The organism is Telluria sp. PB2R4 (assembly GCF_059685695.1).
The window spans coordinates 115,344-170,649 of sequence record NZ_JCASIC010000014.1; the positions used below are offsets into that span (position 1 = coordinate 115,344).

At 65.1% G+C, this 55,306-nt stretch carries 47 protein-coding genes, 1 tRNA gene, 1 other RNA gene and 1 riboswitch (1 of these 50 running past the window's edge); of the genes, 27 read left to right on the top strand and 22 right to left on the bottom strand.

Annotated elements, in window-relative coordinates; genetic code table 11:
- Positions 1-731 carry the 5' portion of an L-cystine transporter gene (locus AC56LU_RS20565; protein ID WP_497177475.1) on the bottom strand. The gene continues 670 nt to the left of window position 1, outside the view, so only the first 731 of its 1,401 coding nucleotides appear in the window; it begins with the start codon at positions 729-731; the stop codon falls past the left edge of the window.
- 276 nt (positions 732-1,007) lie between these two features.
- Here AC56LU_RS20565 and AC56LU_RS20570 point away from each other — a divergent pair, with 276 nt between their 5' ends.
- Positions 1,008-2,726 carry a methyl-accepting chemotaxis protein gene (locus tag AC56LU_RS20570; RefSeq protein WP_497177476.1) on the top strand — a complete coding sequence of 573 codons (1,719 nt, stop codon included), beginning with the start codon at positions 1,008-1,010 and terminating at the stop codon, positions 2,724-2,726.
- Positions 2,727-2,798: 72 nt separating this feature from the next.
- Here the strand turns inward: AC56LU_RS20570 and AC56LU_RS20575 are convergent, their stop codons facing one another.
- Positions 2,799-2,981 (bottom strand): hypothetical protein, encoded by a 183-nt coding sequence (locus tag AC56LU_RS20575; RefSeq protein ID WP_497177477.1) that lies wholly within the window; start codon positions 2,979-2,981, stop codon positions 2,799-2,801.
- 624 nt (positions 2,982-3,605) lie between these two features.
- Between AC56LU_RS20575 and AC56LU_RS20580 the strand changes: the two genes are divergently transcribed.
- Genes AC56LU_RS20580 through AC56LU_RS20590 form a run of 3 tightly spaced genes read left to right on the top strand, consistent with a single transcriptional unit; the run spans position 3,606 to position 6,665 of the window.
- Positions 3,606-4,889, top strand: a complete 1,284-nt coding sequence (locus tag AC56LU_RS20580; RefSeq protein ID WP_497177478.1) for a CmpA/NrtA family ABC transporter substrate-binding protein — start codon at positions 3,606-3,608, stop codon at positions 4,887-4,889.
- Positions 4,890-4,918: 29 nt separating this feature from the next.
- Complete coding sequence (ntrB, locus tag AC56LU_RS20585; RefSeq protein ID WP_497177479.1) at positions 4,919-5,845, top strand: nitrate ABC transporter permease; 927 nt, start codon at positions 4,919-4,921, stop codon at positions 5,843-5,845.
- Positions 5,846-5,858: 13 nt separating this feature from the next.
- Positions 5,859-6,665, top strand: coding sequence for an ABC transporter ATP-binding protein (locus AC56LU_RS20590; RefSeq protein ID WP_497177480.1), 807 nt, complete (start codon positions 5,859-5,861; stop codon positions 6,663-6,665).
- A gap of 234 nt (positions 6,666-6,899) precedes the next feature.
- Here the strand turns inward: AC56LU_RS20590 and AC56LU_RS20595 are convergent, their stop codons facing one another.
- The 5 genes from AC56LU_RS20595 to AC56LU_RS20615 form a co-directional block, all read right to left on the bottom strand.
- Positions 6,900-7,178 (bottom strand): PAAR domain-containing protein, encoded by a 279-nt coding sequence (locus AC56LU_RS20595; RefSeq protein ID WP_497177481.1) that lies wholly within the window; start codon positions 7,176-7,178, stop codon positions 6,900-6,902.
- A gap of 416 nt (positions 7,179-7,594) precedes the next feature.
- A complete protein-coding gene (locus AC56LU_RS20600; RefSeq protein WP_497177482.1) occupies positions 7,595-7,966 on the bottom strand; it encodes a hypothetical protein in 372 nt (123 codons plus the stop codon).
- Between the two features lie 565 nt (positions 7,967-8,531).
- On the bottom strand, positions 8,532-8,810 hold the full coding sequence (locus AC56LU_RS20605; protein WP_497177483.1) for a hypothetical protein: 279 nt from the start codon (positions 8,808-8,810) through the stop codon (positions 8,532-8,534).
- Between the two features lie 6 nt (positions 8,811-8,816).
- Positions 8,817-13,727, bottom strand: a complete 4,911-nt coding sequence (locus tag AC56LU_RS20610; protein WP_497177484.1) for an RHS repeat-associated core domain-containing protein — start codon at positions 13,725-13,727, stop codon at positions 8,817-8,819.
- Positions 13,728-13,744: 17 nt separating this feature from the next.
- Complete coding sequence (locus AC56LU_RS20615) at positions 13,745-16,756, bottom strand: type VI secretion system Vgr family protein (RefSeq protein WP_497177485.1); 3,012 nt, start codon at positions 16,754-16,756, stop codon at positions 13,745-13,747.
- 357 nt (positions 16,757-17,113) lie between these two features.
- On the opposite strand from AC56LU_RS20615, the gene AC56LU_RS20620 reads away from it, so the two are divergent.
- Complete coding sequence (locus tag AC56LU_RS20620; protein WP_497177520.1) at positions 17,114-17,497, top strand: tyrosine-type recombinase/integrase; 384 nt, start codon at positions 17,114-17,116, stop codon at positions 17,495-17,497.
- A gap of 79 nt (positions 17,498-17,576) precedes the next feature.
- Here the strand turns inward: AC56LU_RS20620 and AC56LU_RS20625 are convergent.
- The 9 genes from AC56LU_RS20625 to AC56LU_RS20665 form a co-directional block, all read right to left on the bottom strand.
- Positions 17,577-17,652, bottom strand: a tRNA-Lys gene (locus AC56LU_RS20625).
- 86 nt (positions 17,653-17,738) lie between these two features.
- A complete protein-coding gene (gene ybgF, locus AC56LU_RS20630) occupies positions 17,739-18,494 on the bottom strand; it encodes a tol-pal system protein YbgF (protein ID WP_497177486.1) in 756 nt (251 codons plus the stop codon).
- Between the two features lie 216 nt (positions 18,495-18,710).
- Complete coding sequence (gene pal, locus AC56LU_RS20635) at positions 18,711-19,235, bottom strand: peptidoglycan-associated lipoprotein Pal (protein WP_497177487.1); 525 nt, start codon at positions 19,233-19,235, stop codon at positions 18,711-18,713.
- A gap of 35 nt (positions 19,236-19,270) precedes the next feature.
- Positions 19,271-20,530 (bottom strand): Tol-Pal system beta propeller repeat protein TolB, encoded by a 1,260-nt coding sequence (gene tolB / locus AC56LU_RS20640; protein ID WP_497177488.1) that lies wholly within the window; start codon positions 20,528-20,530, stop codon positions 19,271-19,273.
- Between the two features lie 20 nt (positions 20,531-20,550).
- Positions 20,551-21,489 carry a cell envelope integrity protein TolA gene (tolA, locus tag AC56LU_RS20645; protein ID WP_497177489.1) on the bottom strand — a complete coding sequence of 313 codons (939 nt, stop codon included), beginning with the start codon at positions 21,487-21,489 and terminating at the stop codon, positions 20,551-20,553.
- Between the two features lie 19 nt (positions 21,490-21,508).
- Entirely contained in the window at positions 21,509-21,937 is a 429-nt protein-coding gene (locus AC56LU_RS20650) for a biopolymer transporter ExbD (protein ID WP_497177490.1), read from the bottom strand.
- Positions 21,938-21,956: 19 nt separating this feature from the next.
- Positions 21,957-22,640 carry a protein TolQ gene (tolQ, locus tag AC56LU_RS20655; RefSeq protein WP_497177491.1) on the bottom strand — a complete coding sequence of 228 codons (684 nt, stop codon included), beginning with the start codon at positions 22,638-22,640 and terminating at the stop codon, positions 21,957-21,959.
- The gene (gene ybgC, locus AC56LU_RS20660) at positions 22,637-23,071 is read right to left on the bottom strand and encodes a tol-pal system-associated acyl-CoA thioesterase (protein ID WP_497177492.1); all 435 of its coding nucleotides are present in this window, start codon (positions 23,069-23,071) and stop codon (positions 22,637-22,639) included. Before ybgC ends, tolQ begins: the two co-directional genes overlap by 4 nt.
- Before the next feature lie 213 nt (positions 23,072-23,284).
- On the bottom strand, positions 23,285-24,031 hold the full coding sequence (locus tag AC56LU_RS20665) for an SDR family oxidoreductase (protein ID WP_497177493.1): 747 nt from the start codon (positions 24,029-24,031) through the stop codon (positions 23,285-23,287).
- Positions 24,032-24,177: 146 nt separating this feature from the next.
- A riboswitch (ZMP/ZTP riboswitch) is annotated at positions 24,178-24,295 on the top strand.
- A 118-nt stretch (positions 24,296-24,413) separates the two neighbouring features.
- Between AC56LU_RS20665 and glyA the strand changes: the two genes are divergently transcribed.
- From glyA to AC56LU_RS20710, 9 genes are all read left to right on the top strand, one after another.
- Positions 24,414-25,661, top strand: a complete 1,248-nt coding sequence (gene glyA / locus AC56LU_RS20670; RefSeq protein WP_497177494.1) for a serine hydroxymethyltransferase — start codon at positions 24,414-24,416, stop codon at positions 25,659-25,661.
- A gap of 48 nt (positions 25,662-25,709) precedes the next feature.
- Positions 25,710-26,168 (top strand): transcriptional regulator NrdR, encoded by a 459-nt coding sequence (gene nrdR, locus AC56LU_RS20675; RefSeq protein ID WP_159695734.1) that lies wholly within the window; start codon positions 25,710-25,712, stop codon positions 26,166-26,168.
- 101 nt (positions 26,169-26,269) lie between these two features.
- On the top strand, positions 26,270-26,776 hold the full coding sequence (pilV, locus tag AC56LU_RS20680; protein ID WP_497177495.1) for a type IV pilus modification protein PilV: 507 nt from the start codon (positions 26,270-26,272) through the stop codon (positions 26,774-26,776).
- Positions 26,773-27,708 carry a PilW family protein gene (locus AC56LU_RS20685; protein ID WP_497177496.1) on the top strand — a complete coding sequence of 312 codons (936 nt, stop codon included), beginning with the start codon at positions 26,773-26,775 and terminating at the stop codon, positions 27,706-27,708. Before pilV ends, AC56LU_RS20685 begins: the two co-directional genes overlap by 4 nt.
- Positions 27,709-27,715: 7 nt before the next feature.
- The gene (locus AC56LU_RS20690; RefSeq protein ID WP_497177497.1) at positions 27,716-28,384 is read left to right on the top strand and encodes a pilus assembly PilX family protein; all 669 of its coding nucleotides are present in this window, start codon (positions 27,716-27,718) and stop codon (positions 28,382-28,384) included.
- Positions 28,381-28,830, top strand: a complete 450-nt coding sequence (locus tag AC56LU_RS20695; protein WP_497177498.1) for a type IV pilin protein — start codon at positions 28,381-28,383, stop codon at positions 28,828-28,830. Before AC56LU_RS20690 ends, AC56LU_RS20695 begins: the two co-directional genes overlap by 4 nt.
- A complete protein-coding gene (locus AC56LU_RS20700) occupies positions 28,827-29,384 on the top strand; it encodes a GspH/FimT family pseudopilin (RefSeq protein ID WP_497177499.1) in 558 nt (185 codons plus the stop codon). Before AC56LU_RS20695 ends, AC56LU_RS20700 begins: the two co-directional genes overlap by 4 nt.
- A gap of 68 nt (positions 29,385-29,452) precedes the next feature.
- A complete protein-coding gene (gene ribD, locus AC56LU_RS20705; RefSeq protein ID WP_497177521.1) occupies positions 29,453-30,556 on the top strand; it encodes a bifunctional diaminohydroxyphosphoribosylaminopyrimidine deaminase/5-amino-6-(5-phosphoribosylamino)uracil reductase RibD in 1,104 nt (367 codons plus the stop codon).
- A 6-nt stretch (positions 30,557-30,562) separates the two neighbouring features.
- Positions 30,563-31,189 (top strand): riboflavin synthase, encoded by a 627-nt coding sequence (locus AC56LU_RS20710; protein ID WP_497177500.1) that lies wholly within the window; start codon positions 30,563-30,565, stop codon positions 31,187-31,189.
- A 109-nt stretch (positions 31,190-31,298) separates the two neighbouring features.
- Here AC56LU_RS20710 and AC56LU_RS20715 read toward each other — a convergent pair whose 3' ends face one another.
- Both AC56LU_RS20715 and AC56LU_RS20720 read right to left on the bottom strand, forming a co-directional pair.
- Complete coding sequence (locus AC56LU_RS20715) at positions 31,299-34,223, bottom strand: M16 family metallopeptidase (RefSeq protein ID WP_497177501.1); 2,925 nt, start codon at positions 34,221-34,223, stop codon at positions 31,299-31,301.
- 109 nt (positions 34,224-34,332) lie between these two features.
- Entirely contained in the window at positions 34,333-37,008 is a 2,676-nt protein-coding gene (locus AC56LU_RS20720) for a two-component system response regulator (protein ID WP_497177502.1), read from the bottom strand.
- Positions 37,009-37,367: 359 nt separating this feature from the next.
- Here AC56LU_RS20720 and ribBA point away from each other — a divergent pair, with 359 nt between their 5' ends.
- From ribBA to AC56LU_RS20740, 4 genes are all read left to right on the top strand, one after another.
- Positions 37,368-38,474, top strand: coding sequence for a bifunctional 3,4-dihydroxy-2-butanone-4-phosphate synthase/GTP cyclohydrolase II (gene ribBA / locus AC56LU_RS20725; protein ID WP_497177503.1), 1,107 nt, complete (start codon positions 37,368-37,370; stop codon positions 38,472-38,474).
- 64 nt (positions 38,475-38,538) lie between these two features.
- Entirely contained in the window at positions 38,539-39,018 is a 480-nt protein-coding gene (gene ribH / locus AC56LU_RS20730; protein WP_497177504.1) for a 6,7-dimethyl-8-ribityllumazine synthase, read from the top strand.
- A gap of 24 nt (positions 39,019-39,042) precedes the next feature.
- On the top strand, positions 39,043-39,513 hold the full coding sequence (gene nusB / locus AC56LU_RS20735; RefSeq protein WP_497177505.1) for a transcription antitermination factor NusB: 471 nt from the start codon (positions 39,043-39,045) through the stop codon (positions 39,511-39,513).
- A 96-nt stretch (positions 39,514-39,609) separates the two neighbouring features.
- Positions 39,610-39,822: an RES family NAD+ phosphorylase gene (locus AC56LU_RS20740; RefSeq protein ID WP_497177506.1), complete on the top strand. Its 213-nt coding sequence runs from the start codon at positions 39,610-39,612 to the stop codon at positions 39,820-39,822.
- A 222-nt stretch (positions 39,823-40,044) separates the two neighbouring features.
- Here the strand turns inward: AC56LU_RS20740 and AC56LU_RS20745 are convergent, their stop codons facing one another.
- Positions 40,045-40,914: a transglycosylase SLT domain-containing protein gene (locus AC56LU_RS20745; RefSeq protein ID WP_497177522.1), complete on the bottom strand. Its 870-nt coding sequence runs from the start codon at positions 40,912-40,914 to the stop codon at positions 40,045-40,047.
- A 526-nt stretch (positions 40,915-41,440) separates the two neighbouring features.
- On the opposite strand from AC56LU_RS20745, the gene ubiD reads away from it, so the two are divergent.
- The 8 genes from ubiD to AC56LU_RS20785 all read left to right on the top strand — a co-directional run bounded on the left by ubiD (position 41,441) and on the right by AC56LU_RS20785 (position 49,248).
- Positions 41,441-42,940: a 4-hydroxy-3-polyprenylbenzoate decarboxylase gene (gene ubiD, locus AC56LU_RS20750; protein WP_497177507.1), complete on the top strand. Its 1,500-nt coding sequence runs from the start codon at positions 41,441-41,443 to the stop codon at positions 42,938-42,940.
- Positions 42,941-43,016: 76 nt separating this feature from the next.
- Positions 43,017-43,703 (top strand): type 1 glutamine amidotransferase domain-containing protein, encoded by a 687-nt coding sequence (locus tag AC56LU_RS20755; RefSeq protein WP_497177508.1) that lies wholly within the window; start codon positions 43,017-43,019, stop codon positions 43,701-43,703.
- Positions 43,704-43,767: 64 nt separating this feature from the next.
- An RNA gene (gene ffs / locus AC56LU_RS20760) (signal recognition particle sRNA small type) lies at positions 43,768-43,866 on the top strand.
- A 143-nt stretch (positions 43,867-44,009) separates the two neighbouring features.
- On the top strand, positions 44,010-46,184 hold the full coding sequence (locus AC56LU_RS20765) for a DNA polymerase III subunit gamma/tau (RefSeq protein WP_497177509.1): 2,175 nt from the start codon (positions 44,010-44,012) through the stop codon (positions 46,182-46,184).
- 50 nt (positions 46,185-46,234) lie between these two features.
- Positions 46,235-46,561: a YbaB/EbfC family nucleoid-associated protein gene (locus tag AC56LU_RS20770; RefSeq protein ID WP_497177510.1), complete on the top strand. Its 327-nt coding sequence runs from the start codon at positions 46,235-46,237 to the stop codon at positions 46,559-46,561.
- A gap of 13 nt (positions 46,562-46,574) precedes the next feature.
- On the top strand, positions 46,575-47,165 hold the full coding sequence (gene recR, locus AC56LU_RS20775; RefSeq protein ID WP_497177511.1) for a recombination mediator RecR: 591 nt from the start codon (positions 46,575-46,577) through the stop codon (positions 47,163-47,165).
- A gap of 102 nt (positions 47,166-47,267) precedes the next feature.
- Positions 47,268-48,401 (top strand): glycosyltransferase family 4 protein, encoded by a 1,134-nt coding sequence (locus AC56LU_RS20780; protein ID WP_497177512.1) that lies wholly within the window; start codon positions 47,268-47,270, stop codon positions 48,399-48,401.
- A gap of 55 nt (positions 48,402-48,456) precedes the next feature.
- The gene (locus AC56LU_RS20785) at positions 48,457-49,248 is read left to right on the top strand and encodes a DUF2334 domain-containing protein (protein WP_497177513.1); all 792 of its coding nucleotides are present in this window, start codon (positions 48,457-48,459) and stop codon (positions 49,246-49,248) included.
- Here the strand turns inward: AC56LU_RS20785 and AC56LU_RS20790 are convergent.
- Positions 49,227-49,511, bottom strand: coding sequence for a hypothetical protein (locus AC56LU_RS20790; protein WP_497177514.1), 285 nt, complete (start codon positions 49,509-49,511; stop codon positions 49,227-49,229). The two genes, AC56LU_RS20785 and AC56LU_RS20790, sit on opposite strands and share 22 nt — an antisense overlap.
- Before the next feature lie 178 nt (positions 49,512-49,689).
- On the opposite strand from AC56LU_RS20790, the gene AC56LU_RS20795 reads away from it, so the two are divergent.
- Positions 49,690-52,110 (top strand): penicillin acylase family protein, encoded by a 2,421-nt coding sequence (locus AC56LU_RS20795; protein WP_497177515.1) that lies wholly within the window; start codon positions 49,690-49,692, stop codon positions 52,108-52,110.
- 126 nt (positions 52,111-52,236) lie between these two features.
- Here AC56LU_RS20795 and AC56LU_RS20800 read toward each other — a convergent pair whose 3' ends face one another.
- Both AC56LU_RS20800 and AC56LU_RS20805 read right to left on the bottom strand, forming a co-directional pair.
- Positions 52,237-54,405 (bottom strand): putative bifunctional diguanylate cyclase/phosphodiesterase, encoded by a 2,169-nt coding sequence (locus tag AC56LU_RS20800; RefSeq protein WP_497177516.1) that lies wholly within the window; start codon positions 54,403-54,405, stop codon positions 52,237-52,239.
- Position 54,406: 1 nt separating this feature from the next.
- The coding region (locus tag AC56LU_RS20805; RefSeq protein WP_497177517.1) for a response regulator at positions 54,407-55,306 on the bottom strand (900 nt) is incomplete at its 5' end.

Here is a 55,306-nt window from a genome sequence, read left to right on the forward strand (position 1 = left end):
ATCAGGGCAAACACGCCGAACGGCGTCAGGCGCAGCACCAGCGTCACCATGCGCATCACGATCACGTGCGCCATGTGCACGAAGTCGCTGAAGGACTGGAACACTTCGGGCTTCTTGCCGGCGATGCCGGTGGCCGAGATGCCGATGAAGATCGAGAACACCACCACCGCGATGGTCGAGGTCTTGCGGGCGCCGGTCATGTCCAGGAAGGGATTGGCCGGGATGAATGACAGCAGCATGCCCGGGAGCGAAATCTCTTTCGCCGCCGCCAGGTTGCCCTGCAGGTATTCGCCGCGTGCGATTTCCGCCGTGGAGGCGGTCAGGCCGGCCGCGCTCAGGCCGAACAGCTTGGCCATCAGGATGCCGATCGTGGCCGCCACGATGGTGGTGGCGATCAGGATGCCGATCGTCAGCGTGCTGATGGTGCCGAGCGAGGACGCATTGCGCAGCTTGAGGATGGCCTGCACGATCGACACCATGATCAGCGGGATCACGATCATCTGCAGCAGCTTGACGTAGCCGCTGCCGACCACGTCCAGCCAGGCGTTGGTGGCGGCGATGTCGGATGAGCCGGCGCCGTACACGGCCTGCATGGCCGCGCCCAGCAGCACGCCGAGGCCGAGGCCGGTGAATACGCGCTTGGTGAAGGAGACGTGGTTTGCCTGCAGGCGATACAGCAGCACGCACACCAGCAGGGCGACGACCAGGTTGATCAAGACAGGAACATTCATCGGAGCCTTTGCAAGGCAGCTCATGCGCTGCGGAAATCAATCGCAGCATTCTATAGGCAAACTGGCATCGCCGCCGAGTTCGCCCGAATGCGGGGCCTGGACTTCCCGTGTTGTCGCACCGACCATGGACGATGCAGCCATGCCTAGCCTGTGTCGCGGACTTACGACGCAGTGCAGCAAATCATGCAGTTGGTGCTGCAAATATGTAAAGCACATGGCAACATATTTCCATGATTCAATTTCTTTAAATATACGTCTGATCGGATCGTGTTCATCATGTTTAGCCATCTCACCATCAAGACCCGCCTCATCTTTGTTATCGTTTTCCTGTCCATCGAACTGATTGCCGGCGCCGTCATCGGCATCTACAACCTCGGCGCCGCCAACGCCAGGCTGAAGCAGATGCATGACGATCGCGTGGTCCCGATCGGCCAGCTCAGCCGCGTGATGCAGCTGATTACAACGAACCAGCTGCTGGTGGGCAAGGCTGCAGATGCAACCACCAAGGAACAGCGCGACGTCTTCCTGGCCCAGCTCGACGCCAATGTCGCCGAGGCGACCGCCACCTGGAAAGCGTACGAGCAGACCAGGCTGACGGCTGAAGAAGCCACGCTGGTGGCAAAGTTCGTCGAGGCCCGCAAAGCCTTTTTGGCACATGGCCTGATGCCGGCGGTGACGGCGGCGCGGGCCGGCGACGGCAGCCTCGCCAGCGAGCTGGTGACCGGAGAAGTGGCGCGGCGCTTCCAGCCCGTGAGCGAGCTCGGTACCCAGCTGCTCGCGCTGCAGCAGCGCGTGGCCAAGGAGGAGTACGTCGAGTCGCAGCAGGCCTACGACATCGTGCGCCTGGTCTGCCTGGCCGGCCTCGTGTTCGGCCTGGTGATGGCGGCCGTGGTCGGCTGGATGCTGGTACGCGCGATCGTGCGTCCGATCGAGCGGGCCGTGCAGATCGCCGGCGCGGTGGCGGCGGGCGACCTGAGCCAGAAGATCGAGGTGAGCTCGCACGACGAAACCGGTCGCCTGCTGCAAGCCCTGAAGGACATGAACACGTCCCTGGTGGGGATCGTCACCCGCGTGCGCGGCGGTACCGATACCATCGCCACCGCATCCGGCCAGATTGCCGCCGGCAACCTCGACCTGTCGACACGCACCGAGCAGCAGGCCGGTTCGCTGGAAGAGACGGCATCGTCGATGGAAGAGCTGACCTCGACCGTCAAGCAGAACGCCGACAACGCACGCCAGGCCAATGCGCTGGCGACCTCGGCCCGGCAGGTGGCGGGCAAGGGCGGCGAAGTGGTCGAGCAGGTGGTGCGCACCATGGGCGCGATCAACGGTTCGGCGACCCGCATCGTCGACATCATCTCGGTCATCGACGGCATCGCCTTCCAGACCAATATCCTGGCGCTGAACGCGGCAGTCGAGGCCGCGCGTGCTGGCGAGCAGGGCCGCGGATTCGCGGTGGTGGCGAGCGAAGTGCGCAACCTGGCACAGCGCAGCGCGGCGGCGGCCAAGGAGATCAAGGCGCTGATCGATGATTCGGTCGAGAAAGTGCAGCATGGTTCTGCGCTGGTCGACCAGGCCGGCGCGACGATGGCGGAGATCGTGCAGAGCGTGGGCCGCGTGACTGACATCATGGCCGAGATCAGCGCCGCCAGCCAGGAGCAGACCGCCGGCATCGAGCAGATCAACCAGGCCGTGCTGGAGATGGACCATGTGACCCAGCAGAACGCCGCGCTGGTCGAGGAAGCCTCGGCGGCGGCGCAGTCGCTGCAGCAGGAGGCGGCCGAACTGGCGCAGGCGGTCGGCATCTTCCGGCTCGATACGCAGGCCGCAGGGGCGCCGAAGGCGGGCGTGGTGCGGGCGCCGGCCGCGGCTGCGCGTCCGGCCAGGGCCCCGGCGCCGGCGCGCAACGAGGCGAAGGCGGTCGCACCGAAGCCGGCCCGCAAGGCCGCGCAGGGGACGGCAGCGGTAGCGACCGAGGGCTGGGAAGCGTTCTAAAGCGAAGCGGCGGCCACCGGGGCCGCCGCTTCGCAAACATCGTCTATGAGGCAGCGGGCTGGCAGGCGCGACTTACTCGAGGGTGACGAGGAGGGCTGCCGCGCCCACGCAGAGGCCGACAGCCACGCCGATGCGCTGGCGCAGGCGGCGGCTGTTCGACACGATGCCTTTGGCAAAGGTGCGCTTCGGCGCTTTCGGGTTACTGCGGTCCACGGTACTGGGGTGGATGCGTGGATGCGAGTGCTCGGTGTACATTGCTTTTCCTTTTACCGTCTCCACCAGAGACTGGCGTTCAAATAAGTGAATGGCGTTTGCTGGCGCGTTTGCTGACAGATATTCCAACTGAAACGCGTCGAATGTTGTCTATTTTACATGCTTGCTCAGCGAATACAAGGGCGCACACAATTCCTTACGATTTCAGGGTGTTGCCTCCAATAAACAATATGTTCCCATCCCCGGTCAATGTCAAGCGAATGCGCTGGAACGTAGGTTGTAACCAACAGTAGGGTCCGTAGCTGGAATTGATATGACCGCTGAGATCGTGACAAGTTCTCAACATGATACAAAAAGTTCGCGAATCTTAATTTTTTTGAATCGTTTCGCCGCCGCTCGGTGTTGGCTGTCCAAAATGATGCGGTGCACAGTCACCGTGCAGTTTTTGCGCTATCGCATAGTGCACCGGCCGTCACGCCGAACCAGCGTTCATTCTGCAACGGGATCTGGCATGGACCTTGCATATTGACATTGGCGTAATGGAGCGCACGCGAGTCCTGCCAGCGCCGGCAGGGCCCCACCAAGACAACGACGTCTATCCTGACATGCACTTATTCATGTCCGGGTACGCGTCATTTTTTTTGCCTGATTACATTAAGGATCGCGATGAAATATCGGAAACTCGAAACGAAGAGCGCCACGCCACAAGGTGCCGACGGGGTGAATGTCACGCGCAGGAACTTCATGCAGGGCGCAAGCCTGGCGGCGGGCGCAGGCCTGCTGGGTCTGGCAACGGGTGGGGCGTGGGCGGCCGGGTCGGACAAGCCGGAAAAGGAAGAAATCAGGATCGGTTTCATTCCGCTGACCGATTGCGCCTCGGTCGTGATGGCCTCGGTGCTGGGCCTCGACAAGAAGTACGGCGTGAAATTTGTACTGAGCAAGGAAGCTTCCTGGGCCGGCGTGCGCGACAAGCTGGCCAACGGCGAGCTGGACGCCGCCCATGTGTTATATGGATTGCTGTACGGCGTCCAGATGGGCATCGGCGGCCAGAAGAAGGACATGGCGGTGCTGATGGGCCTGAACAACAACGGCCAGGCGATCACGCTGTCCAGTCAGCTCGCCGCGAAAGGCGCGGTCGACGGTCCGTCGCTGGCAAAGCTGATGCGCACGGAGAAACGCGACTACACCTTCGCCCAGACCTTCCCGACCGGCACCCACGCCATGTGGCTGTATTACTGGCTGGCCGCCAACGGCATCAATCCGATGAAGGACGCCAAGGTCATCACCGTGCCGCCGCCGCAGATGGTGGCCAACATGCGGGTCGGGAACATGGACGGCTTCTGCGTGGGCGAGCCCTGGGGCCACCGCGCCATCATGGACAAGGTCGGGATCACCGCCATCACCACCCAGGACATCTGGCGCGACCATCCCGAGAAAGTACTGGGCAGCACGCGCGACTTCGCCACGAAGCACCCGAACACCTGCCGCGCCATGATGGCCGCCATCCTGGAAGCCGGCAAATGGATCGATGCCTCGCTGGCCAACAAGAACCGCATGGCCGAGGTCATCGCCGCCAAGTCCTACGTCAACACCAGCAAGGATGCGATCGACCAGCGCATCCTGGGCCGCTACCAGAACGGTCTCGGCAAGACCTGGGACGACGCCAACCACATGAAGTTCTACAACGATGGCCTGGTCAATTTCCCCTACCTGTCGGACGGCATGTGGTTCATGACCCAACACCGCCGCTGGGGCCTGCTGAAGGACGACCCGGACTACCTGGCCGTCGCTTCAAGCGTGAACCAGGTCAAGCTGTACACGGAAGCCGCCACCATGACCCGGACCCCGGTCCCGAAAAGCCCGCTGCGCACTTCAAAACTGATGGACGGCACGGTCTGGGACGGCAGGAATCCGAAAGCCTACGCGGCCTCGTTCAAGGTCAAGGTCTGAATTTTCACGTCGATTGAAAAGGAACTGCCATGAGCGCCATCCTGAGATCCATCCGCAATGACTTGCCGGCAGCAGCAGCGGCGACGCCCAGTCCCGACGCCATGGCAGTTCCGGCGCGTCCACCAGCCCGGCGCAAGCCCGCGGCCGCGGCCGGAGCCGTGCGGCGGGGCACGCCGCACTTTGCCAGGGCGGTGCGGCTGCTGCTGCCGCCGCTGGCCGGCATCGCGCTGGTGGTGCTGGCCTGGCACATCATCGCCAGCCGCAACAGCGCTTTCCCGACGCCGCAGGCGACCCTGCAGGCGGCGCTGGTCCTGTTCGCCGATCCGTTCCATTACACCGGCCCGAACGACCAGGGCATCGGCTGGAACGTGCTCGCGTCGCTGAAGCGGGTGGCGCTGGGCTTCGGCCTGGCCGCGCTGGTCGGCATCCCGCTCGGCTTCCTGATCGGACGGGTGCGCTTTGCCGGCGCCATGTTCGCACCGATCGTCAGCCTGCTCAAGCCGGTATCGCCGCTGGCCTGGCTGCCGATCGGCCTGCTGGTGTTCAAGTCGGCCGACCCGGCTGCGATCTGGTCGATCTTCATCTGCTCGATCTGGCCGATGGTCATCAACACCGCGGTCGGCGTGCAGCGCGTGCCGCAGGATTACATGAACGTGGCGCGGGTACTGAACCTGTCCGAATGGAAGGTGTTGACCAAGATCCTGCTGCCCTCGGCCTTGCCCTACATCCTGACCGGCGTGCGCCTCGCGATCGGCACCGCCTGGCTGGTCATCGTGGCGGCGGAAATGCTGACCGGCGGTGTCGGCATCGGCTTCTGGGTGTGGGACGAGTGGAACAACCTGAACGTCGCGCACATCATCATCGCCATCGTCATCATCGGCGTGGTCGGCCTGCTGCTCGAGCAGGGGCTGGTGGCCCTGGCGCGTGCACTGACCCACGAACAAGTAGCCAACTGAAGGAGGCACGATCATGGACAATCCAAAATTCATCGACATCAGCGGCGTGGAGATGGCCTTTCACACCAGGAAGGGCGTGTTCCAGGCCTTGCAGGGCATCGACCTCGCCGTGCGCAAGGGCGAGTTCGTCACCCTGATCGGCCACTCCGGCTGCGGCAAGTCGACCCTGCTGAACCTGATCGCCGGCCTGCTGAAACCGACCGAGGGCGTGCTGCTGTGCGCCAACCGCGAGATTGCCGGCCCGGCCCCGGAACGGGCGGTGGTGTTCCAGAACCATTCGCTGCTGCCCTGGCTGACCTGCTACGAAAACATTTATCTCGGCGTTGAACGGGTCTTCGGTGCGCTCGAGACCCGCGCCCAGCTGCGCGAACGGACCCGCGATGCGCTCGCGCTGGTGGGCCTGGGCAGCGCCGAGGGCAAGCGCCCGCATGAAATCTCGGGCGGCATGAAGCAGCGGGTCGGCATCGCGCGCGCGCTGGCGATGCAGCCCAAGGTCTTGCTGATGGACGAACCCTTCGGCGCCCTGGACGCGCTGACGCGGGCCCACCTGCAGGACGAGCTGCTCAAGATCGTTGCGGCGACCAAGTCGACCGTGGTGATGGTGACGCATGACGTGGACGAGGCGGTGTTGCTGTCGGACCGGATCGTGATGCTGACCAACGGGCCGGCGGCGACCATCGGCGAGATCGTCGAGGTGGGCCTGGCGCGTCCGCGCGACCGGGTGGCGCTGGCGCAGGACGCGCGCTATATGGAGTATCGCGGGGCGGTGCTGGAGTTCCTGTACCGGAAGCAGGCGCATCCGGCGGCGGAGGCAGCTTGAAAACAACAACGCCAACCCGAAGGTTGGCGTTCTTGTTTGATACTGAATTCGTGGTAGGCCGTGCGGGATTCGAACCCGCGACCAACGGATTAAAAGTCGCCGGGTCGAGATGAGCATTCTTTATTAATCAACGACTTGCAGCGCTTGCCAGATGCGATAACCAGTCATGTCAAAGGGGAGGAATGGTAGCTTATCAGGAGGCACGTCACAAGTACGGCACATGGTGACTCGGGCTCAACCGACCGTCGCAGGCACGCTGCCGATCAGCTTGCACCCGCATTCCGTCGTGCATCCCTCGACCGCAACGGGCACCCCGTCGACTGTAAGCGTGTTATGGGCGGTGATGATCTTGTTTACACCGTGTGGTTTGCCACCAGGGTAGGGTAGCGGACAATCAACTTTATCACCTACTCGGGCGATCGCTCTTCCCCGGATGTCGTGGTTGGGCGAACCGCTAATAACTGTGCCGCCATGATCGGTTTTGTCTCCGACTGTAATGATCTTTAATGACATTTGGCTTTCCAGTGGAATCGGTGACGTGAGTAGAGTAGTGGGTAGTCTGGCACAAGCTCAACTGCGTCCTGAACGCCTTGCCATGGCAGCCATATGTGCCTCTTCTCTGGCCTAGCAGGTTGTAGCTGAACCGGGGCAAATTTTCCGAATTGATAGGTGTGGCCATGCCTTTGAATCAGTCTGCATGAGTGATCTGCAACACTCGAAGCAACTGCTCGTCCCTAGCCCCAGCTCTTTCCGCATCAACATCAACGGAGACATTTCTGCAGAGGCAGTACTCATTATCCGAAGGGTTCGACCGGAGAATGCTCCAGCAGTTAATACACTGGTAGAACGTCCGGTCCGAGACTCGTAACGTCGCTCCGACGACATGGTTCAAATCTACGATGACCAAGTTGTTCGTCAACATAAATCATTTATTTGCCGTTATGTAGCATGCGCGGTCCGGCTAGTAATGCCGATACCAGTTGTATAGAGCCTTGCCTCTTTATCCTCATGCTGCCCTTTGACGAGCAAATAGATTGCACGTGCTTCTTGGTTAACCTGCTAAGTTTTTCTAGCCTTCCCCACCAGTCTTTTTGTGATAAATGAGGCAAGTAAAAGTCCCCAAGCCATTTCACGTGGCAACGCATTTCTATCTGCTTTAAAGCATCTTTGCGAGTGTCTGCCGACAGAGTTTGGTCTAACGCCAAATCAGCCAGGTGCTGCAGATCATCAGCATCTTTAATAAAACTCCCTTGATGTAAATCGGTAGCGATGCTAGAAATTGATTCTGAAAAGGTCGTCATCGTCTGATTGATTATGTATATGCGCGTTCTGCAGGTATGACTTGCCATCCCCCTTCCGGTTTGTTAGGCCCCCAACTGTAGCTGAGATGAATAGGATTCGGTGCGCAGACATGCATATTGATTCTAACCGAGCAATTTGATCAAATCATCAGAATTAAACTTCCCGCTGTGCTTGTCAGATAGTCGACCAATCGATCGTATCTTTTTCACCTGTTAGTCGAAAAATAAAATAATTGACCGCATGAAACTCATTTGAAAATACCGCCACATCAAAATTCTTTCTGCGTTGGGTGGTATATACTAACCAAAAGCTATTTCTCTTCTTAATAACAAGCTCACCAAATCCCGCCGCGAGTTGGCTCCCTAAGGTGTATTCATTTCTGTTAACTCCTTTTGTATCAAGAAAGTGTCGAACTTAATGGAGTAATGGCTCGATTGCCACTGCATTTGGGTGAGGAATTTCAAAGTCAAACTCTAGTAACTCGATAATCATGAGCGTCTCCATAGGCAACTCGAAGAAACTAACTGCCTTCTGATTTTTCACAGGCCCAAAGAGCCTATCTACTTATTTTCCTGCAAGCTTTCTCATTGCTTGTTCTGCGGCAATAACGGCCTCACCGGCAGGAAGAGAAATCGGCCAATATTCTATAACTAGCCTTGCTACACGATTCAAATCGGAAAATGAAATGGATTCAAGATTGTTTTCAACCTGTTTCAGGTAAGCGGTTAGAGTCTCTCGAACAAAATGCAAATGTTCAGGAGTGACTCCCGAGTCAGGCGGCAACGAATCGATTTGTTGAAGGGCAAAGCGAAGCTTCGACGCGACGGTTTCGGTTTTAGTCATGGCAGCTTATGGTTTACTTAATTTATTAAGATCAAGTACAAATTTTTGGACTTGACCACCTGGTAAGCACGGGCCTTGTGCGGATGCTCGGCCTTCGATCATTGACGTCCCGGGCTCGATTTTCCATTGTTGAACTTTGTTCATATCGTTCCACTCACGTTTCACCGCAAGAGATTCCCGAGTAGCAGGGAAAGTCTCGAACAAATATCGGCCCTTTGCATGTGCCTTAGTTTCATCATAATAGCGCAGGCCATATTCGCTTTTCCCTGCTGGACGCATTTTTATTGTGTCGCGGTCAAACGATTCGAGAATTTCTTTTCGACGTCCTCGTGATATTCCGGCTTCCTTTAGATGTTGTGACGCATTCTTTACTCCTGCATATGGATTGCAGAGACAGCACGCCGTTAGTCCCAATGGGTCGATCCAGCTGATCGGATTTGGCGCATATCGATAGAGATTGATGCCGCCCGCAAGGCCAACAGAGTCCTGAGAGAGATAACGAACCGTATCGGGATCGTAATACCGATGCCGGTTGTAATGCAGTCCCGTCTCTTCATCAAAGTACTGCCCCTGGAACCGGATCGGATTGCGCATCCCGGCCTTGCGCGCCGCCTCGCTGATCGCCTCTTTTGCTTGGCCCCACGCCCTGTACTGCGCCGACCACGCAACCTTGCCCTCGTAATCCGTCAACTCCTGCGGCGTGCCCAGATGATCGCATTGATAGAAGGCGATCTCTTTTTTACCGAACGGCTCGGCTTCCTGTTCGTACTCACCGTTCCAGAGCGGATCAAGTGCAATATCGTACTTGCCGCCGTTGCCCGCCATTAGCGCCTTGACATCGGTGGTGGGGGGCAGTCGAAGCGCTTGGCTTCGGGTGGCCTGCACCAGCGGTACGAAGCCGTCGCGCTCGTACACATAGTGCACGGTCCGTTCACCCGCCGCATGCCCCCGGTACACGCTGCTTTCGAATGCCAGCGTGTCGCCGTCCCAGCCGTACATGGTCCGGGCCGTCTCCCGGACGGTAGTGCCATCGATCGCCCCGCTGTGCTTGGCAATACGCCGCCCCAGCGGATCGTAGGCAAAGGTGGTGACGCCATGCCAGGTCGTGGCGCGGGTCATCCGGTTGAACGCATCCCATTCATACTCGGACCGAAGGCCGTCCTGGGTACGTTCCACGATGTTGCCGCGTTCGTCATAGCGGTAGCGGAGGCCGGCATATTCCTTGAGCAGATTGTCCAGCAGTTTCGGCAGCGGGACACGGCGCGTAAGGGGTTCCTGCTGTGCAGTATCGGCTGCCTGGCTGTTGCCGGCCGGATCAAAAGCGAAGGTTTCACGACCCAATGCGCTACTTGCCGTCACCAGCCTTCCGACCGGGTCGTAGCGGTACTCGAGGCGGCCGCGCCGGCTGTCTTCGAGGCTAATCAGTTGGCTGGACGGGTCAAAGCGGTAGCGCCGCAGGATCGCGGCTTGCATGCCGACCTGGACGTCGGGACGGTACGTGCCGGGGTAAGAGTTCCGGTCCTTCTGGCTGGCCTGTGCGATGGCGCCGAGCTGCTGTTCGATCAGGCGTCCAAGCGGGTCGTACTTCATCGTTTGTAGCAGGCCGTTGGCTTGGGTGCGGCCGGTTTCCTGGTAGAGCGCGTCGCGCTCGAAGGAGACGAGGTCCTGCCCGTCGAGCAGCAGGCCGTGTACGTGGCCGGCGCCGTAGGTCAGCCATTCGATGCGGTGGCCATCGGGCCGGGTAGTGCCGGTGCGCTGGTTGAGTTCGTCGTAGTGGTGGTGCCAGACCGCGGTGCGCTTGTCGGGATGGAACGGGCCGTGGTAGTGCTGGTGTTCGCGGACTAGGTTGCCGGCGTCGTCGTAGAACCATTGCAGCCTGGCGTGTTCGTTCTTTGCTTCGGCCAGCTGGCCGTTGGCGTTGTAGGAGAAGGTTTCGATTTGCTCCGGCTGGCCGGAGACTGCGGCCCGGCGTTGCACGAGCCGACCCATGGGGTCGAAGTCGAGCCGCGTGGCTACGCCGGCTTCGACAGTTTCCGCCAGCACGCCGCTGGCTTCGTCGTAGCGGTATTCGGTTGCCTTTCCGTCGAAGCCCTGTTCCTGCAGCAGGCGGCCGACAGGATCGTATTGGAAGCGATAGACACTGTCGTTTTCGTTTTCCAGGGCGGTCAGGCGGCCAAGCAGATCCCACTGGTAGCGAAGGCTCTGTCCCAGCGCATCGGTGCGCTTCGCGATCAGTCCGGTTGCGGTATAGCGATAGGCCGTGGTGCGCTGCAATGCGTCGGTGTGCGAAAGCAGCCGGCCTTCGGCGTCGTGCCGTAGTCGCTCTTCGCTGCCGTCGGGGTGGATGACGGCTTCGAGCTGGCCAGGGTAGTTGCCGCTATCGGAGCCTTCGCTGTGCGCTTGCGCCAACGTTTCGGCACTGAGCCGGGTGTAGCGGTAGCGGGTCTCGTTGCCGGCGGCGTCGATGCTCTTGACCAGGCGCTTGCGGTCGTCGTATTCCCATTGGCTGCTGTGCCCGGAACAGTCTGTGTAGCCGGCGAGCTGGCCGTCGGGGGTGTAGGCGAGTTTCTTGACGCCGCCCTTGGCATCGGTGACTTCGATCGGCCGGCCAGCCTTGTCGTACGCATATTCCGTCTTGTTGCCGCGCGGGTCTGTTTCCTCGACCAAATGACCCTGGGTATTGTAGTCGCGCTTCCAGGTGCCGCCTTCGCCGTCGCGGATGCCGGTGACGCGGTGCTGGCTGTCATACTCGAAGTGGACTTGGGTGCCGTCGGCGCGGGTGTGCGTAAGCAGGTTGCCGTGCTCGTCGTAACGGAGATGCTCGCTGCTGCCGTCGGCGTGGATGTGACGAACGACGTTCTTGGCCTCGTCGCGGAACAACCACTCCTCGCCCCCGTCCGGATACACGACGCGGTAGGTGTAGCCGGCGATGTCGTAGTAATAGCGGGTCTCGTGGCCAAGCGCATCAAGGACGTAGGTCAGGCGGATGTTCTTGTCCCATTCGAGCCGGGTGTCGTTGCTGCCGTCGTCGGCCCACTCGCGGATCGCTTTGGCGTGAAGCCCGCTGTCGATGCTGGTGTCGTAAGCGAGGTTCATGCCGCGCCCGGTGCGGTCGGTGTAGCGGGTGACGAGGTGGCGGTCGTACTGGTACTGCCAGGTGGCGGCGTTTTCGTCCTGGGCGCGGATCAGGTCGCCGTGGTCGTCGTAGTTATAGGCGGCGAGCTGACGCAGCAGCTTGCCGTCCTTGATTTCCCAGAGCGCGCGGATGCAGCCGGTATCAAGGTCGACCTGGGTGCCCGCATGCGCGACGATGGTCTCGCCCTGCTTGCTGATGATGTCGCTGAGCACCTGTTCGCCGGCGTACGGGCCATTGGCGACGACGTGGTCGTAGCGCAGGCCGAGGGCGGCGCCGTCGCGGGCATGCAGTGCGATCAGCCGAAAATGCTCCTTGCCCAGCTCAAGCGCCTTGGCGCGCACGGTGTCGACCAGCTCGTAGGTTTCGCGCCAGGGGCTGGGCGCTCCTTCAGGCAGCGGCTTGCCGAAGTCGAGCGTGAGAAGGGTGGCGCTGACGCGGGTGAGCGTGATCTGCTCGACCGGGTCGTGGTGACGCTGGCCGATGCCAAGATACGGGTAGCGGTGGCTGCGGCCGTCGGCGGCGTGATAGAGCAGGGCAGTTGGCTTGCCTTTGCCCACGACGTCGATGCGGGTGCTGTACGGGGTAAGCCAGCGGGCGCCAAGATTGCCGCGGTCATAGGCGCTCAGCTGGCTGCGGTAGGTGCGGCTCCAGGTGATCGGAAGCGGCGCATCCAGTACGAAGTCAAAGTGGGTGAAGGTTTCGGCGCCGGTGGCGAAGCTGATCGAGTGCGCGGTGCCGCCTTGGGCGGGACACAGCTTGCAGGCATTGGCATCGCCCTTGGCCGGGCGTTGCCGGCTTGTTGCGCCCAGCTCATGTCCGGGGTTGTTCTTCTTGTGGTCCGCGCTCTTGCTTGATGGGACCAGGGCTGGGTACCGCCGCTTGTGCTTAGTGACCGCGTCGCGCAGCCGCACCAGTATCCACCGGATGCTCATTTGCTTCTGTTCGTCGGCCAGGGCGGCGAGCTTGCCGCGAAACGCCGGCTTGAAGTCGGTCAGGTGCTTGACAAGGTTTGTTATGCCAGCCTCCGCCTTCTCCGGCAGCTGGCTGGCTGCGGCGGCGACCACGTAGTTCGCGCTCTTCTTGTACTGGCGGCCAAGGGCGCCCAGCATGCGGCGCCAGCTGCTTTGCGCTTTCGGGTCGTGCAGCTTGTCCTCCACTTCCGCTGGGGAGGCCACGTCGAACAGCGGTTCCTTGCCGATGCAGCGATTGAGGACCTTGATCAAGTCGTCGGCAACTCCGTCGGCGGTATTGGCGCAATCGTCCAAGATGCAGGCCAGCTTGCCCATCGCGCTGTCGACAAAGGTGTCGATCTCGCCGGCCAGCCTGGCGTTGAGGTGCACGACCAGCACCTCGACCAGCGCGCTGCCGAGATCCTTGGCGCCCGAGGCCAGCTTTTGCCGGACCAGGTGCAGCGCCGGCCGCAGGCTCATGCGCGCCGCGTTGCCTGCCCCCGGGGCTATGCCGATCAGGTTGATGCCAAGGCTTACCCATAGCAGGAAATCGATTTCCTTGGCACCCTTGGCGAGGCCTTTCTGGATTATCGCCACGATATCCATGATGGCGTCGATCAGCGCCATGATGTTGCCGATCACCGGCAGGCTGCCGGCCACAGTGCTCAGGCGCTCCAGCGTGACGTAGTCGTCGCTGATCTTGCGCAGCCATTTGTCGAAGGCGGCGGCGCCGGCGCCGACGTCCTGCTGGTCGATGGTGTCGAGCGGGGCGACTGCGACTTCCGGTGCGCGTTCGGCGGGTTTGGACTGGGCCTGCGTGGGTTCGGTCATGGTGGTTTTTTATCTTTTTATATGACGGATTTTTTCGGGATCGAGGGCGGTACGTCAGCACCAATGCGCGGCAGCGCTCCGGCCAAACCGACGATCGACGCGACGGCGGCAGGCTTGCCGGCACTTGACGCGCCGGTCGGGAGCTTGGTCGCGACGTTGGCCAGGGCCACCTGTCCGGCAGCGTACAGCAGTGCTTGCGCGCCGCCTTTAGGCAGAGACTGCACCGCACTTGCCGCTTGCTGCGCGTTTTGCGCAATCGTGCCGAGCTTGCCGACTGCGCCATTGAGGCTGCCTGCCGCAGCTTTGGCGCCGGCGAGCAGTCCGGAGTTCTGTGACCTCGGCGCCGGCACTGGCCGATCAGGCGTTGCCGCAGCATCTGCGCCAGCCTCGGGCAGCGCTGTGGTCGGCCATTCGGTCCCCTGCCCGAGGTAGCTGTCTTCATCCCACGGGTCGCGCGGGTCCTTGCCGTAGCTGACCGTGGCCACTCCCATCGGCAGGCCCGCCACGCTGGCAAAGCCGTCGCCATCGAGCGTCCCCTGGTGGACGCCACCTTCGGCGTCAATGACGGTGTATTCGCCTTGCCGGATGCCTTGCTTCTTGCCGCCTTCCGGGTTCACGTACTGGTGATACAGGTCGAGCTGTCCCGGCGCCAACTGCACGGGCTGCGGCAAGGCCGGCGTGCCTTCGCTCTTGCCAGGCTCGAAGCTATGATGCGCCGCATGTTGGATCCAGTTGCCGCTGGTGCCATGCACGATCCCCGATGCGTTCCAGCGGCTGAAGCTGGTGCCACCGTTGATTACCACCTCTTCCTTTGCCGTGATCGTGATCCGGTTGGCCGTATGGGTAATGTTGAGCTTGGCCAGGATGTTGACGCTGTCCTTCAAGGCCGTGATGTCGATGTCGGCGCTGGCCGCCACCAGCTTCATGCCGGCCTTGTAGGCAAACATGCGCACCGCTTCCTTGACGCTGACGAGCAGGCTCTTGCCCGCGCTCAGGCTGGCATGGCCGCCGCTGCTCAGGGCGGTGTGCTCCACGCTCATCAGGTGGGTGGAACCCTGCGTGCTGGTTTCGATGCCGGCGGGGCTGGCTAGAAGCAGGTGGGGAGCCTGGAATTCCGGGAATTCGCCTTGCGCAGGTTGGCCCCCTTTGCCTTTGATGGCGTCGACCTGCGCCTGCAGCGCGGCGACGACCTGGTCCTGGTCGCCCGGCTGGTGTGCCTGCGCCTGTTGCGCGACCTGCGACAGGCTGTCGTGCAACTCCTGGCCCTGGGCCATACGCGCCAGCGTCTCCGCCATGTCGGTGATATGGGCACGGGCGTTCGGCCGTCCTTCGGTGCTGAGCAGCAGGCCCTGCTGCGCGCGCACCGCACCAATGCCGTCGGTGCGCAGCTCGAAGCCCTGGCCGCGCGCATCCTTGCGTCCGGCATTGTCTTCGATGCGGGCGATATGGCCGAGGCTGAGCTGGCTGGCGAGATGGTCGCTCTTGAGCTGCACCTGGATATGCCCCTGTGTGTCATCCAGCACAAGATGGTTGCTGCGTCCGCCGGGCGCGTTGCCGCCCCCGGCGGTCAGTTCCCGGCTTCTGAGCCCCGTCAGCGCCCGCTGTTCGGGCAGCTTCCACGGCGGCATATAGCTCTGGTTGTACACGGAGCCGGTCACGATCGGATGGTCAGGATTGCCGTCGAGCCATTGCACGATCACTTCCGATCCGACCCGCGGATGGCTGGTCAAACCCTTCTCGCCGCCGGCCCAGTTGCTGCTTACCCGTACCCAGCAGCTACCGCTTTCGTCCCGGTCCCAGTGAAATTTGACCTGAATGCGCCCGTACTGATCCACATTCAGGCTGCCTTGGCCTTCCGGGCCGACCACGATGGCGGTCTGCAGGGCCAGCAGTCTGGTGTCAAGGCTGTTGAAGCCGCGTCCCGGACGCCAGGGCACGGCCTTGGTCTGGCAGAGCAGGCGGTTCTTGTACTCGGCGAGCGCACCCTTGCCTTGCGGATAATTGTTGCTGGCTTCGTGATGCACCTCCAGGATCAGGAATTCGCAGTTTTCGCTTTCGCTGAAATGGTCGAGGAGCTTGAACCATCTGCCCGCCGCGACTTGCCGGTTGTTACCCTCGGCTTCGTACAGCTTGCCGCGAGCTTCGATTTCTTCCATGCGCAGTCGCGCAAGTTGGTCGGCGCCCGGCTGGTGCTTGAAGCCGTAATGCCCCTCGTAGCTGTGCACCTCCAGCTGCGGAATATCGCCTTGCTGGTTGATGGTGACGGTATTCGCATGTACCGGGTGCGGATTCTTGAAGTCGAAGCCGCTCACCGCTGCTTGTCCGGATGCCCAGCGGCGCAGCGGGCTCCAGTGGTTGATGGCGTTTTCTTCGGCCGCGCCACCGGCACCATGGAAGCGGATGCCGGGCGACGGCCCGTCGATCGGTGCCGAGGTGCGCGTGTCGTCGCAGACTTTTAGCAGGTGACCCTCATCGGTATGCTCGTACCAATAGCTGTAGCCCGCCGCTTCCCAGCGCCGGCACAGGTAGTTGTGGTCGGTCTCGTCCCATTGGGTTGCCATCGTCAGCTGCGGCTGTTCGCCGGCGACTTTCCAATCCCATGCAGGCAGGCTGCCGTAGTCGGCGAAGATCGTCTCGGTCTGTTCGCGCAAGCTTTGCGCATGGAACAACCGGTTGTTCCGGCGCAGGCGCGTGTACGCCAGCCATGGTTTCAAGACGGCTTCATAGAAGGCCACGCCGCCGTCCGTCTTGACCAGCTTGAACGAAGCGACATAACCGGTGAATGGACGCAGGCTGCCGTCGTCCTGTACCAGCGATACGCACAGCAGCTTGCCATGCATCGCCTCGAGCTCTATCCCGGCGTCGTCGCTCAGCATTTCCACCTTGAACTCGAAGTCGCACGACAGGTATTCCGTGCCTTCGAACCGGTTCACCACGAGCATGGCGTGCGGGCCATCGTTCCCCGGGAACGACAAGCGCAATAGACGGGTGCTTCGGTAGGCTTCCAGTAGTGCTTGCAGGTCAGTCATCGTAGTCGATCATCGGTTGAGCTGGACATTGTTGAATTCGAGATGCTCAAAGCGGCTCAGAGCGCGTCTGAACTTGCGACGAACTTATTGACTGTAGTAACTAAATTGCGATTAGCCAGTGACAAAACGCAAATCCTGTTCGACCGGTTGTTGCACGAAGCGCGCATCGTGCCGATCGCCGGTGAACTCTTTCGCTTGAAGCAATAGCGATAGGCCGGCGTTGCAAAAAATGGAAACGATGTTGTAGAGACTGGGTGAACACGGACAGTGTTCAGCGATGGTGTGTATCAGTTTTCAATGGCTGGCACGATGAAATCTGTATCAGTTTTCAATCGCCGTTGACAGCGCACAGCATGGATCGCGGCAGATGAGGCAAATGGCGGCGAGGACATTCACGTTTCGCTGTACGAATTGGCGGTGGGGGTGCTGGAACGCCAGCGTGGCAAGCATTCAGAGCGTGTCTTCACGTATGAGGGCAACCCGATCAGGTACGTGAACACGAAGGCCTGGCGTAATGCGCTGAAGCGGGCCGGCATCGCGGATTTCCGCTGGCACGATCTGCAGCACACTTGGGCGAGCTGGCCGATCCAGAATGGCACGCCCTTGTACGACCTGCAGGAGATGGGCGGCTGGAAATCGGCGGCGATGGTGCTTCGGTACGCGCACCTGGCGCCGGCGAACATGGTGCGTCACGCGGCGGTAGCGGATGGGCTGCTGCGCGCCACAAGTACGGCACAGTAGGTAGAAGAGGGGACTGCCGTACGAACAAAAAAAGGCGTCACGATCACTCGTAACGCCTTCATTTGATACTGCAAATTCGTGGTAGGCCGTGCGGGATTCGAACCTGCGACCAACGGATTAAAAGTCCGCTGCTCTACCAGCTGAGCTAACGACCCGAAAGAAGCGAGATTATAGGGGGCGCCGCGCCCGGTGTCAAATGCTGTCGGACATCACGGCGCACCGCAGGCTACGCGCCCCGGACTTACTTCAGCGACGCCAGCCGATCCTTGGCCGTGCGCGCCGCGCTCGATTCCGGATACTTCGACACCAGCTGCTGCAGTGCCTTCTTGGCGTTCTTGCTGTCCTTCAGCAGGGCATAGCTGCTGCCGATGTTCAGCATCGCGTCCGGCACCTTGGGGCTGGCGGAGTAAGTCGTGGTGAGTACTTCCTGGGCGGCGATGGCCTTCTTGTAGTCGCCCAGCGCGTAGTAGGCGTTGCCCAGCCAGTATTGCGCGTTGGCGGCGTAGGCCGAGTCCGGGTAGCGGCGCACGAAGTCCTGCAGGGCGGCGGTAGCGCCCTTGTAGTCGCCGGACTGGAACATGGCGGTCGCGCTGTCGTAGGCGGTTTTTTCGGATGGGAGCACCGAGGCCACCTGGCCGTCGACGGTTTCCTGCTGCGGCTCGACCTTCTTGAGGCGTGCGTCGAGGTCAGTGTACAGCTGCTTCTGGCTTTCCTGGGCGCGGCTGATCTGGTTGGCCAGCACTTCGATCTGGCCGCGCAGGCGCGCAATTTCCTGCATGGTCTGCTCGTGCTGGTTCAGCATGTCGAGCTGGACGGTCTTGTCGGACTTGGTCTCGATGCGGGCGTTCAGGTCGCGGGCGATGGCGTCGACCTTGGCGCGCAGGTCGAGGATGGCCTTGCGCGCTTCCTCGTCGTCGAGCAGGCCGGCATGCGCCTGCAGCGGCATCCAGGCCGCCAGGACCAGGGCGGCCAGACGGGAAGGGGACAGTTTCATCATGGTCAATCTTTCCGGTTGCAGAGTAAAGCGCCTAACAAAACCTCCATGGCTGCGTTGCACCGTCTTGCCGTACAGGCGTACTGTCTGCGACGGTGCGCCTTGCCCTGAAGGTTCTGTTAGTCGCTTGAAAAAAACGGGGCGGATGCAGTCTGACTGCCATCCGCCCCGCTGTCAATGCGCCCAGGCTTAAGGCGCATCAGCCGACTTGCTCAACTATTATTGATAGACGATGTCAGCGCGGCGGTTTTCAGCCCAGGCTGCTTCGTCGCTGCCGGTTGCCTTCGGCTTTTCTTCGCCCAGCGAGACGGCTTCCATCTGGTTGTCCGAGACGCCCAGCGCAGCCATGGCGCGACGGACGGCTTCGGCACGCTTCTGGCCCAGGGCCAGGTTGTACTCGGTGCCGCCGCGTTCGTCGGTGTTGCCCTGGATCAGGACCTTGCGGCCGGTGTTCTTGGTCAGGTAGCCCGAGTGGTTGGCGACGACCGGCTTGCCGTCTTCGCGCACGACGAAGCTGTCGTAGTCGAAGTAGACGCTGCGGTTGGCCAGCACGCCTTGCGGATCGTTCAGCGGATCGACGCTGCCGGTCTCGACGGGACGCACGTCACGGGTGTCCGGTGCCTGGGCGACCGGCGCCGGGGTCGGGGTCTTTTCGACGACCGGGGTTTCCTGCAGTTTGGTCGACGAGCAAGCGGTCAGCAGGACGGCGGAAGCGATGAGGGCCAATTTCTGGAAATTGCGCATGGTTTTTCTCCTTGTCTATTAAAGTTTTACTGCTTTTACTTCATGAAGGGACCCCAGCTGGGCTCCCGAATGTTTCCCGCATTGGTGGTCAAGCGCTGCTTGACCCGTCCATCCACTGAGACCACGGCGAGCGAGGCACGCCCGCCGCCTTTGGTTGCATACATGATGTACTTGCCGTTAGGCGAAAAACTCGGTTCGGTGGCCCCATCGGCCAGGCGCAGCTCCTGGCCGCTGGCCAGGTCCATCGCGTAAAGAGAAAAACCGCCGCTGCGCTGGGAAATCCAGGCCAGTGTCTTGCCGTCGGACGACACGCGCGGGCTGATGTTGTAGTTGCCGTTGAAGGTCACGCGGGTGGCGTTGCCGCCCGAGGCGCTCATCTTGTAGATCTGTGGACCGCCGCTGCGGTCGCTCATGAAGTAAATGGTCTGTCCGTCGGCCGAGAACTGCGGCTCGCTGTCGATCGCCGGGTTGTTGGTCAGGCGCTGGTGGCCGCTGCCGTCCGGGCGCACGCTGTAGATTTCGGTGTTGCCGTCCTTGGACAGGGCCACGGCCAGTTTGCTGCCGTCCGGCGACCAGGCCGGCGCGGAGTTGTTACCCTTGACGTTGGAGATCACGTTGCGGCGGCCGGTCATCAGGTCCTGCAGGTAGACCACCGGTTTGCGGTCTTCCAGCGAGACGTAGGCGACCTTGGAGCCGTCCGGCGACCAGGCGGGCGAGATGATCGATTCGCGGCCGTGGGCGGCGACGATCTCGTTCTCGCCGTCGGCGTCGGCCACCACCAGCGCGCTTCCGCGGCCGGTGTTCTTCACATAGGCGATGCGGGTCGAGAAGACGCCGCGCACGCCGGTCAGCTTTTCGTAGACGTCGTCGGCGATGCGGTGGGCCTGCAGGCGGATGTACTTCGGCTGGACTTCGCCGCCCAGCTGCGAGATCTGCGCGCCCTTGACGGTGTCGTGCAGCTTGTAGCGTACGGCGAAGCGGCCGTCCGGACTGCGCGAGACGCTGCCGACCACCAGCGCGTCGGCGCCCTTGGCCCTGAAGGCGGCCAGGTCGATGCTGGCGCTGTCGCTGATGGTCTGGCCGGCGTCGATCACCTTGAAGATGCCGCTGCGCTCGAGGTCGGCGCGGATGATGTCGGACACATCGGCCGGGGCGATGCCTTCGTCGGCGAAGGCGGCGACGGCAACCGGGATCTGGTTGCTGCCGACACCGGCGATCTCGACCTTGATCTGGGCCTGGGTGGCTGTGCCCATCAGGATGGTCGCGCTAAACAGCAGGTAATGGAGTTTTTTCATAGTCTGTCTCTGAAACCGAATCAGTCGTAATCTTTCATCGAGAAGTTGACGTCGAGCGTGCGTTCCACCGTCCCATCCTTTTTCTTGGGAAGCGGCGATGCCTTTTTGATACCATTCTCCACTGCTCTGTCAAACTCAGGCACACCGCTGCTTTTCACCAGGCGCACCGACATGATTTCGCCGGTCGGCAGCTGCTCCACCTTGAAGATCGCCTTCGGATTGCCCGGCATCGTGGTGCTGCCGCCGTAGGCGGTGGCGCTCTTGATGGCGGCAGTGATCGCGGCCACGTAGCCGGCATCGGCCCGCGGCGCGGTCGATTTCTGGGCCGCGCCGCCCGAGCCCATGGCGCCGGCCATGCGTTTCAGGTCTTCCTGGCGCAGTTTGTCGAGCTTGGCGGCTTCGGCCTTCTCGGCCTTGGCGGCCTTTTCCTTGGCGGCCTTGTCGGCGGCCAGCTTCTCGGCTTTCTTCTTGTCCGCTTCCTTCCTGGCGAGTTCCTTCTTCTCGCGCTCGGCCTCTTCTTTCTTTTTCTTTTCTGCGAGTTCCTGCTTGCGCTCTTCTTCCTTGCGCTCGCGTTCCCGCTTCTCGGCCAGCTCGCGCTTTTCCTGTTCCTTGCGCGCCTTCTCACGCTCCAGCTTGATGTCCGGCTGGACCGGGGCAGGGCGTTCCACCGGCGGCGGCTCAACCACGCGTGGCGGCGGCGGAGCGGGTTCCGGTTCTGGTTCGGGTTCCGGGGCGGGCGGTGGCGGCAGGGCGGGCGCGGCGGCGGTCTGGATCGACATGTCCCAGACTTCGGCTTCGACCGCGACCGGTTCGTTGTTCTGCCAGCTGATGCCGAACCACAGGAAGCCCAGCAACACGGCGTGCACGACCACTGCCAGCATGAAAGCGGGCAGGCGGCTCGGTTCCGGCGGCACGCGGTAGGGCGCGCCGGCGGTGGCTGGCTGAGGGTTAAGCTTCATCGCGGCAGACATCGGTTCTTCATTTGGTGGCGAGTCCCACCCGGTTGATGCCCATCTTCTTCGCTTCGGAAATCATCTGGATCACGTCGTCGTATTTGCTGTCGCGGTCGCCGGCAATCAAGACCGGATAGTCCGGATTTTCCTGGTGCAGGGCGCGCAGGCGCTCGAGCAGGGCGGTGCGGTCGGCCACGTCTTCCATGGCGACCTTCTGCTTGCCGCCGACGCCGATCGACAGCTTTTCCGGCTGGACCGAGATCTGGATGTAGGTATCCGGCGGCAGCGCCGACTTCTCGGCGCTCGGCAGGTTGACCACGCTCGGCACTTCGTTGGCCGGCACCGCCATGAAGATGATGAGCAGCACCAGCATCACGTCGATGTAGGGCACGACGTTGATCTCGGACTTGAAGCTGCGTTTGCGTCCGCTGCGCAGGCTGCTGGAAAAAGCCATTCAGGGATCTCCGTTTCGCTCAGCGCGCCTGGCGCTGCAGGATGTTCGAGAATTCCTCGACGAAGCTCTCGAAGCGGATCGCCAGGCGGTCGATGTCGTGGGTGAAGCGGTTGTACGCCACCACCGCCGGAATCGCGGCGAACAGGCCGATCGCGGTGGCGATCAGGGCTTCGGCGATACCGGGCGCGACCACGGCCAGGGTGGCCTGCTGCACGCTGGCCAGGCCGCGGAAGGCGTTCATGATCCCCCACACGGTGCCGAGCAGGCCGATATAAGGGGACACCGAACCGACCGAGGCCAGGAAGTTCAGGTGGATGTCGAGGGCGTCCAGTTCGCGCTGGAAGGCGGCGCGCATGGCGCGGCGCGAGCCGTCCAGTACCGGACCCATGTCGTTCACGTCACGGGCGGCCTGCTTGCCCTTGATGAATTCGCCCATGCCGGCCTCGAAGATGCGGGCCAGCGGGCCGCTCTGGTCGCGCTGGGCGCTGGCGCTCTGGTGCAGCGTGTGCAGGTTGCCGCCGGCCCAGAAGCTGCGTTCGAACTGCTCGGTCTGGCCGCGGGCGGCGCGCAGGGCGAACACCTTGCGGAAAATATAGGTCCAGCTCACCACCGACAGGATCAGCAACAGGGCCATGATCAACTGCACCAGGATGTGGGCATTGCTGATCAGGTGAATAAACGAGAGGTCTTGGGTCGCGGTCATCGGTCGTTGTTTGATTGTTCAGTTATTGATGCGGCGCGCATTTTATCAGCAGCATAGTCGGGCAGCGGACGCGGACGCATGGTGGCAGTATCGACGCAGCCTACCTTGACGCTTGCACTGGTCAGCAGCAGATCGCCGCGCCAGGCCTGCTGGGCAAACTGCACCGACGCGCGGCCGAGCTTTTCGACCGTGGTGCGGATGGTCAGTACATCGTCCAGGCGAGCAGGGGCGTGATAGTCGAGGGAGGCGCTTTTGACGACGAAAGCGACGCCAATGGCATCCAGCAGTTCCTGCTGGCCGACGCCGGCCGCGCGCAGCCATTCGGTGCGCGCACGTTCGAAGAACTTCAGGTAATTGGCGTAGAACACGATGCCACCGGCGTCGGTATCTTCGTAGTAGACCCTGACTGTCCAGTCAAAAGCTGAAGGCATTTACCCTGCCATTAATTTTAAATAGGAAACATTTTACGCGATTTCTGCCCGCTCTATGTGCGCTTGCGTACATAAAGAAGGCAAAAGCTCGGGCGTGCCCTCCGAAGAAGGCGAGCTACGATGCGCCGTAGTAGACGTGAAACATAGCCGAAAGGCCAATTACTGTAACACTTTCTCACAATTGCCGAGCGCGCGATACATACCAGCAATACCTCAAGTGCGCTTGATGGTGAACGGCGAAAAGCCCTGGCAAGTCGGCATCAGCTCGATGCTGTTGACGTTCACATGCGGCGGCAGCGTCGCGATCCAGTAAGCGGTATTGGCGATGTCCTCGGCGGTGAGCGGCACCGTGCCTTCATAGACCTTGGCGGCGGCCGCGTCGTCGCCGTGGAAGCGCACGTTCGAGAATTCGGTGCCGCCGCACAGGCCCGGCGCCAGGTTGGTGGCGCGCACGCCGGTGCCGACCAGGTCGGCGCGCAGGTTCAGGGTGAACTGCTCCACGAAGGCCTTGGTCGCACCGTACACGTTGCCGCCCGGGTAGGGGTAATGGCCCGCCACCGAGCCCAGGTTGATCACCAGGCCGCTGCCGCGCGCGACCATGCCGGGGAGCACGGCGCGGGTCATGGTCACCAGGCCCTGGCAATTGGTGGCGATCATGGTGTCCCAGTCGTCCAGCGGCACCTCATGCGCCGGCCTGGTGTTCAGCGCGAGACCGGCATTGTTGATGAGCACGTCGATGTCGCGCCAGCCTTCCGGCAGCCCCGCCAGCGCCGCGTCGATCGAGGCGCGGCTGGTCACGTCCAGCGTGACCGGGAGGGCCGCATCGCCCAATTCGCGGGCCAGGTCTTCCACGCGCTCGGTGCGGCGCGCGGCGAGGATGGCGCGGTGGCCGTTGCGGACGAAGATGCGCGCCATCGCGGCGCCGAAGCCGGCCGAAGCGCCGGTGATGAAGACGATCATGGTTGGTCCCAAAGGCGGAGGAACTGAAAATTGTAGCCGAAGTAGCCACAAGTCCGCTGGCGACCCTTGCTGCTGCTCGTGGCTTGCAAGGAAGACAGCAGTTTCCTTGCCCTAAGGGGCGCGGATCACATACAATCTGGTGAATTTACGTCTCACGTAACTGGCGAAACACCGTGCGTCTGCGACATTGTCACAGAGCCCGGCAAAGGTGGGCACCCACCGGGGAACGTGAGATGTCATCCGCCGTTCGCCTGGGCAGCCACCAACTGGCACTGTTGTGTCGCGCCGCGCGTCGTCACCCTGTGCGCCTGCGCGCCCCGGAGCGCCGGCCCGTCGTCCAACGCTGCCCGTTGCCTGGTATTTCTCTCGATTGGAGTTTTACATGTTTGCAAAAGATCATACGCTTGCCAAGGTCGACCCGGAACTGTGGGATGCCATCCAAAAAGAAAACGTTCGCCAGCAAGACCACATCGAACTGATCGCTTCCGAGAACTACACCTCGCCGGCCGTCATGGAAGCGCAGGGCTCGCAGCTGACCAACAAGTACGCCGAAGGCTATCCGGGCAAGCGCTACTACGGCGGCTGCGAATACGTCGACGTCGCCGAGCAGCTGGCGATCGACCGGCTGAAGCAACTGTTCGGCGCCGAAGCCGCCAACGTCCAGCCGAACTCGGGTTCGCAAGCCAACCAGGGCGTCTTCTTCGCCATGCTGAAACCGGGCGACACCATCATGGGCATGTCGCTGGCGGAAGGCGGCCACCTGACCCACGGCATGGCGCTGAACATGTCCGGTAAATGGTTCAACGTGGTTTCCTATGGCCTGACCGAGCAGGAAGACATCGACTACGAGGCCATGGAACGCCTGGCGCGCGAGCACAAGCCGAAGATGATCATCGCCGGCGCATCGGCCTTCGCGCTGCGCATCGACTTCGAGCGCTTCGCCAAAATCGCCAAGGAAGTCGGCGCCTACTTCATGGTCGACATGGCCCACTACGCCGGCCTGATCGCCGCAGGCGAATACCCGAACCCGGTGCCGCACGCCGACTTCGTCACCTCGACCACCCATAAATCGCTGCGCGGCCCGCGCGGCGGCATCATCCTGATGAAGGCCGAGTACGAGAAGCAGATCAATTCGGCGATCTTCCCGGGCATCCAGGGCGGTCCGCTGATGCACGTTATCGCCGGCAAGGCCGTGGCCTTCAAGGAAGCGTTGTCGCCCGAGTTCAAGGAATACCAGAAGCAGGTGGTCAAGAACGCCGCGGCGCTGGCCAACACCCTGACCGAGCGCGGCCTGCGCATCGTGTCGGGCCGCACCGAGTCGCACGTGATGCTGGTCGACCTGCGTTCGAAAGGCCTCACCGGCAAGGAAGCGGAAGCGATCCTGGGCCAGGCGCACATGACCTGCAATAAGAACGGTATCCCGAACGACCCGCAGAAGCCCTTCGTCACCTCGGGCATCCGCCTCGGCAGCCCGGCCTTCACCACCCGCGGCTTCAAGGAAGAAGACGCGGTCAAGGTCGGCCACCTGATCGCCGACGTGCTGGACAACCCGCACGACGCCGCGACCATCGAGCGCGTGAAGCGCGAGGTCAAGCAGCTGACCGACAAGTATCCGGTCTACGCGAAGTAAGCAACCCCGGGGCCGCTTGCTGCGGCCCTTTTTGACTGCCCGGCGCCCATGAAATGTCCCTTCTGCCAGCATGAAGATACCCAGGTCCTCGACACCCGCGTGTCAGAGGAAGGGGATGCCATTCGCCGGCGCCGGCGCTGTGCGAAGTGCGACAAGCGCTTCACGACCTACGAGCGGATCGAACTGTCGATGCCGATTCTCGTTAAAAAGAATGGCAGCCGCACCGAATACGCGCCGGCCAAGCTGCGCGGCAGCCTGATGCTGGCGCTGCGCAAGCGCCCGGTGGCGGCCGAAGCCATCGACACGGCGGTGGCCACCATCGAGGAAAAGCTCCTGACCAGCGGCCGCCGCGAGGTGGACACCGGCTATGTCGGCGAGCTGGTGATGCAGGAGCTCAAGCGGCTCGACAAGATCGCCTATATCCGCTTCGCCTCCGTCTACAAGAATTTCGAAGACCTGGCCGAGTTCCAGGAAGCGCTGGCCGAAGTCGGTCACCCACGCAAGTAAATCTCTCTGCCGCACGATTGCGCCAGCTCACGGCTGGCTCGTGCTCGCCTGATAACTTCGCAGCTCGCGGATATGACGGGGAGGGCATGGTGCAGGCGCGTATGCAAGGTTTCACATTGGCCGAGGTGCTGGTCGCCTTGTTCGTCCTGGCCGTCGGCATCGTCGGCGCCGGCGCCACCCAGCTGACCGCCGAACGCACCCGCCAGCAGTCGGCCCTGATGTCCGAGGCAGCGCAGCTGGCCGCGTCCCTCGGCGCGCGCATGGGGGTGAATCCTGCGATATCGAACCTTCCCGACGGCGCCAATCCCTATCTGGCATTTTCCTATGACGCTGCCGGCGGTCCGCCCGCAGCCAGCCTGCACTGCTTCGGCGACAGCGCCTGCACCCCGGCCCAGCTGGCTGAATTCGACCTGCACGAAATTCGTCAGGCGGTGCACGCCCGGTTCCCGCGCGGCCGCGTCGCGGTATGCCGCGACGCTTCGCCCTGGGACGGCGCCGGGCGGCGTTTTCGCTGGAGCTGCGACGGCGATACCGGCGCGCTGCCGGTGGTCAAGCTGGGCTGGCAGGGTACGGGCGACGCGCCCGGCTATGTCGGAGTGATCCGATGAGGCCAACATGGCGTGGACAGCGTGGCATGACGATGCCCGAGCTGCTGGTCGGCATGACGATCGGCCTGGCGGTGCTGCTTGCCGCTTCCAGCCTGTTCATCTGGGCCAGCCGTGCCTTTGCCGGACAGGCCGACACAGCCGCGATGGACGATGCCGGACGCTATGCGCTGGAAGCGATCGCGCGCGCTGTGCGGCAGTCGGCCGCGCACGACTGGGACGCCAACGGCGCCGGACCGGATCCGGCAGCGCCGGCGCCGCTGGCCGGCTTCGACGCGCGCAGGGTGAACCAGACCGGGTTCGGTATCGACAACGCTCCCCTCGCATCGGTCAACGGCAGCGACGTGCTGGCGGTGCGCTTCCCGGGCACGGGCGCACCGCCGAACGGCGACGGCACCGCGCTCGATTGCGCCGGCTTCAGCGTGCACCGCAACGAGGAGGGCTGGAGCATCTTCTATGTGGCGCGCAATGCCCAGGGCGATGCCGAACTGCGCTGCAAGTACCGGGGCGCCAGCGCCTGGTCGGCGGATGCGGTGGTGGGCGCGGTCGACAGCTTCCAGGTGCTGTACGGGCTCGACGGCGATGCCGACGGCACGCCGGAGCGCTACGTGAACGCCACCGCGCTGTCCGACCTCGACGCCAGCCTCGCGCTGATGGGTGCCACCGCCGCGGAGCGCGACGCCGACCTGCGCCGCCGCACCCACTGGAAGAAGATCGCCAGCGTGCGCGTGGCGCTGTTGCTGCACGGTTCGGTGAGCCGGCTCGCATCGGCCCGCAATGCCGTGTACGAGCTGTTCGGGCCCGACCATGGCGCCCTGGCGGGCACGGACGATGCCGGTACCCGGCTGCCGGAGGCCGATCTGGCCGGCGATGAAGCGCCGCGCTACCGCAAGGTGTTCGGCACGACGATCGCACTGCCTGCGCGCATGCCCTGAGGATCGCATGAGCATGTCTACCCCGGGTCGATGGCGCCGTGGGCAGCGCGGCGTCGCACTGCTGACCGCGCTGCTCTTGACGCTGGCGGTCCTGATGACGAGCGTCGCCGCGGCGCGCACGGCGCTCAGTGGGGCGCGCGCGGCCAGCCAGGAGCGCGACCGGATGCTGGCGCTGCAGGGCGCGATGGCCGCGCTGGCGGACGCCGAACAGGACATCGAAGGTGGACAGGACGCAGCATCCGGGCGCGCCGCCGCGCTGGCCAACGCGTTGCCAGCCGCCTTCGCCCCTGGCTGCCGCGGCGGCAGGCCCTACGACGGCCTGTGCGAGCGTGCGCCGGACGCCGGCGACATCTTCGCGGCGCTGGCGGACGACGAAGGGCCTGCGGTCACGCTCGGCACGTTCACGGGTGCGCGGATAGCGGCCGGGGAGGGCGGGCTGCCAAGCCAGGCGCCGCGCTACCTCATCGAGCGGATGACGTCGCCCGCCGGTGCGCTGCTGTACCGGGTGAGCGCACTCGGCTTCGGCAGCGCCGGCACGACCCAGGTGGCGGTGCAGGCCTATTACCGCAAGCTGCCTTCTGGCGGTCCCGGCATGCGCGTGGGCTGGCGCGAAATCGGCAACTGGCGCGACAGCGTGGCGTCCGCGGGGGCGTCGCCAACGGGAGAGGGACGATGAAGGGCGATCGTGGTTTCACGCTGGTGGAAATGCTGGTCGTGCTGGCGATCGTCTCCATCCTGGGCGCCATCGCCTACCCGGGCTATGTGCGCCATGTGGTCAAGGCGCGCCGGGTCGAAGCCCAGCTGGCGCTGGTCGACGCCATGCAGCGGCAGGAGCAGTATCGCGCGCTGCACCACACCTATGTCGCGTTCTCGGCAACATCTACCGAGGCCGACGGCCGCGAGTTCCACTGGTGGCTCGGCGCGCGTCCCGAGAGCAGCGCCTACGAGCTTGAAGGGAGGGCCTGCGCGGGACAAGTCATCAGCCAGTGCATCGAGCTGCGCGCCCGGCCGGGAACGGCGAACGTCGACGCGCGCTTCGCCGATCCGGACTGCGGCATCCTGAGCTTCGACAGTACCGGTGCGCAAGGCGCGAGCGGCAGCGCGCCGCGCTGCTGGCCATGAAGCGCCTCGCCACGGGCGGGGCCACGCTGGCCGAGCTCGCCGTGGTGCTGGCCATCGCCGCCGTGGCGTTCGGAATAGCCGCGCCCGACCTGCACGCGCTCCTTACCTCCCAGCAGCTGAAGGCCGCTTCAAGCGAGATGCTCGACGCCATCGCCCATACCCGGGCGCAAGCCATTGCGCGCAACCAGCGGGTCAAGCTGATGCCGCGCGACCCGCGCGGCCTTGATTGGACCCGGGGCTGGACGATGTTCATCGACCGCGACGGCGACCGACGGCCGGGGCCCACTGACGAGCTGCTGGCGGTGCACGGGCCGCTGCCGGCGGGCCTGCGGATCGACTTTTCGTTTACGCAGTCAGCGCCGCCCCAGTACATCGCCTACAATGGCGCCGGGCGCAGCTGCAGCGATGCTGGTGGTAACGCCTCCCGGCTCGGTACGCTGTCGCTGTTCCATGGCGGGCAGATCCGGCGTATTAAAATCAATATGCTCGGGCGCATTCGCCAGTGCAATCCTGCGCGCGACGCAGGCTGCGACGGCGCGCAAGGGCCGCCATAACGGCTACACAGCGGAACGGAACCACCTTGGCAAACGACACGGCACAGATTCTCAACGATAGCGACGGCATGGCGCTGGCCCTCGCGTGGGCAGCGAAAGGCATGTTCATCACGGCGCCGAATCCGCGCGTCGGCTGCGTGATCGTGCGTGACGGCATCGTCATCGGCGCCGGCCATACCCAGCCGGCGGGACAGGCGCACGCCGAGATCCAGGCGCTGCGCGACGCCCAGGCGCGCGGCGAGGATGTGCGCGGCGCCACCGCCTACGTCACGCTGGAACCGTGCAGCCACTATGGCCGCACGCCGCCCTGCGCGGACGCCCTGGTGCAGGCCGGTGTCAAGCGCGTGGTGGCCGCCATGACTGACCCGAATCCGCTGGTCGGCGGGCGCGGCCTGGCCCAGCTCGAAGCGGCGGGCATTGCCGTCAGCGCGGGCGTGCTGGCCGAGCAGGCCCATGAACTGAACATCGGCTTCTTCTCGCGCATGCGGCGCGGCCTGCCCTGGGTGCGGCTGAAGGTGGCCGCCAGCCTGGACGGTGCCACTGCGCTTGCAGGGGGCGAGAGCCAATGGATCACCGGGCCCGAGGCGCGCGCCGACGGCCATCTCTGGCGCGCCCGCGCGCAGGCGATCCTGACCGGCATCGGCACGGTCAAGGCCGACGATCCCCAGCTGACCGTGCGCGGCATTGATACGCACCTGCCGCCCATGCCGCCGCGCCGCGTGATCGTCGACAGCCGGCTCGAGATCGACCTCGGCGCCCGCATCCTGCAGGGCGCGCCGTGCTGGATCGCCGTGGCGGAGGCGGCGCAAGGGACCGACAAGGCGGCGGCGCTGCGTGCGGCGGGCCATGAAGTCATGGTGCTGCCGAACGCGCAGGGCAAGGTCGACCTGCCGGCGCTCATGCACGAACTCGGCCGCCGCGAGATCAACGAAGTGCACGTGGAAGCGGGTGCGAAGCTGAACGCGTCGATGGTGCGCGAAGGCTGCGTCGACGAGCTGCTGGTCTACCTCGCGCCGAGCCTGATCGGGCCGGGGCAGGGCATGTTCGAGCTGCCGCCGCTGGCGCAGCTCGGCGACCAGCGCCGCCTGCGTTTCCACGACCTGGCGCGGGTCGGCGACGACATCCGCATCCTGGCGCGCTTCGCCACACCTGACATCACTACTGAGGAATAAAGCCGTATGTTTACTGGAATCGTCGCCGCTGTCGGCAATATCAAATCGGTCACCCCGTTGGAAGGCGGCTCCTTCGCGGGCGTGCGCCTGGAAGTGGACGCCGGTCCGCTGGCATTAGGCGACGTCGCACTTGGCGACTCGATCGCCATCAATGGCGCCTGCATGACCGTGGTGGCCAAGACCGAGCAGGCCTTTACCGTGGACGTCTCGCGCGAAAGCCTGAACAAGACCGTGGGGCTGGCGTCGCCTGGGGAAGTCAACCTGGAAAAGGCGCTGACCCTGGCCGAACGGCTGGGCGGGCATTTGGTATCCGGCCACGTGGACGGGCTGGGCACCGTGCACAGCTTCGAACCGGTGGGTGAATCGCGCGAACTGGTGATCGACGCGCCGCGCGAGCTGGCCAAATTCCTGGCATACAAGGGCTCGGTGGTGGTCAACGGCGTGTCGCTGACGGTGAACCGGGTCGACGATCTCGACGGGGCGGGTGGAAAAGTGTGCCGCTTCTCGATCAACCTGATCCCGCACACGATCGAGGTGACCACGCTCAGGCACCTGCAGGCGGGGTCGAAGGTGAACCTGGAGATCGACCTGATTGCGCGCTACGTGGAGCGCATGCTGTCAGCCAAAGGGTAGGGTGGGCGGGTCTCCCCGCCCACGCGGTGATCGTTATCGGTTCCGTTCTCGTGCTCGGTGATCTCGCTGCTGGTTGAACGCGTGGGCGGGGGACCCGCCCACCCTACGGTTAACCGCCCGGCACCGTTGTCTTGGCGTTCGACGCCGCCACCGTCTCCGCCGCCTGCGCCTCCGGATTCAACACCACCTGCACATAGTTCTGCTCATTGAAGTAGCGCCGCGCAGCCAGGCGGATATCCTCGGCGGACAGCGCCTGCACCTGCTTTTCGACCTGCAGAATCGCGCCCGGGTCGGTGCCTTCGCCCAACGCCGTCTGCAGGTGTCCCAGCCAGTAGCCGTTCTCGCGCAGCGAGCGGCGGTGGTTCTGGATCCAGTTGGTCTTCACCTTCTCCAGGTCGGCCGCCTCCGGCCCCTGCGCCTGCAGGCGCTTGATTTCGGCGAAGGTCGCGGCGATCACCTTGTCCACGTTCTCCGGCCCGGTCGGCAGGGTCACGCCGATCGAGTAGTTCCCGTACGGGATCTTGCTCAGTACGCCCGAGGCGCCGCCGCCGTAGATCAACGCCATCTTCTCGCGCAGCACGCCGATGATGCGCAGGTTCACCACCTCGAGCAGGGCCGACAGGCGCAGCTGCTCGGCTTCGGTGAATTCGGCCGGGCCGGTGAAGGTCAGCGAGATCGTGCTCTTCGGCTCCGAGCCGCTGCGCACCTCGCGCTTGACCACCCCCGTGGCCGGACGCAGGCCCACGTCGCGGTAGGCCACCGTGAGCTCCGCCGTCGGCAGGCTGCCGAGGTAGGTCGCCAGCAGCGGCTTGATGGCGGCCAGGTCGAAACTGCCGACCAGGATGAAGGTGAGGTCGCGGGCGGAGGAAAAACGCTGGCGGAAGATCTCGATGCTGCGGTCGAGATCGATCCGCTCGTATTCCTCGGCCTTGAGGGTGCGCGGCGCGCGCGGGTGGTTGTTGTACAAGGCCGCCATCACGGCGTCGCCGAAGTGCGTGCCCGGCTGCGCGGTCTGGTTGCGCGCCTGCTCGGCCTGCTTGCCGACATAGGAACGGAACAGGTCTTCGTCGCGCCGCACGCCCTGGAACTTCAGCCAGGTCAGTTGCAGCATGGTCTCGATGTCGGTCGCGCCCGAGGCGCCGACCACGACATCGGTATAGTTGGCCAGGCCGACGTTCACCTGCGCCGCCTTGCCCGCCAGGATCTTGCGCATGTCGAGCGGGGTGAATTCGCGCACGCCCATGCTGGCCACGATCGCATTCGCGAAGCGGGCATTGAGGATGTCCTGGTCGCCGAACAGGCTCTGGCCGCCGAAACGGGCGGCGCTCATCATCACCTGGTCATTGAGGAAGTCGGTTGGTTTCAGGATGACCTTGACGCCGTTCGACAGCGTGAGCCGGGTCAGGCCGAGCGCCTTGTCATGCGACTCGGCCACGATGCTGCCGGGCTCCGGCGGACGTTCCATCAGGCGTGCTGCGACCGCCTTGTCGTCGTGGGGACGCACTTCGGCGCGCTCGGCGCCGGCGACCGCGGCCAGCAGTTGCGGGCCCTGCGGGGTGTCGGCGCGGGTCACACCCGTGTACAGCACCAGTTTTCCCGAGTCGGCCGGGATGGTGCGGCGCGCATAGGCGTTCATTTCGTCCAGCGTGATGCCGGGCACCAGCTCGCGCACGTAGCGGTATTCGGTGTCGATGCCGGGGATCGCTTCCTGCTGCAGGAAATTGCGGATGTACTCGGCGGCATAGGTGCCGGAGTCGCTCTTGGCGCGCTCGTTCCAGGCCTGCTCGTAGGTGCGCATCATGTTTTTCTTGACACGCTCGAGTTCGTGCGCGCCGAAGCCGTAGCGGCGCGCGCGCTCGTTTTCTTCGACCAGCGCGGTGAGCGCCGCTTCGGCGCCGCGCGGTCCCAGCGCGGCCGAGGCGTTGTACGAGCGGTAGCGCGGGGTCAGCTTGCCGAGCGAGCTGCCGGCGCCCATGAAGGGCGGTTCCGGCAACTGCGACAGTTCCTGCAGACGCTGGTTGAGCATGCTTGAGAACAGCGCCTGCACCAGGTCGTCGCGGTAGGCGCGGATGGTGCCTGCTTCATGGACCGGCTGTACCGGGTAGCGGATCAGTACCGCATTGCCGGTGGCTTCCTGGTCAGTGACGATCAGCGCCTCGGTGGCCTGGCGCGCCGGGATCTCGGCATACGGGCGCGGACGCGCCGGGACCGGATTCTTGAGATGGGCGAAATGCGCCTTGACCAGCTTTTCGGCGCCAAGCGGGTCGATGTCGCCGACCACCACCACCGCCATCAGGTCGGGGCGGTACCAGTCGCGGTAAAAACGGGTCAGCGCCTCCGGCTTGAAGTTGCGCAGCACCTCTTCGGTGCCGATCGGCAAGCGCTCGGCGTATTTCGAACCGTTGAAGATCGCCGGCATGATCTGCTTGCTCATGCGGTCGGAGGCGCCTTTGCCGAGGCGCAGCTCTTCTAGCACGATGCCGCGTTCCTTCTCGATGGCGTCGGCATCGAAGCGCAGGCCGTGGGCCCAGTCTTCCAGCACCTGGAAGGCCCGCGACACGTGCTCGGGCTTGTCGGTCGGGATCGGCAGGATGTAGACGGTTTCGTCGAACGAGGTATACGCGTTCAGGTCGGCGCCGAACCCGACCCCGATCGACTGCAGGTAGGAGACCAGCTCATGCTTGCGAAAGTTGGTCGATCCGTTGAAGGCCATGTGCTCGACAAAGTGGGCCAGGCCGCGCTGGTCTTCGTCTTCGAGGATGGAACCGGCCTTGACCACGAGGCGCAGCTCGAGCTTGCGTTCCGGGCGGGCGTTGCGCTGGATGTAATACGTCAGGCCGTTGGCGAGCTTGCCCACCTTGACCTGCGGGCCGACCGGAATCGGGGCGTCCAGGCGCAGCGGCGCGGTGGTGGGGGACTTGGCGGCTGCGGCTGCGGCGGGTGCTTTCGCGGACACCGTGGCGGCAAGGCCCGCCATCGACTGCACGCAGAGCAGCGCGGCCAAGCACAGGCCGCGCACGGAATTCTTGCTCATCGAGGATCCAATTCAGAGGATGAGCACGCATTCTACCGCGCGTGGCGGTTGAAGCTGTTGCGCTGTCGTAGTTGCAGGATAGACGGTGGCATGGCAAACGGCGGCTCGCTCATACGGCAACGCGGCCCTTGGCCAGCAGCGCTGCCATTTCGTGGGCCGGCACCGGGCGGCTGTACAGGTAGCCCTGCATCACGTCGCAGCCGATCAGGCCCAGGAAGTCGCGCTGGCCGATGGTTTCCACGCCCTCGGCCACGACCGCCAGCGACAGGCCCTGGGCCTGGGCGATGGTGGCCTGGGCGATGGCGGCGCTGCGCTGTTCGACCGTGATGTTGCGGACAAAGGTCTGGTCGATCTTGAGCTTGTCGAGCGGGAAGCGCGACAGGTAGCCGAGCGAGGAATAGCCGGTGCCGAAGTCGTCCAGCGACAGCGACACGCCCATGGCGCGCAGCTCGGCCATTTCGGTCTCGGCCACGGCGCTGTCTCCCAGCATCACGCTCTCGGTCAGCTCCACCTCGAGGTAGCGCGGCGCCAGGCCGCTCTCCATCAGGGCCTTGCGCACGATCGCGCTCACCGCGCCGGCCTTGAACTGGTTGGCCGAGACATTGACGGCCACCCGCACCGGCGGCAAGCCGGCATTTTGCCAGGCCTTGTTCTGGAAGCAGGCCTGGCGGATCACCCATTCGCCGATCGGGTGGATCAGGCCGGTGTCCTCGGCCAGCGGGATGAAGTCGCCCGGCGGCACCGCGCCGATCTCTTCGCTGCGCCAGCGCAGCAGCGCTTCCATGCCCACCACGCTGCCGTCGATGCGCGAGACCTGCGGCTGGTAGTGCAGGGCCAGTTCGTCGCGCTCGATGGCGCGCCGCAGGCGTGTCTCCAGCGCCAGCCAGCGCAGCGCCTGGGCGTTCATTTCGCCCTTGAAGAAGCGGAAGCCGTTGCGTCCCGCGCCTTTCATCTCGCCCAGTGCGGCGTCGGCGGCCTTGAGCAGGTCGCCCGGGGCATTGCCGTCGCGCGGGAAGATGCTGATGCCGACGCTGCCGGTGACCACCACGTCGTGCTCGCCCACCGAGTGCGGCTGGGCGATGGCGTCGATCAGGCGGCGCGCGGCCAGGATGATGTCGTCGTTGTCCTTGCAATTGGTGAGCAGCAGGACGAATTCGTCGCCCGACAGGCGCGCCAGCGTGTCGGTCGGGCCGGCGATCTGGCCGACCCGGCGCGCCACTTCGCGCAGCACCGCGTCGCCCGCCGCATGGCCGAGGCTGTCGTTGATGCGCGAGAGGCGGTCGACGTTAAACAGCAGCAGCGCAAGCTGACCGTCGCCCTGGCGCGCGGCGGCCATCGCCTGTTGCAGGCGGTCGTTGAACAGCGAGCGGTTCGGCAGCAGGGTCAGGGCGTCGTGGTTGGACAGGAAGTCGAGCTGATGATGGGCCGCCTTCAGCGCCGACAGGTCGGTCGACACCGAGACATAGGCGGTCAGCGCGCCGGCCTCGTCGCGCACGGCGCTGATGCTCAGGCGCTCGGGGTACACCTCACCGTTCTTGCGGCGATTCCAGATCTCGCCGCGCCACTGGCCGTCGACCTCGAGGCAGTGCCACATGTCGCGGTAGAAGCTCGTGTCGTGCCGTCCGGAGCGCAGGATGCGCGGGCTCCGGCCCATCACCTCCGACTCGCGGTAACCCGTGATCTGCTCGAAAGCCGGGTTGACGGCGACGATGTTGGCGTCGGCATCGGTCATCAGGATGCCTTCCTGGGTGCTGTCGAAGACCTGGCGCGCCAGTTCGAGGCGGTGCTCGCTCTCGCGCAGGGCCTTGTCGGCGTCGGCGCGCGCCAGCGCCTCCAGCTGCAGCTGGGCGGCGTGGCGCTGGACCACGTCGTACAGGTTCAGGTTTTCGTAGGCCACCGCCAGCTGGGCGGCCAGCGCGGTGGCCCAGCGTTCTTCCTCGTCGGTGAAGGCGGGAGCGCCGGGACGGCGCGCGCAGTACAGCCAGCCGTGCGGGTGCTGCAGGTCGTGTACCTGCAGGCCAAGGAAACTGCCCATCGGCGGATGGCAGGACGGCATGCTCTCGAGGGCTGGATCGCCGGCCGCCAGGCGCAGCGGCGCGCGGGCGCGCAGCAGCATGCCGGGCAGCCGTCCTTCGTCGAGCGCATGTGCGGCCAGCAGGCTGGGCTCCAGCGACCAGGTGTCGAGGTGGCGCACACCGCGTTCGGCGCGGTCGAGCAGGCACAGGGCGGCACAGTCGGCGTGCAGCACGCGGCGCGCGGCGTCGAGGAAGGAGGCGGCCAGGGTCTCGACGCGGCGCTCGCCGATCAGGGCCAAGCACATGCGCTCGAGTTCGGCCAGGCGCGCGCCCAGGTCGAAAGGCAGGGCGCGCTCGCCTTCCGGCCTTGGTGGCGGCACCGGCAGCGGCGGTTCGCCTGCGAGCACGCCCAGCTCGGAGTTGATGGCGTCGAGGATCTGCTGTGGGTCCGCCGGCTTGGGCAGCACGGTGGCGACACCGCAACGCGCCGCCATGGCCTGGGTTTCGCGCTCGGCATAGACCGCCGAGAAGAAGATGACGCGGATGCCGCGCAGGTCGGCGTCGTGGCGCAACTGCTGCACCAGTTCGTAGCCGTCCATGACCGGCATCAGGATGTCGGTAATTATCAGGTCGGGGCGCTGCGCGCGCGTGAGTGCCAGGGCCTGGGCCCCGTCTTCCGCCTCGAGCAGGCGGTGCCCGGTGAAGCCGAGCAGCGCGTTCAGGAAGGCGCGATTGCTCGGCCTGTCGTCGACAATCAGGATCGTCGCCATTCAGTCCCGCCTTTCCGGTACAGGCGCGCAGCGGCTGGATGGATGCGGGACAGCTGACATGGCAGCTCCAGGAAATGGCCGCGTGACGCCGGGGAACAGCCTCGGCGACAGGAGTGGCCGCGATGTCATCATCATAATCGAGTCATACGTGAGCACGCTAGTTTGTTACGTGCGGGAAATAAAGCTTAGCAATTCCGTGCGCCGGCGTGCACACGAATTCACGTTTGTTGCTGTGTGGCAACGTGCATTGACGAATCGTCAGCCTTGTGTTTGAGGAAGGACTGCCGCTCTTCGGTTGAAAGGCGGTAAATCCTTTAAAATAACGGATTACGCCAAACCGCTGTTTCAAGGAATCCCGTATGTCTATCTCCAGCACCGAGGAAATCGTTGCCGAACTGCGCGCAGGGCGCATGGTCATTCTTGTCGACGAAGAAGACCGCGAAAACGAGGGCGACCTGGTGCTTGCCGCCGACTTCGTCACCCCGGAAGCGATCAACTTCATGATCCGCCATGCGCGCGGCCTGGTCTGCCTGACCCTGACCGAAGCGCGCTGCGACGAACTTGCGCTGCCGATGATGACCTCGAAGAACGGGACCTCGTTCGGCACCAACTTCACGGTGTCGATCGAAGCGGCCGAGGGCGTGACCACCGGCATTTCCGCGGCCGACCGCGCGCGCACCATCCAGGTGGCCGTCAACAAGGGCACCACGCCTGACGACCTGGTCCAGCCGGGCCACATCTTCCCGCTGCGCGCCCAGAATGGGGGCGTCCTGATGCGCGCCGGCCATACCGAAGCCGGCTGCGACCTGACCGAGATGGCCGGCCTGACCCCGGCCTCGGTGATCTGCGAGATCATCAAGGAAGACGGCACCATGGCGCGCCTGCCGGACCTGATCGAGTTTGCGCGGGAACACAATCTGAAGATCGGCACCATCGCCGACCTGATCCACTACCGCAGCCAGAACGAAAGCCTGGTCGAGCGCGTGGCCGAGCGCCCCTTGAGCACCCCGTACGGCGATTTCAAGCTGGTCGCCTACCGCGACAAGCCGAGCGGCGCGGCCCACCTGGCCCTGGTGCACGGCGAGCTGGCGCGCGACAAGGAAGCCCTGGTGCGCGTGCACCAGCCGGTGTCGATCCTCGACGTGCTCGGCAACTGCGCCTCGACCCACTCCTGGGACCTGGCCTCGGCCATGAAAACGATCCAGGGCGGCGAGTGCGGCGTCGTCGTGCTGCTGAACTGCGGCGAGACCGCCGACCAGCTGTTCGCCCAGTTCACCCCGCGCGATACCGGCCCAAGAAGCGCCCGCGCGGCCTCGATGGACCTGCGCACCTACGGCATTGGCGCCCAGATCCTGCGCAACCTCGGCGTCGGCAAGATGCAGCTGCTGGCCAACCCGCGCAAGATGCCCTCCATGACCGGCTTCGACCTCGAGGTCACCGGCTACCTGCCGCAACCCGGCGCCTGACAGCGCGCATCGGCTTGCGAATACCCACTAATATATACACACCATCGAGAAGAAGAGGTCAGCCATGACGGTAGGAACTTTTGAAAGCAATCTGGCGGGTGAAGGCCTGCGCATCGGCATCGTGCAGGCCCGGTTCAACGCCGACATCGGCCACGGCCTGCTGTCGTCCTGCCTGGCCGAGCTGAAGCGCCTGGGCGTCGCCGATGAAGACATCCTCCACATCACGGTGCCGGGTGCATTGGAGGTGCCGCTGGCGCTGCAGAAGATGGCCGATACCCAGCAGTTCGACGCGCTGATCGCGCTGGGCGCGGTGATCCGCGGCGAGACCTACCACTTCGAACTGGTATCGAACGAATCGGGCGCGGGCATCACCCGCATCGGCCTGGACTACGGCATGCCGATCGCCAACGCCATCCTCACCACCGAGAACGACGAGCAGGCCGAGGCCCGCATGGCCGAGAAGGGCCTTGACGCGGCGCGTGTCGCGGTCGAGATGTCGAACCTGCTGTTTGCGCTGGAAGAGCTGCAGGCCGAAGAAGAATAAGTAGAAGTAGTAAAGGAAAATTACATGAACGACAAGCAAACGCACGCCAACCCGAGCAAGAACCGCACGCCGCGACACCGGGCGCGCGAGTTCGCGCTGCAGGGACTATACCAATGGCTGCTCAACAATGAGCCGGCCCGCACGGTCGTCACCAACATCCGCGGCGCCCACGGTTTCGAGAAGGCTGACGGCGAGTTCTTCAGCGAACTGCTGAACGGCGCCATCGCCACCTCGGTCGAGCTGCGCGAAGTCATCGCACCCCTGATCGACCGCAGCGTGGCCGAGCTGTCGCCGATCGAGCACGGCGTGCTGCTGCTGGGCGCCTACGAGTTGAAGAACCATCCGGAAGTCCCGTACCGCGTCGTCATCAACGAAGCGGTCGAGCTGACCAAGTCCTTTGGCGGCATTGACGGCCACAAGTACGTCAACGGCGTGCTGGACAAGCTGGCATCGACCCTGCGCCCGGACGAAGTGGGTGGCGACGCACGGCGCTGATCTCGTCGCTCCCTATCAAGAAGCCACCGCGGCCTTGCCGGGTGGCTTTTTTCTTTTGGAGTTGGCCTCTCCTGAATTTCCGAGCACCGCGCTTGCTTGCCGGTCGGATGGGACGCGCTGCCGCATGGCCTGCCGGGTGTACACGCGGGCGATGCCTGGCTCGCAGGCGGCAGCAGTGCCCTGATGGCAGTGCCATCCATGATCGTTCCCGAGGAATTCAAGGTCCTCATCAATCCGCAACATCCCGATGCGCGCCGCCTGCAGGCGACCATGGTGCGTCTGTGGCGCTACGATCAACGCGTGATCTAGGAACCTATCCCGGTAGGGAGGAGGAAGCTAGCGGCGATGCATGGGAAGCGCGGGCAAGGCGCGAGGAGGCCGCATGCCTAGCCATGCAACGACGAGCAACGGCGCCCCCGCTTGCCATGCGCGCCGAAAGCGACTCATTCCCTACTGGGATAGGTTCTAAGCACTCGCGCCAACAAAAAACCACCGCCGCGGCGGTGGTCCGTGAGGAGTGTTTTGCCTGGCTTACAGGGTCGCCAGCGCTTCCGAACCGTGGTTCTCGGCCTTGACCGGCGCGGGCGCCGGGCTGACCTCCGGGGTTTCGGTCGGAACGGCGGCGGGCGCCTGCTTGACCACGACCGGCGCCGGCAGCGGACGCGGGTTGGTGGTCGGGACCTTGTGCCCGCGCGCCACCTGCTTCAGGCGCTTGTACTCGGCCAGCACCTTGGCGCCGTAGCCGGAATCGCTTTCCATGTCGGCCGCGCCGACATACGTTTTCAGGCCGCCTTCGACGGAACCCGTGCGCTTGACGTAATCCTTCAGGATCAGGGCGCCTACCTTGATGTTGGCGACCGGATTCAGCGCCGCTTCCTGGCCGCCGACCTTTTCGAACTTGTCGTGGTGGACCTTGGCCATGACCTGCATCAAGCCCTTCGCGCCCACCGGGCTTTCGGCGAACGGGTTCAGGCCGGATTCGATCGCCATCACCGCCAGGATCAGCAGCGGATCGAGCTTGACCTCGTGCGCCGTCATGTAGGCGGTGGAGACCAGCATGTTGGCGGCGTCGCTGGCAACGCGGTAGCGCTTGCTGAGCCAGGAAGTAACCCATTGCTGCTGCTTGCTGTCGCCCAGGTGCTGGGCGCCGGCAGAGCTGGTTTCGACCGGCTCGGCGGCTTCCACGAGCGCAGGCGCCGGCGCGGCAGGGGCGACGGCAAGGATTTCAGGCTCCGGATGGAGCAGGTTCGAGACACGCTTGGCGACGTCTTCGTTGGTGTACAGCAGCGCGAGCATCGCGACTGCGGAGAGACCGAATACGGTCAGGGTGTTGCGTGCGGTATTCAGTGCACCGCGTGCCGCTTTGCTCACGGAAGATAACGTGACTGGCTGGCTGGCCATGGATTGCACGAGCCTTGCGCTCGTGATGAAACGATGGATCATCGAATTCCCCTTGTCGCGGCAAAAAGAGTCCTGTCACTGCGCTCATAGGAAATTCGCGCTGTGTTGGTGAACTGATTGCCGTGCATCAGAAATATCGTAGGTCGCCGCGTTGCGGCCGACTAACGCCGTCATTGCTTTGCTACAGCTGGCTGCTTTACAACCCGTGCGGGTAGAACCAGTGGCTCAACAACTGTCTCGGGGGATTGGGCAGACGCCCAGTGAAAACACTCCTCAAAAATGTCATATGGGGCCCCGACCCCGTGAATGCATGAGAACAGCTAGAATCATGTCGAAACGATTTGCCTGCCTCATCAAGTAGGACGGATTCTAGTGGCTCCTTTATACCAAGTCAACCCTAGCACGTTCCGTCCTTATTACTTTTAGGTCTGATTTCCAGCGCGAAATTTTAAATGTCTTGCTAAATCAACTACTTGGCATGATGCCTTGAACCAGCTTCTATTGAAGAGATAACGATCAAAACTTGATGAAATATTCAGATTTGCGAGATTTTATGGCCCAGCTCGAACGAATGGGCGAGCTCAAACGTGTTGCCGTACCGGTGTCGTCCCACCTGGAAATGACGGAGATCTGCGACCGCACCCTGCGCGCCGAAGGGCCGGCACTGCTATTTGAAAAGCCGACGGGGGCGGGCGGCGTTCCGCACCCTATTCCAGTGTTGGGCAACCTGTTCGGCACCCCGCGCCGGGTGGCGCTCGGCATGGGCGCCGAAAGCGTCACCGAGCTGCGCAACATCGGCCATGTGCTGGCGCGCCTGAAGGAGCCCGAGCCGCCCAAGGGCTTCAAGGACATCATGGGCCTCGGCTCGCTCGTCAAGGCGGTATGGGACATGGCGCCGAAAGAAGTGCGCGGGGCCTCCTGCCAGGAGATCGTATGGGAAGGGCAGGACGTCGACCTGGCGCGCCTGCCGATCCAGCACTGTTGGCCGGGCGATATTGCGCCCTTGATCACCTGGGGCCTGGTGATTACCAAGGGGCCGCACAAGAAGCGGCAGAACCTGGGTATTTATCGCCAGCAGGTGGTGGGCCGGAACAAGTTGATCATGCGCTGGCTGGCGCACCGCGGCGGCGCGCTCGACTTCCGCGAGCACGCACTGGCCAACCCGGGCCAGCCGTATCCGGTGGCGGTCGCCTTGGGCGCCGACCCGGCCACCATCCTGGGCGCCGTCACCCCGGTGCCGGACAGCCTGTCCGAATACCAGTTCGCCGGCCTGCTGCGCGGCCAGCGCACCGTGCTGGCCAAGGCCATCGGCAGCGAGCTGCGGGTGCCGGCCTCGAGCGAGATCGTACTGGAAGGGCATATCTACCCGGACGCGAACCACCCGTCCGGCTTCGAGCATGCGCTGGAGGGCCCGTATGGCGACCACACCGGCTATTACAATGAGCAGGACAGCTTCCCGGTGTTCACGGTCGACCGCATCACGATGCGGCGCGATCCCATCTATCACTCGACCTATACCGGCAAGCCGCCCGACGAGCCGGCCGTGCTGGGCGTGGCCCTGAACGAAGTGTTCATTCCGCTACTGCAGAAACAGTTCAGCGAGATCACCGACTTCTACCTGCCGCCGGAAGGCTGCAGCTACCGGATGGCGGTGGTGCAGATGAAGAAGCAGTATGCCGGCCACGCCAAGCGCGTGATGTTCGGGGTGTGGAGCTTCCTGCGCCAGTTCATGTACACCAAGTTCATCGTCGTCGTGGACGAGGATGTCGACGTGCGCGACTGGAAAGAGGTCATCTGGGCCATCACGACCCGGGTCGACCCGACCCGCGACACGGTCATGGTCGACAATACGCCGATCGACTACCTTGACTTCGCCTCCCCGATCAGCGGCCTGGGCAGCAAGATGGGGATCGACGCCACCAACAAGTGGCCGGGCGAGACCAGCCGCGAGTGGGGCACCCCGATCGTGATGACGCCGGAAGTGAAGGCGCGCGTGGACGATATCTGGGGGCAGCTGGGGCTGTAAAGACCGGTCTTGCGTGCGTCATGCGCGGGAGAGGGCGTATAGACTTCGCCTTCGATCCCCCTGCATTGGAGCCCCGATGAACATCCTGATGGTGCTGACTTCGCACGACCGCCTCGGCGACACCGGCAAGAAAACCGGTTTCTGGCTGGAAGAGTTCGCCGCTCCCTATTATGTGTTCCTGGATGCCGGCGCAGCCGTCACGCTGGCCTCGCCGCGCGGCGGGCAGCCGCCGCTCGACCCGAAGAGCGACGAGCCCGACGCGCAGACCGACGCGACCCGGCGCTTCCGTGCCGATCCGCAAGCGCAGAGTGCGCTGGCAAGCACGAGCAGGCTGTCGGCCATGGCCGTCGAGGACTTCGACGCCGTGTTCTACCCGGGTGGCCATGGCCCCCTGTGGGACCTGGCGGAAGATGCCGATTCGATCCGCCTGATCGAGACCATGCTGGCCGCCGGCAAACCGGTCGCTGCGGTGTGCCACGCGCCGGGCGTCTTCAAGAGCGTCAAGGGACCGGACGGCGAGCCGCTGGTAAAAGGCAAGCGCGTGACCGGCTTCACCAATACCGAGGAGGCCGCCGTCGGCCTGACCGAGGTAGTGCCCTTCCTGGTCGAGGACATGCTGGCGCAGCAGGGCGGGCGCTACAGCAAGGCAGGGGACTGGGAGTCCTACGTTATTACCGACGGCCTGCTGGTCACGGGCCAGAACCCGGCATCGTCGGAAGCCGGAGCGCATGCCTTGCTGGCCCTGCTGAAAGACCGCGGGTAGTCCGTGCAAAAGATTGATTGCTAACCCGGCCCCAAAATCGGTGGGGTCGGTTATAATGCTCGCTGGCGGGCCCCTGCGCATTGTGGCATGGTTTACCTGGTCAGGTCGGGAACGAAGCAGCCAAAGCCGTTCACCGCAAGTGCCGCAGATCAGGCTCGCCTCTTTCACCTCTCTCCTTATCCTCCCGTTGGTCTTGAATGCATCTGCTTACTGCAGAGCTGCATTGTCGCGTGCCGCCGGGTCGTGCTGTTGCCGGGTGTGCCATGGAATGTTCGCCGCAAGCGCCAACTGCGGTAAAATCCCGGCATGTCCTATCAAGTCCTCGCCCGCAAATACCGTCCCAAGAACTTCGAAACGCTGGTCGGCCAGGAGCACGTCGTCCGTGCCCTGAGCCATGCGTTGAAAACGGGCCGCCTGCACCACGCCTACCTGTTTACCGGGACGCGCGGGGTCGGCAAGACGACGCTGTCGCGCATCCTGGCCAAGTCGCTCAATTGCGTCGGCCCGGACGGGCAGGGCGGCATCACGGCCGAGCCTTGCGGCGCCTGCGAAGCCTGCCGCGCGATCGACGCCGGGCGTTTCGTCGACTACATCGAAATGGATGCGGCGTCCAACCGCGGCGTGGACGAGATGGCCCAGCTGCTGGAGCAGGCGGTGTACGCGCCGAGCAATGCGCGCTTCAAGGTCTACATGATCGACGAAGTGCACATGCTCACTAACCACGCGTTCAATTCGATGCTCAAGACGCTCGAGGAACCGCCGCCGCACGTCAAGTTCATCCTCGCGACCACCGACCCGCAGAAGATTCCGGTCACGGTGCTGTCGCGCTGCCTGCAGTTCAACCTCAAGCAGATGCCGCCTGGCCACATCGTCGGCCACCTCGAGAACATCCTCGGGCAGGAAGGCGTGGCCTTCGAACAGCCGGCCCTGCGTCTGCTGGCGCAAGGCGCCCACGGTTCGATGCGCGACGCGCTGTCGCTGACCGACCAGGCGATCGCCTACGCCGCCGGCCAGGTTACCCTGGCAGCGGTGCAAGGCATGCTGGGCGCGCTCGACCAGTCCTACCTGGTGCGCCTGCTGGACGCGCTGCTGGCGCAGGACGGCGCCGACCTGATGGCGGTAGCCGACGAGATGGCCAGCCGCAGCCTGTCGTACAACGGCGCGCTGCAAGACCTCGGCACGCTGCTGCACCGGATCGCGCTGGCCCAGTCGGTGCCCGCGGCGGTGCCGCAGGATTTGCCGGAACTGAACGACATCCTGCGCCTGGCCCAGGCCTTCGATGCGCAGGAAGTACAGCTGTACTACCAGATCGCGGTGCACGGCCGCAACGAGATCGGCCTGGCGCCGGACGAGTATGCGGGCTTCACCATGACGCTATTGCGGATGCTGGCCTTTCGCCCCGGACAGGGGGGCGCCGAGCACGTCGCCGCACCCGCCGCGGTAGCGGCGGCACCGGCCGCACGGGCGGCGGCAGTGGCCGCGGCCAGCCATGCGGCGGTGGCGCCGGCACGCCCGGCTCCACCCCCGGCGCAGCCGCAGCAGGTCCAGCCGCCACGCCCGGCAGCGCCGGCCCCGGCAGCATCGGCGCCGGCAGCTGGCGCCCCACCGGCCATGACCTCGGCGCGCGCCGCCATCAATGCGGCGCTCGAGGCCGCCCGCGCGGCATCCGGACGTCCCGGCGGGGGAGGCGCGCGCCGCCCGGAGTCGGCGCCACCGCAGGCATCCGCACCCGCAGCCGCACCTGCTGCGGCCCCGGCGCCGGCCGCGCCACCGCCATCGGCCGCGGGGCCGTCGGGCGCGATGCAGGCGCCGCAAGCTGCGCGGCCGGCGGCCACCGGCACGCCGCCCTGGGAAGCGGGCGGCCAGGCTGCGCCCGGCGCCACGGCGCAAGCGCAGCCGCAGGCAGGGACGCAAGGACATGCGCAGGCCGCGGCGGACGACGAGCCGCCGTCCTGGGTCACCGAATTTTCCGACGATACGGCGGTCGCTTCCGAAGCGCCGGCCGCAGTCACTGCACCCGCGGCCGCGCCGGTGCGGGCCCCGGCCGCGCCGCCGCACGCCTATGTCGTCACGCCGGTCCCGAGCATCGGCTGGGACGGCAACTGGCCGGCGCTGGCCGCCGGCCTGTCGCTGCGCGGCGTGTCCCAGCAGCTGGCGCTGCAGACCGAACTGATCGAATGCGTGGCGCACGAACAGGCCGCGACTTTCCGCCTGCGCGTGCCGGTCGACACGCTGCGCGCCAGCGGCAACAGCGAAAAGCTCACCGCGGCGCTGCAGGAACGCTTCCCCGCGGTGCGCATCAGCCTCGATACCGAGATCGGCCCGGTCTGGTATACCGCCGCGGCCGAGGCCAAGGCGGCGCGCGAGGAGCGCCAGCGCCAGGCCGAAGCCGTGGTCGCCGCCGATCCCTTCGTGCAGGCGATGGAGCACACCTTCGGCGCCTTCATCGTGCCGGGCTCGGTGAAGCCGGCCGCGGCCTGATTCGCTACCTAGATCACTAACCCATCCGGAATTTTTTGGAGAAACCGACCATGATGAAAAACCAGCTCGCAGGCTTGATGAAACAGGCGCAAGCCATGCAGGACAACATGAAGAAGGCGCAGGAACAGCTGGCCCTCGTCGAAGTCGAAGGCCAGTCCGGCGCCGGCCTGGTGAAGGTCGTGATGACCTGCAAGAACGACGTCAAGCGCGTCACCATCGACCCGTCGCTGCTGGGCGACGACCGCGACATGCTGGAAGACCTGGTCGCGGCCGCGTTCAACGACGCCGTGCGCAAGGCCGAAGCCACCGCCGCCGAGAAGATGAGCGGCCTGACCGCCGGCATGCCGCTGCCGCCCGGCTTCAAGATGCCGTTCTGATCGCGGCAGCGCCATGTCCAGGTCGCTCGATTTCCTGACCGAGGCGCTGCGGCGCCTGCCCGGCATTGGTCCGAAGTCGGCGCAACGCATGGCCTTCCACCTGCTGCAGCATGACCGCGAAGGCGCGGCCATGCTGTCGCGCGCGCTGTACCAGGCGGTGGACACGGTCCACCACTGCGTGATGTGCAATACCTTTGCCGACACCGAAGTCTGCGACCTGTGCGCCGACGAGGCGCGCGACCGCGCGCTGCTGTGCGTCGTCGAAACGCCTGCCGACCAGATGATGATCGAGCAGACCATGACCTACAAGGGCCTGTACTTCGTGCTGATGGGACGGCTCTCGCCGCTCGACGGCATCGGCCCCCGCGACCTGCACCTCGACAAGCTGGTCGGGCGCGCCGCCGATGGCGAGGTCGCTGAAGTGGTGCTCGCAACCAACTTCACCAACGAGGGCGAAGCCACCGCCCACTACATCAGCGAGATGCTGAAGGCGCGCGGCCTGAAGGTCAGCCGGCTGGCGCGCGGCGTGCCCGTGGGTGGCGAACTCGAGTATGTCGACGCCGGCACGATCGCGCGCGCCATGCTGGATCGCCGCAGCGCATAATTCCGGCAAAGGCGACTGGTAGCGAGTTCCGCCGATGCCTGTGCGTGCGCGCAAGCATCGTCGGCAGACCGCTGCTATGTTGGTTCTTTCAGCGGGCTTCACATGCATCTTGTCGACATCACGATGTTCTACGCTGCGGAGGGCGGCGGCGTCAGCACCTACCTGAATGCCAAGGCGCGCTGGCTCGCCCGCTACGGCTGGGCTCGCCATACCATCCTCAGTCCCAACGTCGACGATGACGAAACACCGAGCCTGGTCCGGGTGCCGGCAGTGTCGCTGCCCGGCATCCACGGCTACCGCATGCCGGTCTCGGTGGCCGCCGCCGCCCGGCGCCTGCGCGCGGCCCAGCCCGACCTGATCGAAGCAGGCGACGCCGGCCACAGTGCCTGGGCGGCGCTGCGCCTGCGCCAGCGGCTCGGCATCCCTGCCATCGCCTTCTACCACTCCGACCTGCCGCGGCTGGTGCTCAACCGCTTCGGCGAGACGATCTCCCTCGGTACCTGCAAGTACCTGGCGCACCTGTACCGCGAGTTCGACACCGTGCTGGCGCCGAGCCGCCTGATGGTGCATCAGCTGGCCGACATGGGCGTGACCCATGCCCTGCACCAGCCGCTCGGCATCGACAGTGAAACCTTCCACCCCAGCCGCCGACGCGACAGCCTGCGCGCCGAGCTCGGCCTACCGGAAGACACGCGCCTGCTGGTCTATGCCGGCCGCTTCACCGCAGACAAGAAGCTCGACGTCCTGATCGAGGCCGTGCGCAGGCTGGGCAAACCCTACCACCTGCTGCTCGTCGGGGGTGGGGCAGAGCTGGCCCAGCATGCGCGGCTGAGCTTCATGCCCTTCAAGCGCGACCAGCGCGAACTGGCCGCCGTGCTGGCAAGCTGCGACGTGCTGGTCCACCCGGGCGACTGCGAAACCTTCGGTCTCATCGTGCTCGAGGCGATGGCCTGCGGCTTGCCGGTGGTGGCCACAAACGGGGGCGGGGTGGCCGAGCTGGTCGACGACCAGACAGGCATCCTGGCGCGTCCCAACGACGCCGGCAGCCTGGCCGGCGCCATCGAGGCCATCTACGGACGCGACCTGGTGCGCCTGAGCACCAATGCGCGACGCAAGGCACACGAGCACTACGACTGGAGCCGGGTGTTTCCGCAACTGATGCACCGCTACGGCAGCCTGCTCGCTGCTCGCCCGGGAACGCAGCGTGCGCTGGAGCACTTCTGCGTTCCAGACTGACATGGACGGGGAGCCTGGCGCGCATTCAGCCAAATCTGCAGCCGGGGGCGCAGGCATGGAACGCAAACCGGCCCTGTGCGTCTCGATCCACGACGTCGCCCCGGTCACCTGGCCCCAATGCGCCCGTCTTGCCCAGGCCCTGCGCGAGGTGGCGGATGTTCCGCTGACCTGGCTGGTGGTGCCCCACTACCATCGCGCCGGCGGCGACCTGGCGCAAATGGAGGCAGGGCTGGAATGCGCGCTGGCGCGCGGCGACGAGCTTGCGCTGCATGGTTTCACCCATCTGGATACCGCCCCGCAAGGCGCCGGCCTGCGCCAGCGTTTCCTGCGCGGTGGCTACAGCCACGAAGGTGAATTCGCGGCCCTGCCGGCCGCCGAAGCGGCGCGGCGCATCCAGCGCGGGCTCGACTGGTTCGCGGAACGCGGCTGGCCGGTGCGCGGCTTCGTGCCGCCGGCCTGGCTGATGGGCGTGGGGGCGTGGCAGGCATTGCGCGCGTTCGACTTCGACTACACCACCACCTTCCCGCGCTTTCACCTGCTCCATGGTGGCGCCGGCGGCGCGGGCGGCGCCGGCGCATCGGTCCTGTCGCCGTCGCTGGTCTACGCGGCGCGCAACCGCGGCGGCCGGCTGGCTTCGCCGCTGCTGGCGGACGTGCTGGCGCTCGCACTGGCGCGCGGTCCGCTCATCCGATTGAGCCTGCATCCGCCGGACGTACGGCATTCGCGGCTGCTGCGCCATGCGCAGGCCACGGTGGCACGGCTGCAGGCGACGCACACGGCGATGACCAAGGCAGCGTTCGCAGATCGACTATCGGCCGCCGGTCGTTACCAGTACGGACCCCAGTAACCTCCGCCCCGCCAGTGGCGCGCACCCCACCCGCCGTAGTAGGCGGGACCGGACTGGCGCAGTTCTTCGCGCGTACTGAGCTGCAGCACGCAACTGCGCCACTGGTCACTGTTCGGGGCGTAGCCGAGACGGGAGCAGGCCGGACCATAGATGGTCATTTGCTCGGCCATTTCCGCCTGCATGCGCTCGGCGCGTTGCTGCGGCGTGGAGCAAGCCGCGAGCGTCAAGCTCATTGCCACTACCGCACACTTTGTCAGATGCATGATCTACTCCTATACCCGCCGTGCCGGCGATCCGGTTCAAGTATACGACTGCACTTGGGGACGCGTCCTGCGTAAATCAACCGTGCTTGACTCCGCATGCGCATAACAGTTCCGGTTCGCCGGGAAATCCTGTTTTCTGGCAAGATACGCCCAAAATAACAAGAAGAGGAGAGTAAAAGTGTGGCAGCGTCGTTGGACAAGCTGGACCCTGCGCGGGCTTGCGGGATTGCTGGGGCTGGCACTGCTCGCACTGGCCGCGGTCTGGCTGTACCTGCACGCCAGCCTGGCCCAGCTCGATGGCGAGCGCAAGGCGCCCGGGCTGGCGGCCGCGGTGACGGTGGCGCGCGACGCTGCCGGCGTGCCCCTCATCAGCGGCGCCAGCCGCGCCGACGTGGCCTATGCCACCGGCTTCGTCCACGCCCAGGAACGCTTCTTCCAGATGGACCTGCTGCGCCGCACCGCCGCCGGCGAGCTGGCCGAGCTGTTCGGACCGCGCGCGCTGCCGCTCGACCGTTCGCGCCGCCTGTACCGCTTCCGCGCCCGTGCGCAGCTGGCGCTGGCGCGCTTGCCGGACAACGAGCGCGCACTGCTGGATCGCTATGTTGCCGGCGTCAACGACGGCTTCAAGGCGCTGCGCGCCCAACCCTTCGAATATGCGCTGACCGGCACCACGGCCCGCCCGTGGCGCGCGGCCGATTCGCTGCTGGTCATCTGGGCCATGTACATCGACCTGCAGGGCAGCCAGGAAGCGCGCGAACTGGCGCGCGGCTGGCTGCGCGCCAACAGCGATGCCGCACAGCTGGCCTTCCTGCTGCCGGAGGCGAGCCGCTGGGATGCGACGCTCGACGCCGGCGTTGGCGTGGCAGCTGCGGCGCCACCGGCGGCCGCGCTGCCGCCAAGGGCCCCGGCCTGGTGGGGCGCAGCCGCCGACAAGCCGCGCCAACTGGCCGGCGCCGCCGTCACCGATTCGGTCGGCAGCAATAACTATGCGGTGGCCGGCAGCCGCAGCACCAGTGGCGCGGCCATCGTCGCCGGCGACATGCATCTCGGCCTGCAGCTGCCGAACATCTGGTACCGCCTGGCGCTGCGCTTCCCCGACCCGAAGGGGGGCCACCCAAAGGGTGGCCCGCGGCGCCTGGCCGGGGTCAGCCTGCCGGGCGCGCCACCCACGATCATCGTCGGCAGCAACGGCCAGGTGGCCTGGGCGTTCACCAACGGCTATGCCGACCTGGTCGACCTGGTGGCGCTCGGCCACGATGCCGCCCGTCCCGGACAGGTGCGCCTGCCTGGCGGCTGGGAGACCCCGGCCAGCCACGTGGAGCTGATCGCCGTGAAGGGCGAAGCGCCGGAGCGCTTCGTGGTGCGCGAGACCTCGCTCGGCCCGATCCGCACAGCCGGCGGGCGCGAGTACGCGGTGCACTGGATCGCGCACGACCCTGGCGCGATCAACCTGAACCACCTGAAGCTGGAGACGGCGGGCAGCGTCGATGAGGCACTGGCGATCGCCGCCATCGACGGCATCCCGGCGCAGAACTTCGTGGCGGGCGACGCGCGCGGCAACATCGGCTGGACCATCGCCGGCCTGCTGGCGCAGCGCGCCACGGCGCCGCTGGCCAGCAGCTTCCCGCTCGAGGACGGCGTGCCCACCTGGAGCGCGGCGCTGGCGCCGGAGCGCTATCCGCGCGTGGTGAATCCGGCCGGCGGCCAGATCACCACCGCCAACAGCCGCCAGCTGATGGGGGAGGGCGCCGCCCTGATCGGCGACGGCGGCTTCGACATCGGCGCCCGCAACCGCCAGCTGGCCGAAGGCCTGCGCGCACTCGGACCCAGGCTGGACTTGCGCCAGGCCTGGAACGTTGCGCTCGACGACCGCGCCCTGTTCATCGGACACTGGCGCGAGCGTCTATTGGCAGCGCTCGACCCCGCCGCCCTGGCCGGGCAGCCGCGGCGTGCCGAATTCCGCCGCCTGCTCGAGACGAGCTGGGACGGCCACGCCAGCGTCGGGTCGGTGGGCTACCGGCTGGCGCGCAACACCATGTGGGCATTCAACGAGCTGCTGTTCGGCCGCGCCAACAAGGCGATGGGGGCGCTCGACCCGAAGGCGACGCTGGCCAGCGCCACCACCCGCTGGCCCGACGTGGTCGCGCGCCTGCTCGACACCCGTCCGGCCGGCTGGCTGCCGCCCGGCTACATCGACTGGCGTTCGGTGGAGCTGGCCGCGGTCGACCGCGTGATCCTGGACCTGACGAAGGACGGCCAGCCGCTGGCGCAGGCCACCTGGGGGCAGCGCAATACCGCCGCCATCGCGCATCCGATCGGCATGGCGATCCCGATCCTGGCTCCGCTGCTGGGCGCGCCGGCCGACCAGCTGGCGGGCGACGCCAACATGCCGCGCGTGGCGGGGCCGAAGTTCGGGCAGTCGGAGCGCCTGGTGGTGTCGCCCGGGCGCGAGGAAGAGGGGCTGTACAACATGCCGGGCGGGCAGAGCGGGCATCCGCTGTCGCCGTTCTTCCTGGCGGGGCACGCGGAATGGGTGAAGGGGGAGCCGGTGCCCTTGTTGCCGGGGGCGGCGAAGCACACGCTGCGTTTCATACCGTAGGGTGGGCGGCACAGCCGCCCACGCGTTCAAATCACGGCAATGTTGCCGGCGCGGCTGTTCTAATGGTTGCTGAACGCGTGGGCGGCACAGCCGCCCACCCTACGAACAGCGCTTATGCCAGCGTCGTCACTTCGCCGGCAGCAGGAGCGGCGCCTGCAGCATGCCGGTAATGGTATCGGCACTCGACGGATGCCCCAGGAAGTAGCCCTGCACCATATCGCAGCCGTACTGCTCGAGCAGCAGCAGCTGTTCCCCCGTCTCGACGCCCTCGGCCACCACCACCATCTTGAGTCCGTGCGCCATCGCGATGATGGCGCGCGTGATGGCCGCGTTCTCCGAGTCCTGCGGCAGGCCGTTGATGAAGCTGCGGTCGATCTTCAGCGCGCGCACGTCGAAACGCTTCAGGTAGTTCATCGACGAGTAACCGGTGCCGAAGTCGTCGATCGACAGGTACACGCCGATGCCGCGCAGCTGTTCCAGCGTGGCCAGGGTGGCGAGTGCATCGTCCATCAGCGTGCCTTCGGTCAGCTCCAGTTCCAGCAGGCGCGGCTCGAGGCCGGCATCCAGCAGGGCCGAGTGCACCATCTGCGACAGGTTCTCGTCCTTGAACTGCTTGGCCGACAGGTTCACCGCCATGCGCAGGTGGCGCTGCGCCTGGCGCTGCCAGAGCCTGGCCTGGCGGCAGGCGGTGCGCAGTACCCACTCGCCGATCGGCACGATCAGGCCGGTCTCTTCGGCCAGCGGGATGAATTCGGTCGGCGGCACCAGCCCGCGTTCCGGATGGCGCCAGCGTACCAGCGCCTCGACCCCGACGATCTCGGAGGTGCGCACGTCGCGTTGCGGCTGGTAGACCAGGTACAGCTCGTCGTTCTGCAGCGCCTTGCGCAGCCCGACCTCGAGCTTCACGTGGCTCATGATCTGCATGGTCAGCGAGGAGCTGTACAGCTTCGCGTTGTTCTTGCCGCAGTTCTTGGCGTGGTACATCGCGGTGTCGGCGAACTTGAGCAGCGAGCCGCAATCGTCGCCGTCCTCGGGGAACAGCGAGATGCCGATACTGGCGGTGACGAAGATCTCGTTGCCCTCGATCAGGAAGGGGCGGCGCATCGCTTCCTTGACCCGATGCGCCACGTTCAGCGCATGCTCGACCCGTTCCAGGTCCGGGATCAGGATGGTGAACTCGTCGCCGCCCAGGCGCGCCAGGTTGGTCGTGTGGTCGGTCTTTGCGGATCCATCGCCGCGCGACACCAGGTCGCTCGGGCGGGTGGTTTCGCGCAGGCGCTCCGATACCATCTTGAGCAGGGCGTCGCCGGCGTTGTGGCCGAGCGTGTCGTTGATGCGCTTGAAGGCGTCGAGGTCCATGAACAGCACCGCGAACTTCTTGTTGCCGATCTTCGAGCGCTGCAGCTCGCGCTCCAGGGTTTCGAGGAAGGCCTGGCGGTTCGGGATGCCGGTCAGGCTGTCGCAGTAGGCGAGGCGCCGGATCTGCTCTTCGGCGCGCTTCCTTTCGCTGATGTCGCGCACCAGGCCGAGCACCTGCGAGTCGCTGGTGGCGACCAGCCGCGCTTCGAAGTGCTGCACTTCGCCGCAATGTTCCAGCTCGTATTCGACCGAGCGCACCTGCTGGGTGGCCAGCACGGTGCGCATCTGCTCCAGCATGCGCCCGGCAATCTCGGGCGGCAGCACGTCGGTAATGTGCTTGCCGACACAGGCTTGCGCATGCAGCGGCGTCGTCGCCGCCCGGCGTCCCGGCCGGATCTGGCCGGGACGCTCCAGGCCCGGCCTGGCGTGGCCCGGCTCGTAATCCAGGTAGAAACCGTCGCGATCCAGCCGGAAGAAGGTGTCCGGAATGGCTGCCAGCACCGCGCGGTTGTGGGCGTCGGCGATGCGCAGGCGCGCGATGGCGTCGCTGGCGCGCAGCACGTACAGTACCCGGTGGCCGAGGATCGGCCAGTTGATCGGCTTGGACACGAAGTCGGTGGCGCCGGCTTCGTAGGCGCGCGTGACCGCCTCCAGGTCGTCGCCGCCGGTGACCATCACGATCGGCACGCTGGTACCGTCGGCCTCCAGCGCCCGGATCGCTTCGCAGGCCGCAAAGCCGTCCATGCGCGGCATTTCGACATCCATCAGGATCAGGTCGGGCGCGCGCGAACGCGCCAGTTCGACGGCAAGCGCGCCGTCGGCCGCCTCGATCGCGTCCAGCCCAACCTGGGCCAGCATCTCGAGCATCAGCATGCGCATCACCGGGTCGTCGTCGGCGACCAGGACCGTTCCGCGCTTGGGTGGAGAAGAAGGCATCTCAGGTTTCCTTTTCAAGCATGGCGTGGAGCGAATGGCGCACGGTCTGGAATTCGTGCTCCATGTCGGTGAGGATGCGGTCGGCGCCAGTGATGTTGTCGGCGCGACCCAGTTGCTCGAGTTCCTTGCACAGCGTCGCCAGGCGCGCGGCGCCGATGTTGGCACTGGCCGACTTCAGGCTGTGGGCGACGCGGCGCACGCTACCGGCGTCCATGCCGTCGACCGCCTCGCGCAGCGTGGCCAGGTGGCGCGGGGTGTCGCCGACATAGGCGGCGATGACTTTTTGCACCAGCGCATCGCCGCCGTCGCGGCTGAGCGCCCGGATGTTGTCGAGCGCGACCCGGTTGACGGCCTCGCGCTGGATCACCTCGACCGTCTCGGGCGGCAGGCGCGGCGGCGCGTCGAGGTGGTGGCTGGGGGCCGTCAGCGGCACCGTGACCCAGCGGCCGATCACGGCTGCCAGCTGCTGCTGGGTGAAGGGCTTGGACAGGTAGTCGTCCATGCCGGCGGCCAGGCAGGATTCGCGGTCGCCCTGCAGCGCATTGGCGGTGATCGCAATGACCGGCAGCGTGCGTGCGCGGCCCGCCTCGCGTTCGTGGCGGCGGATCGCGCTGGTGGCGGCGAAGCCGTCCATCACCGGCATCTGGCAATCCATCAGCACCGCGTCGAAGCTGCCGGCGCGCACCGCCTGCAGCGCTTCCTGGCCGTTGCGCGCCGCCTGGACCTCGATGCCCAGGCTTTCCAGCATCGCCCTCGCGACTTCGACGTTGACCGGGTTGTCCTCGGCCAGCAGCACGCGGCGCGCACCCGCACGCGCAGCCGGACGGGCGGCAGGCGCGGAAGCCGCGCCGGCTGCGGCCGGCCTGGCGGCAGCGCGGTCCTGGAGCGCCGCCGCTGCGCC

Bases quoted from the DNA above. Each gene is read 5' to 3' on its own strand.
- AC56LU_RS20570 (WP_497177476.1), top strand. From the start codon at position 1,008: ATGTTTAGCCATCTCACCATCAAGACCCGCCTCATCTTTGTTATCGTT.
- AC56LU_RS20575 (WP_497177477.1), bottom strand. From the start codon at position 2,981: ATGTACACCGAGCACTCGCATCCACGCATCCACCCCAGTACCGTGGAC.
- AC56LU_RS20580 (WP_497177478.1), top strand. From the start codon at position 3,606: ATGAAATATCGGAAACTCGAAACGAAGAGCGCCACGCCACAAGGTGCC.
- ntrB (WP_497177479.1), top strand. From the start codon at position 4,919: ATGAGCGCCATCCTGAGATCCATCCGCAATGACTTGCCGGCAGCAGCA.
- AC56LU_RS20590 (WP_497177480.1), top strand. From the start codon at position 5,859: ATGGACAATCCAAAATTCATCGACATCAGCGGCGTGGAGATGGCCTTT.
- AC56LU_RS20595 (WP_497177481.1), bottom strand. From the start codon at position 7,178: ATGTCATTAAAGATCATTACAGTCGGAGACAAAACCGATCATGGCGGC.
- AC56LU_RS20600 (WP_497177482.1), bottom strand. From the start codon at position 7,966: ATGACGACCTTTTCAGAATCAATTTCTAGCATCGCTACCGATTTACAT.
- AC56LU_RS20605 (WP_497177483.1), bottom strand. From the start codon at position 8,810: ATGACTAAAACCGAAACCGTCGCGTCGAAGCTTCGCTTTGCCCTTCAA.
- AC56LU_RS20610 (WP_497177484.1), bottom strand. From the start codon at position 13,727: ATGACCGAACCCACGCAGGCCCAGTCCAAACCCGCCGAACGCGCACCG.
- AC56LU_RS20615 (WP_497177485.1), bottom strand. From the start codon at position 16,756: ATGACTGACCTGCAAGCACTACTGGAAGCCTACCGAAGCACCCGTCTA.
- ybgF (WP_497177486.1), bottom strand. From the start codon at position 18,494: ATGATGAAACTGTCCCCTTCCCGTCTGGCCGCCCTGGTCCTGGCGGCC.
- pal (WP_497177487.1), bottom strand. From the start codon at position 19,235: ATGCGCAATTTCCAGAAATTGGCCCTCATCGCTTCCGCCGTCCTGCTG.
- tolB (WP_497177488.1), bottom strand. From the start codon at position 20,530: ATGAAAAAACTCCATTACCTGCTGTTTAGCGCGACCATCCTGATGGGC.
- tolA (WP_497177489.1), bottom strand. From the start codon at position 21,489: ATGAAGCTTAACCCTCAGCCAGCCACCGCCGGCGCGCCCTACCGCGTG.
- AC56LU_RS20650 (WP_497177490.1), bottom strand. From the start codon at position 21,937: ATGGCTTTTTCCAGCAGCCTGCGCAGCGGACGCAAACGCAGCTTCAAG.
- tolQ (WP_497177491.1), bottom strand. From the start codon at position 22,640: ATGACCGCGACCCAAGACCTCTCGTTTATTCACCTGATCAGCAATGCC.
- ybgC (WP_497177492.1), bottom strand. From the start codon at position 23,071: ATGCCTTCAGCTTTTGACTGGACAGTCAGGGTCTACTACGAAGATACC.
- AC56LU_RS20665 (WP_497177493.1), bottom strand. From the start codon at position 24,031: ATGATCGTCTTCATCACCGGCGCTTCGGCCGGCTTCGGCGCCGCGATG.
- glyA (WP_497177494.1), top strand. From the start codon at position 24,414: ATGTTTGCAAAAGATCATACGCTTGCCAAGGTCGACCCGGAACTGTGG.
- nrdR (WP_159695734.1), top strand. From the start codon at position 25,710: ATGAAATGTCCCTTCTGCCAGCATGAAGATACCCAGGTCCTCGACACC.
- pilV (WP_497177495.1), top strand. From the start codon at position 26,270: ATGCAAGGTTTCACATTGGCCGAGGTGCTGGTCGCCTTGTTCGTCCTG.
- AC56LU_RS20685 (WP_497177496.1), top strand. From the start codon at position 26,773: ATGAGGCCAACATGGCGTGGACAGCGTGGCATGACGATGCCCGAGCTG.
- AC56LU_RS20690 (WP_497177497.1), top strand. From the start codon at position 27,716: ATGAGCATGTCTACCCCGGGTCGATGGCGCCGTGGGCAGCGCGGCGTC.
- AC56LU_RS20695 (WP_497177498.1), top strand. From the start codon at position 28,381: ATGAAGGGCGATCGTGGTTTCACGCTGGTGGAAATGCTGGTCGTGCTG.
- AC56LU_RS20700 (WP_497177499.1), top strand. From the start codon at position 28,827: ATGAAGCGCCTCGCCACGGGCGGGGCCACGCTGGCCGAGCTCGCCGTG.
- ribD (WP_497177521.1), top strand. From the start codon at position 29,453: ATGGCGCTGGCCCTCGCGTGGGCAGCGAAAGGCATGTTCATCACGGCG.
- AC56LU_RS20710 (WP_497177500.1), top strand. From the start codon at position 30,563: ATGTTTACTGGAATCGTCGCCGCTGTCGGCAATATCAAATCGGTCACC.
- AC56LU_RS20715 (WP_497177501.1), bottom strand. From the start codon at position 34,223: ATGAGCAAGAATTCCGTGCGCGGCCTGTGCTTGGCCGCGCTGCTCTGC.
- AC56LU_RS20720 (WP_497177502.1), bottom strand. From the start codon at position 37,008: ATGGCGACGATCCTGATTGTCGACGACAGGCCGAGCAATCGCGCCTTC.
- ribBA (WP_497177503.1), top strand. From the start codon at position 37,368: ATGTCTATCTCCAGCACCGAGGAAATCGTTGCCGAACTGCGCGCAGGG.
- ribH (WP_497177504.1), top strand. From the start codon at position 38,539: ATGACGGTAGGAACTTTTGAAAGCAATCTGGCGGGTGAAGGCCTGCGC.
- nusB (WP_497177505.1), top strand. From the start codon at position 39,043: ATGAACGACAAGCAAACGCACGCCAACCCGAGCAAGAACCGCACGCCG.
- AC56LU_RS20745 (WP_497177522.1), bottom strand. From the start codon at position 40,914: ATGGCCAGCCAGCCAGTCACGTTATCTTCCGTGAGCAAAGCGGCACGC.
- ubiD (WP_497177507.1), top strand. From the start codon at position 41,441: ATGAAATATTCAGATTTGCGAGATTTTATGGCCCAGCTCGAACGAATG.
- AC56LU_RS20755 (WP_497177508.1), top strand. From the start codon at position 43,017: ATGAACATCCTGATGGTGCTGACTTCGCACGACCGCCTCGGCGACACC.
- AC56LU_RS20765 (WP_497177509.1), top strand. From the start codon at position 44,010: ATGTCCTATCAAGTCCTCGCCCGCAAATACCGTCCCAAGAACTTCGAA.
- AC56LU_RS20770 (WP_497177510.1), top strand. From the start codon at position 46,235: ATGATGAAAAACCAGCTCGCAGGCTTGATGAAACAGGCGCAAGCCATG.
- recR (WP_497177511.1), top strand. From the start codon at position 46,575: ATGTCCAGGTCGCTCGATTTCCTGACCGAGGCGCTGCGGCGCCTGCCC.
- AC56LU_RS20780 (WP_497177512.1), top strand. From the start codon at position 47,268: ATGCATCTTGTCGACATCACGATGTTCTACGCTGCGGAGGGCGGCGGC.
- AC56LU_RS20785 (WP_497177513.1), top strand. From the start codon at position 48,457: ATGGAACGCAAACCGGCCCTGTGCGTCTCGATCCACGACGTCGCCCCG.
- AC56LU_RS20790 (WP_497177514.1), bottom strand. From the start codon at position 49,511: ATGCATCTGACAAAGTGTGCGGTAGTGGCAATGAGCTTGACGCTCGCG.
- AC56LU_RS20800 (WP_497177516.1), bottom strand. From the start codon at position 54,405: ATGCCTTCTTCTCCACCCAAGCGCGGAACGGTCCTGGTCGCCGACGAC.